Source organism: Terrabacter sp. LjRoot27, assembly GCF_964254175.1.
Taxonomy (GTDB): domain Bacteria; phylum Actinomycetota; class Actinomycetes; order Actinomycetales; family Dermatophilaceae; genus Terrabacter.
In genome coordinates, this window is sequence record NZ_CAXUSS020000001.1 from 4,258,375 (window position 1) to 4,314,291 (window position 55,917).

General features: G+C 72.5%; 53 protein-coding genes and 1 riboswitch (2 of these 54 cut by a window edge). Of the genes, 27 read left to right on the plus strand and 26 right to left on the minus strand.

Features of this window, described 5'->3' with window-relative positions; translation table 11 throughout:
• The 6 genes from ACSQ2D_RS19610 to ACSQ2D_RS19635 all read left to right on the plus strand — a co-directional run.
• Positions 1 to 935 carry the 3' portion of a substrate-binding domain-containing protein gene (locus ACSQ2D_RS19610; protein ID WP_435987586.1) on the plus strand. The gene continues 67 nt to the left of window position 1, outside the view, so only the last 935 of its 1,002 coding nucleotides appear in the window; the start codon falls outside the window, past its left edge; it ends in the stop codon at positions 933 to 935.
• 86 nt (positions 936 to 1,021) lie between these two features.
• The gene (locus ACSQ2D_RS19615; protein ID WP_435987587.1) at positions 1,022 to 2,083 is read left to right on the plus strand and encodes an ABC transporter permease; all 1,062 of its coding nucleotides are present in this window, start codon (positions 1,022 to 1,024) and stop codon (positions 2,081 to 2,083) included.
• A 1-nt stretch (position 2,084) separates the two neighbouring features.
• Positions 2,085 to 2,900: an ATP-binding cassette domain-containing protein gene (locus tag ACSQ2D_RS19620; protein ID WP_435987588.1), complete on the plus strand. Its 816-nt coding sequence runs from the start codon at positions 2,085 to 2,087 to the stop codon at positions 2,898 to 2,900.
• A gap of 13 nt (positions 2,901 to 2,913) precedes the next feature.
• Complete coding sequence (locus ACSQ2D_RS19625; protein ID WP_435987589.1) at positions 2,914 to 3,327, plus strand: universal stress protein; 414 nt, start codon at positions 2,914 to 2,916, stop codon at positions 3,325 to 3,327.
• 66 nt (positions 3,328 to 3,393) lie between these two features.
• Positions 3,394 to 4,134 carry a GntR family transcriptional regulator gene (locus tag ACSQ2D_RS19630; protein ID WP_435987590.1) on the plus strand — a complete coding sequence of 247 codons (741 nt, stop codon included), beginning with the start codon at positions 3,394 to 3,396 and terminating at the stop codon, positions 4,132 to 4,134.
• Positions 4,135 to 4,179: 45 nt separating this feature from the next.
• Positions 4,180 to 5,202, plus strand: a complete 1,023-nt coding sequence (locus tag ACSQ2D_RS19635; RefSeq protein ID WP_435987591.1) for a Gfo/Idh/MocA family protein — start codon at positions 4,180 to 4,182, stop codon at positions 5,200 to 5,202.
• A gap of 30 nt (positions 5,203 to 5,232) precedes the next feature.
• Here ACSQ2D_RS19635 and serS read toward each other — a convergent pair whose 3' ends face one another.
• Positions 5,233 to 6,558, minus strand: a complete 1,326-nt coding sequence (serS, locus tag ACSQ2D_RS19640; RefSeq protein WP_435987592.1) for a serine--tRNA ligase — start codon at positions 6,556 to 6,558, stop codon at positions 5,233 to 5,235.
• 247 nt (positions 6,559 to 6,805) lie between these two features.
• Positions 6,806 to 7,357, minus strand: coding sequence for a hypothetical protein (locus ACSQ2D_RS19645; RefSeq protein WP_435987593.1), 552 nt, complete (start codon positions 7,355 to 7,357; stop codon positions 6,806 to 6,808).
• Positions 7,358 to 7,423: 66 nt separating this feature from the next.
• Between ACSQ2D_RS19645 and ACSQ2D_RS19650 the strand changes: the two genes are divergently transcribed.
• Entirely contained in the window at positions 7,424 to 9,010 is a 1,587-nt protein-coding gene (locus tag ACSQ2D_RS19650; protein ID WP_435987594.1) for a catalase, read from the plus strand.
• An 85-nt stretch (positions 9,011 to 9,095) separates the two neighbouring features.
• Here ACSQ2D_RS19650 and ACSQ2D_RS19655 read toward each other — a convergent pair whose 3' ends face one another.
• Entirely contained in the window at positions 9,096 to 9,944 is an 849-nt protein-coding gene (locus ACSQ2D_RS19655) for an ABC transporter permease (protein WP_435987595.1), read from the minus strand.
• Positions 9,941 to 10,840 carry an ABC transporter ATP-binding protein gene (locus ACSQ2D_RS19660; protein ID WP_435987596.1) on the minus strand — a complete coding sequence of 300 codons (900 nt, stop codon included), beginning with the start codon at positions 10,838 to 10,840 and terminating at the stop codon, positions 9,941 to 9,943. Before ACSQ2D_RS19660 ends, ACSQ2D_RS19655 begins: the two co-directional genes overlap by 4 nt.
• A 186-nt stretch (positions 10,841 to 11,026) precedes the next feature.
• Here ACSQ2D_RS19660 and ACSQ2D_RS19665 point away from each other — a divergent pair, with 186 nt between their 5' ends.
• The 3 genes from ACSQ2D_RS19665 (at position 11,027) to ACSQ2D_RS19675 (ending at position 14,927) form a co-directional block, all read left to right on the plus strand.
• Complete coding sequence (locus tag ACSQ2D_RS19665; RefSeq protein ID WP_435987597.1) at positions 11,027 to 12,262, plus strand: sensor histidine kinase; 1,236 nt, start codon at positions 11,027 to 11,029, stop codon at positions 12,260 to 12,262.
• Positions 12,259 to 12,969: a response regulator gene (locus ACSQ2D_RS19670; RefSeq protein WP_435987598.1), complete on the plus strand. Its 711-nt coding sequence runs from the start codon at positions 12,259 to 12,261 to the stop codon at positions 12,967 to 12,969. Before ACSQ2D_RS19665 ends, ACSQ2D_RS19670 begins: the two co-directional genes overlap by 4 nt.
• Before the next feature lie 299 nt (positions 12,970 to 13,268).
• Positions 13,269 to 14,927: an ABC-F family ATP-binding cassette domain-containing protein gene (locus ACSQ2D_RS19675; protein ID WP_435987599.1), complete on the plus strand. Its 1,659-nt coding sequence runs from the start codon at positions 13,269 to 13,271 to the stop codon at positions 14,925 to 14,927.
• A 10-nt stretch (positions 14,928 to 14,937) separates the two neighbouring features.
• Here the strand turns inward: ACSQ2D_RS19675 and ACSQ2D_RS19680 are convergent, their stop codons facing one another.
• A complete protein-coding gene (locus ACSQ2D_RS19680) occupies positions 14,938 to 15,201 on the minus strand; it encodes a GlsB/YeaQ/YmgE family stress response membrane protein (protein WP_435987600.1) in 264 nt (87 codons plus the stop codon).
• 28 nt (positions 15,202 to 15,229) lie between these two features.
• Positions 15,230 to 16,240, minus strand: a complete 1,011-nt coding sequence (locus tag ACSQ2D_RS19685; protein WP_435987601.1) for a YihY/virulence factor BrkB family protein — start codon at positions 16,238 to 16,240, stop codon at positions 15,230 to 15,232.
• A 150-nt stretch (positions 16,241 to 16,390) separates the two neighbouring features.
• On the opposite strand from ACSQ2D_RS19685, the gene zwf reads away from it, so the two are divergent.
• Entirely contained in the window at positions 16,391 to 17,824 is a 1,434-nt protein-coding gene (gene zwf, locus ACSQ2D_RS19690) for a glucose-6-phosphate dehydrogenase (protein ID WP_435987602.1), read from the plus strand.
• Between the two features lie 63 nt (positions 17,825 to 17,887).
• On the opposite strand, the gene ACSQ2D_RS19695 is transcribed toward zwf, so the two are convergent.
• From ACSQ2D_RS19695 to ACSQ2D_RS19705, 3 genes are all read right to left on the minus strand, one after another.
• Entirely contained in the window at positions 17,888 to 18,385 is a 498-nt protein-coding gene (locus ACSQ2D_RS19695) for a hypothetical protein (protein ID WP_435987603.1), read from the minus strand.
• Positions 18,386 to 18,452: 67 nt separating this feature from the next.
• Positions 18,453 to 19,508: a Gfo/Idh/MocA family protein gene (locus ACSQ2D_RS19700; protein WP_435987604.1), complete on the minus strand. Its 1,056-nt coding sequence runs from the start codon at positions 19,506 to 19,508 to the stop codon at positions 18,453 to 18,455.
• The gene (locus tag ACSQ2D_RS19705) at positions 19,505 to 20,053 is read right to left on the minus strand and encodes a DinB family protein (RefSeq protein ID WP_435987605.1); all 549 of its coding nucleotides are present in this window, start codon (positions 20,051 to 20,053) and stop codon (positions 19,505 to 19,507) included. The genes ACSQ2D_RS19700 and ACSQ2D_RS19705 overlap by 4 nt, the downstream gene beginning before the upstream one ends.
• Before the next feature lie 81 nt (positions 20,054 to 20,134).
• Here ACSQ2D_RS19705 and ACSQ2D_RS19710 point away from each other — a divergent pair, with 81 nt between their 5' ends.
• A complete protein-coding gene (locus ACSQ2D_RS19710; RefSeq protein ID WP_435987606.1) occupies positions 20,135 to 21,241 on the plus strand; it encodes a diacylglycerol/lipid kinase family protein in 1,107 nt (368 codons plus the stop codon).
• 17 nt (positions 21,242 to 21,258) lie between these two features.
• On the opposite strand, the gene efeB is transcribed toward ACSQ2D_RS19710, so the two are convergent.
• From efeB to efeU, 3 genes are read right to left on the minus strand one after another with little or no spacing between them, the layout of a single operon-like run.
• Positions 21,259 to 22,617 (minus strand): iron uptake transporter deferrochelatase/peroxidase subunit, encoded by a 1,359-nt coding sequence (gene efeB, locus ACSQ2D_RS19715; RefSeq protein ID WP_435987607.1) that lies wholly within the window; start codon positions 22,615 to 22,617, stop codon positions 21,259 to 21,261.
• Positions 22,614 to 23,795, minus strand: coding sequence for an iron uptake system protein EfeO (efeO, locus tag ACSQ2D_RS19720; RefSeq protein ID WP_435987608.1), 1,182 nt, complete (start codon positions 23,793 to 23,795; stop codon positions 22,614 to 22,616). The genes efeB and efeO overlap by 4 nt, the downstream gene beginning before the upstream one ends.
• Positions 23,796 to 23,848: 53 nt before the next feature.
• Positions 23,849 to 24,730, minus strand: a complete 882-nt coding sequence (gene efeU, locus ACSQ2D_RS19725) for an iron uptake transporter permease EfeU (RefSeq protein WP_435987609.1) — start codon at positions 24,728 to 24,730, stop codon at positions 23,849 to 23,851.
• 113 nt (positions 24,731 to 24,843) lie between these two features.
• On the opposite strand from efeU, the gene ACSQ2D_RS19730 reads away from it, so the two are divergent.
• A complete protein-coding gene (locus ACSQ2D_RS19730) occupies positions 24,844 to 25,533 on the plus strand; it encodes a DUF2461 domain-containing protein (protein WP_435987610.1) in 690 nt (229 codons plus the stop codon).
• 25 nt (positions 25,534 to 25,558) lie between these two features.
• Here the strand turns inward: ACSQ2D_RS19730 and ACSQ2D_RS19735 are convergent, their stop codons facing one another.
• Positions 25,559 to 26,422: a methyltransferase domain-containing protein gene (locus ACSQ2D_RS19735; protein WP_435987611.1), complete on the minus strand. Its 864-nt coding sequence runs from the start codon at positions 26,420 to 26,422 to the stop codon at positions 25,559 to 25,561.
• Between the two features lie 80 nt (positions 26,423 to 26,502).
• Here ACSQ2D_RS19735 and ACSQ2D_RS19740 point away from each other — a divergent pair, with 80 nt between their 5' ends.
• The gene (locus ACSQ2D_RS19740; protein WP_435987612.1) at positions 26,503 to 27,684 is read left to right on the plus strand and encodes a flavin-containing monooxygenase; all 1,182 of its coding nucleotides are present in this window, start codon (positions 26,503 to 26,505) and stop codon (positions 27,682 to 27,684) included.
• A gap of 51 nt (positions 27,685 to 27,735) precedes the next feature.
• Here ACSQ2D_RS19740 and ACSQ2D_RS19745 read toward each other — a convergent pair whose 3' ends face one another.
• The 4 genes from ACSQ2D_RS19745 to ACSQ2D_RS19760 form a co-directional block, all read right to left on the minus strand.
• A complete protein-coding gene (locus ACSQ2D_RS19745; RefSeq protein ID WP_435987613.1) occupies positions 27,736 to 30,336 on the minus strand; it encodes a CHAT domain-containing protein in 2,601 nt (866 codons plus the stop codon).
• Between the two features lie 107 nt (positions 30,337 to 30,443).
• Positions 30,444 to 30,950, minus strand: coding sequence for a hypothetical protein (locus ACSQ2D_RS19750; protein WP_435987614.1), 507 nt, complete (start codon positions 30,948 to 30,950; stop codon positions 30,444 to 30,446).
• A 1-nt stretch (position 30,951) separates the two neighbouring features.
• The gene (locus tag ACSQ2D_RS19755) at positions 30,952 to 31,533 is read right to left on the minus strand and encodes an RNA polymerase sigma factor (protein ID WP_056774801.1); all 582 of its coding nucleotides are present in this window, start codon (positions 31,531 to 31,533) and stop codon (positions 30,952 to 30,954) included.
• Entirely contained in the window at positions 31,530 to 33,083 is a 1,554-nt protein-coding gene (locus ACSQ2D_RS19760) for a S8/S53 family peptidase (RefSeq protein ID WP_435987615.1), read from the minus strand. Before ACSQ2D_RS19760 ends, ACSQ2D_RS19755 begins: the two co-directional genes overlap by 4 nt.
• 523 nt (positions 33,084 to 33,606) lie before the next feature.
• Here ACSQ2D_RS19760 and ACSQ2D_RS19765 point away from each other — a divergent pair.
• The gene (locus tag ACSQ2D_RS19765) at positions 33,607 to 34,302 is read left to right on the plus strand and encodes a peptidoglycan-binding domain-containing protein (protein WP_435987616.1); all 696 of its coding nucleotides are present in this window, start codon (positions 33,607 to 33,609) and stop codon (positions 34,300 to 34,302) included.
• 25 nt (positions 34,303 to 34,327) lie between these two features.
• On the opposite strand, the gene pheA is transcribed toward ACSQ2D_RS19765, so the two are convergent.
• Positions 34,328 to 35,275, minus strand: coding sequence for a prephenate dehydratase (gene pheA, locus ACSQ2D_RS19770; protein ID WP_435987617.1), 948 nt, complete (start codon positions 35,273 to 35,275; stop codon positions 34,328 to 34,330).
• Complete coding sequence (locus tag ACSQ2D_RS19775) at positions 35,272 to 35,772, minus strand: DUF4446 family protein (protein ID WP_435987618.1); 501 nt, start codon at positions 35,770 to 35,772, stop codon at positions 35,272 to 35,274. Before ACSQ2D_RS19775 ends, pheA begins: the two co-directional genes overlap by 4 nt.
• Before the next feature lie 97 nt (positions 35,773 to 35,869).
• On the opposite strand from ACSQ2D_RS19775, the gene ACSQ2D_RS19780 reads away from it, so the two are divergent.
• Both ACSQ2D_RS19780 and ACSQ2D_RS19785 read left to right on the plus strand, forming a co-directional pair.
• Entirely contained in the window at positions 35,870 to 38,062 is a 2,193-nt protein-coding gene (locus tag ACSQ2D_RS19780; RefSeq protein ID WP_435987619.1) for a hypothetical protein, read from the plus strand.
• A gap of 11 nt (positions 38,063 to 38,073) precedes the next feature.
• Positions 38,074 to 38,655, plus strand: a complete 582-nt coding sequence (locus tag ACSQ2D_RS19785) for an orotate phosphoribosyltransferase (RefSeq protein ID WP_435987620.1) — start codon at positions 38,074 to 38,076, stop codon at positions 38,653 to 38,655.
• Between the two features lie 141 nt (positions 38,656 to 38,796).
• On the opposite strand, the gene ACSQ2D_RS19790 is transcribed toward ACSQ2D_RS19785, so the two are convergent.
• From ACSQ2D_RS19790 to ACSQ2D_RS19805, 4 genes are read right to left on the minus strand one after another with little or no spacing between them, the layout of a single operon-like run.
• A complete protein-coding gene (locus ACSQ2D_RS19790) occupies positions 38,797 to 39,528 on the minus strand; it encodes a glycosyltransferase family 2 protein (RefSeq protein ID WP_435987621.1) in 732 nt (243 codons plus the stop codon).
• Between the two features lie 14 nt (positions 39,529 to 39,542).
• Positions 39,543 to 40,430, minus strand: a complete 888-nt coding sequence (locus ACSQ2D_RS19795; protein ID WP_435987622.1) for a DUF5926 family protein — start codon at positions 40,428 to 40,430, stop codon at positions 39,543 to 39,545.
• Positions 40,431 to 40,458: 28 nt separating this feature from the next.
• Positions 40,459 to 41,913, minus strand: a complete 1,455-nt coding sequence (locus ACSQ2D_RS19800) for an LLM class flavin-dependent oxidoreductase (protein ID WP_435987623.1) — start codon at positions 41,911 to 41,913, stop codon at positions 40,459 to 40,461.
• Positions 41,914 to 41,933: 20 nt separating this feature from the next.
• Positions 41,934 to 42,368 carry an ATP-binding protein gene (locus ACSQ2D_RS19805; protein ID WP_435987624.1) on the minus strand — a complete coding sequence of 145 codons (435 nt, stop codon included), beginning with the start codon at positions 42,366 to 42,368 and terminating at the stop codon, positions 41,934 to 41,936.
• Between the two features lie 395 nt (positions 42,369 to 42,763).
• Between ACSQ2D_RS19805 and ACSQ2D_RS19810 the strand changes: the two genes are divergently transcribed.
• Complete coding sequence (locus ACSQ2D_RS19810) at positions 42,764 to 43,474, plus strand: PadR family transcriptional regulator (protein WP_435987625.1); 711 nt, start codon at positions 42,764 to 42,766, stop codon at positions 43,472 to 43,474.
• Between the two features lie 45 nt (positions 43,475 to 43,519).
• On the opposite strand, the gene ACSQ2D_RS19815 is transcribed toward ACSQ2D_RS19810, so the two are convergent.
• Positions 43,520 to 44,026 carry a nitroreductase family deazaflavin-dependent oxidoreductase gene (locus tag ACSQ2D_RS19815; RefSeq protein WP_435987626.1) on the minus strand — a complete coding sequence of 169 codons (507 nt, stop codon included), beginning with the start codon at positions 44,024 to 44,026 and terminating at the stop codon, positions 43,520 to 43,522.
• 56 nt (positions 44,027 to 44,082) lie between these two features.
• On the opposite strand from ACSQ2D_RS19815, the gene ACSQ2D_RS19820 reads away from it, so the two are divergent.
• Both ACSQ2D_RS19820 and cobF read left to right on the plus strand, forming a co-directional pair.
• Positions 44,083 to 45,597: a cobyric acid synthase gene (locus tag ACSQ2D_RS19820; protein ID WP_435987627.1), complete on the plus strand. Its 1,515-nt coding sequence runs from the start codon at positions 44,083 to 44,085 to the stop codon at positions 45,595 to 45,597.
• The gene (gene cobF / locus ACSQ2D_RS19825; protein ID WP_435987628.1) at positions 45,594 to 46,970 is read left to right on the plus strand and encodes a precorrin-6A synthase (deacetylating); all 1,377 of its coding nucleotides are present in this window, start codon (positions 45,594 to 45,596) and stop codon (positions 46,968 to 46,970) included. The genes ACSQ2D_RS19820 and cobF overlap by 4 nt, the downstream gene beginning before the upstream one ends.
• A 5-nt stretch (positions 46,971 to 46,975) precedes the next feature.
• Here the strand turns inward: cobF and ACSQ2D_RS19830 are convergent, their stop codons facing one another.
• Complete coding sequence (locus tag ACSQ2D_RS19830; RefSeq protein WP_435987629.1) at positions 46,976 to 47,551, minus strand: dienelactone hydrolase family protein; 576 nt, start codon at positions 47,549 to 47,551, stop codon at positions 46,976 to 46,978.
• Positions 47,552 to 47,612: 61 nt separating this feature from the next.
• Here ACSQ2D_RS19830 and ACSQ2D_RS19835 point away from each other — a divergent pair, with 61 nt between their 5' ends.
• The 4 genes from ACSQ2D_RS19835 (at position 47,613) to ACSQ2D_RS19850 (ending at position 49,309) form a co-directional block, all read left to right on the plus strand.
• Entirely contained in the window at positions 47,613 to 48,206 is a 594-nt protein-coding gene (locus ACSQ2D_RS19835) for a helix-turn-helix domain-containing protein (RefSeq protein WP_435987630.1), read from the plus strand.
• The gene (locus ACSQ2D_RS19840; RefSeq protein ID WP_435987631.1) at positions 48,203 to 48,574 is read left to right on the plus strand and encodes a VOC family protein; all 372 of its coding nucleotides are present in this window, start codon (positions 48,203 to 48,205) and stop codon (positions 48,572 to 48,574) included. The genes ACSQ2D_RS19835 and ACSQ2D_RS19840 overlap by 4 nt, the downstream gene beginning before the upstream one ends.
• 67 nt (positions 48,575 to 48,641) lie before the next feature.
• Complete coding sequence (locus ACSQ2D_RS19845; RefSeq protein ID WP_435987632.1) at positions 48,642 to 49,124, plus strand: DUF2510 domain-containing protein; 483 nt, start codon at positions 48,642 to 48,644, stop codon at positions 49,122 to 49,124.
• A gap of 44 nt (positions 49,125 to 49,168) precedes the next feature.
• Positions 49,169 to 49,309, plus strand: a complete 141-nt coding sequence (locus ACSQ2D_RS19850) for a hypothetical protein (RefSeq protein WP_435987633.1) — start codon at positions 49,169 to 49,171, stop codon at positions 49,307 to 49,309.
• A gap of 77 nt (positions 49,310 to 49,386) precedes the next feature.
• Here the strand turns inward: ACSQ2D_RS19850 and cobN are convergent, their stop codons facing one another.
• On the minus strand, positions 49,387 to 53,040 hold the full coding sequence (cobN, locus tag ACSQ2D_RS19855; protein WP_435987634.1) for a cobaltochelatase subunit CobN: 3,654 nt from the start codon (positions 53,038 to 53,040) through the stop codon (positions 49,387 to 49,389).
• 41 nt (positions 53,041 to 53,081) lie between these two features.
• A riboswitch (cobalamin riboswitch) is annotated at positions 53,082 to 53,225 on the minus strand.
• A gap of 20 nt (positions 53,226 to 53,245) precedes the next feature.
• Between cobN and ACSQ2D_RS19860 the strand changes: the two genes are divergently transcribed.
• The 3 genes in view from ACSQ2D_RS19860 to ACSQ2D_RS19870 are tightly spaced (each overlapping or abutting the next) and all read left to right on the plus strand, a layout consistent with a single transcriptional unit that may run on beyond the window.
• Positions 53,246 to 54,388: a precorrin-3B synthase gene (locus tag ACSQ2D_RS19860; protein ID WP_435987635.1), complete on the plus strand. Its 1,143-nt coding sequence runs from the start codon at positions 53,246 to 53,248 to the stop codon at positions 54,386 to 54,388.
• A complete protein-coding gene (locus ACSQ2D_RS19865; protein WP_435987636.1) occupies positions 54,379 to 55,047 on the plus strand; it encodes a precorrin-8X methylmutase in 669 nt (222 codons plus the stop codon). Before ACSQ2D_RS19860 ends, ACSQ2D_RS19865 begins: the two co-directional genes overlap by 10 nt.
• Positions 55,044 to 55,917 carry the 5' portion of a precorrin-2 C(20)-methyltransferase gene (locus ACSQ2D_RS19870; protein ID WP_435987637.1) on the plus strand. The gene runs 656 nt beyond the window's last position, so the window shows 874 of its 1,530 coding nt (coding positions 1-874); the start codon lies at positions 55,044 to 55,046; the stop codon falls past the right edge of the window. The genes ACSQ2D_RS19865 and ACSQ2D_RS19870 overlap by 4 nt, the downstream gene beginning before the upstream one ends.

The following is a 55,917-nucleotide window of genomic DNA, read 5'->3' on the forward strand; positions in this document are numbered from 1 at the left end:
CCCTCGCGGCGTGCAGCGGCGGCGGCGCCCCCGCCAGCACCGGCAACGCCGGGAGCGGCAGCGGCGCCGGCGACAACTCCGGCTACACGTTCGCCATGGTCACCCACGAGACCCCGGGCGACACCTTCTGGGACAAGATCAAGGCCGGTGCCACCCAGGCCGCGAAGAACAGCGGCATCACGCTCAAGTACTCCAACGACCCGGACCCGGCCAAGCAGGCCACGCTGATCCAGAACGCCGTCGACTCGAAGGTCGACGGCATCGCCACGACGCTCGCCACGCCCGACGCCCTCGCCGGTGCGGTCAAGTCGGCGGACGACGCCGGCATCCCCGTCGTCGCCTTCAACTCCGGCATCGACCAGTACCAGCAGGTCGGCGCCAAGATGTACTTCGGCTCCGACGAGAACCTCGCCGGTGAGGCGACCGGCAAGCGCATCGCCGCCGCCGGGGGCAAGAAGGTCCTCTGCGTCATCCAGGCCGCCGGCTCGGTCGCTCTCGAGGCCCGGTGCGCCGGCGTCAAGAAGGGCATACCCGCCACCGAGAACATCCAGGTCAACGGCGCCGACGACCCCTCGGTCGTCTCGGCCCTGCAGGCCAAGCTCGCTCAGGACAGCTCGATCGACTGGATCGTCACGCTCGGCGCCCCGATCGCTCTCGACGCCCTCAAGGCGATGGACGCGGCCGGCAGCAAGGCCAAGCTCGCCACCTTCGACCTCAACGTCGACGCCGCCCAGGCGATCCAGGACGGCAAGATCCAGTTCTCGGTCGACCAGCAGCCCTACGTCCAGGGCTACCTCGCGATCCAGTCGCTCTACCTCAACAAGAAGAACGGCAACGACATCGGTGGCGGCCTCGCCGTCCTGACCGGACCGTCGTTCGTCGACGCCAAGAACATCGGCGTCATCCTCCCGTTCGCCAAGAACAACACGCGCTGACCCACCGGGGCGGCCGGCCGGGGCAACCGGGGCCGGCCGCCCTCTCGCACTTCACTCCTCGCTCGTCAAACGGATCGGAGAGGTCCATGAGTCAAACCACCAAGACTCCCCCCTCGGCACCAGCCGAGGCGTCGAACCGGGTCACGCTCGGCTGGTCGAACCGCCTGCTCGCCCGCCCCGAGGTCGGGGCGCTCGTCGCGGCGATCGTCATCTTCATCTTCTTCCTCATCGTCGCCCCGGCCTTCAGGTCACCCGCGTCGTTCTTCACCGTGCTCTACCAGTCCTCCACCATCGGGATCGTCGCGGTCGCCGTGGGAATGCTCATGATCGGCGGCGAGTTCGACCTCTCCGCCGGCGTCATCGTCACCACGGCCGGGCTCGTCAACGCGATGTTCTGCTACCAGCTCGGCATCAACCTCGTCGTCGGCGCCGTGCTCTCCCTCGTCTTCTGCCTCGTCATCGGCTTCCTCAACGGCTACCTGGTGGTGAGGACCGGCATACCGAGCTTCCTCATAACCCTGGGCACGTTCTTCGTGCTGCAGGGCGCCAACCTCGGCGTGACCAAGCTCGTCACGGGCTCGGTCTCGACGCCCAACATCAACCAGATGGACGGCTACAAGACCCTCGACGCGATCTTCGCGTCGAGCTTCAAGATCGGCACCGTGACCGTCGAGATCACCGTCCTCTGGTGGTTCCTCTTCGTCGCCCTGTCGGCCTTCGTCCTCCAGCGCACCAAGATCGGCAACTGGATCTACGCCGTCGGCGGCAACGCCGACTCCGCCCGCGCCGTCGGCGTCCCGGTCAAGGCCGTCAAGATCGGCCTCTTCATGACCGTGTCGTTCCTCGGCTGGTTCGTCGGCATGCACACGCTCTACAAGTTCGACACGCTCCAGGCCGGCAACGGCATCGGCAACGAGTTCCTCTACATCATCGCCGCGGTCGTGGGCGGCACGCTGCTCACCGGCGGCTTCGGGAACGCGATCGGTGTGGCCATCGGCGCGTTCATCTTCGGCATGACGAGCCTCTGCATCGTCTACGCCGGCTGGGACCCGAACTGGTTCCGGGCCTTCCTCGGCGTGATGCTCCTGCTCGCCGTCATGGTCAACCTCTACGTCAAGAAGCTCTCGACCGCCCGAAAGGTGGGCTGACATGACTGACACCCTGTCCGAGCACGCAGACCCGGGGCTCCACTCCGGCGAGCCGCTCATCGAGATGAAGGACGTCGGCAAGACGTACGGCGCCATCCGCGCCCTCAAGGGCATCAACCTCACGGTGCGCGCCGGAGAGGTGACCTGCGTCCTCGGCGACAACGGCGCCGGCAAGTCGACCCTGATCAAGATCATGGCCGGCCTGCACCCGCACAACGAGGGCACGATGAAGGTCGACGGCAAGGAGGTCAGCTTCTCCTCGCCGCGCGAGTCCCTCGACCACGGCATCGCGACCGTCTACCAGGACCTCGCCGTCGTCTCGCTCATGGAGGTGTGGCGCAACTTCTTCCTCGGCTCCGAGCTGACGAGCGGCAGGGGCCCGTTCGCCACCCTCCGGATCGCCGACATGAAGCGGATCGCCGACGAGGAGCTGCGCAAGATGGGCGTCGTCGTCAAGGACATCAACCAGCCGATCGGCACCCTCTCGGGTGGCCAGCGCCAGTGCGTCGCGATCGCCCGGGCCGTCTACTTCGGCGCCCGCGTGCTCATCCTCGACGAGCCGACCGCCGCCCTCGGCGTCAAGCAGTCCGGCGTCGTGCTCAAGTACACGGCTGCGGCCCGCGACGCCGGCCTCGGCGTCGTCTTCATCACCCACAACCCGCACCACGCGTACCTCGTCGGCAACCACTTCGTCATCCTCAAGCTCGGCCAGGCCGTGCTCGACAAGAAGCGCGCCGACGTCGGTCTCGACGAGCTCACCCGCCAGATGGCCGGCGGCGACGAGCTGACCGAGCTCTCGCACGAGCTGCAGAAGTGAGGGGGGTGGCGTCATGAGCGTCGCCGTCGCCCACCACACCCGCAGCTCGAGCGCGCTCGCGCTGCAGGAGGGAGCCCGCCAGGCGGCATACCGCGGGACCCACCTCCTCGTCGTCCACGTCGTCGAGTCGCTCGACAACGACATCGCCGAGGCCAACAAGGCCGGCATCTCCGACGCCGTCGAGAACGCCCTCGAGGCCGCGTGCCTGCCCGACCTCCAGTGGGACGTGCGTCTCGTCCCCGGTGGTCAGGACATCGCGGACGTCTCGGAGGCGATCCTCGCGACCGTGCGCGAGCTCGGTCCGGACCTGCTCGTCATCGGGGCCCGGCGCCGCTCGCCGATGGGCAAGGCCTTCCTCGGCAGCGTGGCGCAGAACCTCATCCTCGACTCGGACGTGCCCGTCCTCGTCGTCAAGAGCCCGAGGTGATGACACGAGGGTGTGCTGACATGAACACATCCCGGCAGGCCCGTTCCGTCTCGCTAGTCTGCGGCCATGCCCAAGCCCGTTGACGTCCGCATCGACCGTGAGACGCCGGTCCCGCTCTACCACCAGCTGGCCGAGCAGCTGAGCGCGGCGATCGCGAACGGCGACCTCCAGCCGGGTGACCCGTTCGAGAACGAGGTCGCGATGGCCGACCGGCTCGGCCTCTCCCGGCCGACGGTGCGGCGCGCGATCCAGGAGCTCGTCGGGCAGGGCCTGCTGCTCCGGCGGCGCGGACTCGGCACGACGGTCGCGGGCCGCCAGATCCACCGGCGGGCCGAGCTGACGAGCCTCTACGACGACCTGCGGCGCGAGGGCTCGGGGGACCCTCGCACCGAGGTGCTGACGCACGAGGTGACGACCGACGAGGTCGCGGCGACGGCGATGGGCCTCCCGGCCGACACGCCGTTGCTGCGCCTCGTCCGGCTCCGTCTCGACGGCGACCGGCCGCTCGCGATCCTGCGCAACTGGCTGCCGCCGGCCTACTCCGACATCAGCTGCGAGGACCTCGAGCACGACGGCCTCTACGCCCTCCTCCGCGCGCGGGGCGGCAAGCCCGTCGTCGCCCACCAGCGCATCGGCGCCCGGCAGCCGTCGGCGAGCGAGCGCAAGCACCTGAACCTCACGCCGTCCCAGCCGGTCCTCACGATGTCGCGCACCGCGTTCGACGCGGTCGGCGGCCCGGTCGAGTACGGCGACCACTGCTACCGCGCCCAGGACTACTCGATCGAGGTCATGCTCGACGAGCGCTGACCGCGCCGGTCCCGTCACGGCGCCCGACCCCCGAGAAGGTATGCCGTGTCGTCCCTTTCGCTGCCCGACGCCCTCCCGGCCCCGCGCCGACCGTCCCCCGACAGGGTGCCGAGCCTGCGCTGGGGCGTGCTCGGCACCGGGTGGATCGCTGAGCGCTTCGTCGCGTCGCTCCGGGCCTCCACGACCCAGCAGGTCGTGGCCGTCGGGTCGCGGACGAACGCCTCGGCGGAGGCGTTCGCCCGGGGCGTGGGTGGGCTGCGGGCGCACGGGAGCCCCGAGGCCCTCGTCGCCGATCCTGGCGTCGACGTCGTCTACGTCGCGACGCCGCACCACGTGCACCTGACCCATGCTCTCCTGGGCGTCGGCGCGGGGAAGCACGTGCTCGTCGAGAAGCCGATGGGTCTGGATACCGTTGAGGCACAGTCGATCTCGGACGCCGCAGCCACGGCCGGGGTCTTCTGCATGGAGGCCATGTGGACGCTCTTCCTGCCGCGCTTCGACGTCGTGCGGCAGGTGCTCGAGACCGGAATGCTCGGGGACGTGCGCACCGTGCTCGCCGACCACGGCGAGCACTTCGACCCGCCGCACCGCATCCTGGACCCGGCCATGGCGGGCGGGTCGCTCCTCGACCTCGGCACCTACGTCACGACACTCGCGACGTGGGTCCTCGGGCCGGCCACGCGGGTCCTGGCATCCGGTGAGATGACGGCGTCCGGCGTCAACGGCCAGGCCGCGGTGCTCCTGACCCATGCCGACGACGCGACGAGCGTGCTGCACTCGACGCTGCTCACGCGTACGCCCACGTCAGCGACGATCGCCGGCACGGAGGCCACGCTGACGCTGCCCGGGCCGTTCTTCATGCCCGGCGACGTCGTCGTCACGTCGGCCGACGGGTCACGGACGGTGACGTGGACCGACCCCGAGCCGATCGGCCACGGCGCGCTCTTCCACTCCGCGCTCGAGGCCGCCCGCTGCATCGGCGAGGGCCTGCTCGAGTCTCCCCTGCACGACACCGAGTCGGTCCGAGCCAACATGGAGACGCTCGACAAGGTCACGGGCCAGCTCTGACATCGTCCCGCCGACCGGCAGGTGCAGGCCTCAGGACAGCGGCTTGAGCACGTCCATGCCGAGGAAGGGGCGCAGGGCCTCGGGCACGCGGACCGAGCCGTCGGCCTGCTGGTGGTTCTCGAGGATCGCGACGAGCCAGCGCGTCGTGCCGAGCGTGCCGTTGAGCGTGGCGACGGCGCGGGTGCCCGAGCCGTTCGGGTCGCGCTCACGCGTGTTGAGCCGGCGCGCCTGGTAGGTCGTGCAGTTCGACGTCGACGTCAGCTCGCGGTACTTGCCCTGCGTCGGCACCCACGCCTCGCAGTCGAACTTGCGGGCCGCGGGTCCACCGAGGTCGCCGGCCGCGGTGTCGATGATGCGGTAGGGCACCTCGATCTTGGCAAGCATCTCGCGCTCCCAGCCGAGCAGCCGCTGGTGCTCGGCCTCGGCGTCCTCGGGACGGCAGTAGCTGAACATCTCGACCTTGTGGAACTGGTGCACGCGGATGATGCCGCGGGTGTCCTTGCCGTGCGACCCGGCCTCGCGGCGGTAGCAGGCCGACCACCCGGCATACCTCTTGGGACCGTCCGACAGGTCGATGATCTCGTCGGCGTGGAAGCCGGCGAGCGCCACCTCGGAGGTACCGGTGAGGTAGAGCTCGTCGTCCTTGAGCTTGTAGACCTCTTCGTCGTGGGCGTCGATGAAGCCGGCACCGGCCATGATCTCGGTGCGCGCCATCGTCGGCGTGATCATCGGCGTGAAGCCGGAGGCCGTGGCCTGGGCGATCGCCATGTTGAGCAGCGCCAGCTCGAGCAGGGCTCCGACGCCGGTGAGGTAGTAGAAGCGCGCGCCGGCGACCTTGGCGCCGCGCTCCATGTCGATGGCGCCGAGATTCTCGCCGAGCGCGAGGTGGTCGAGCGGCTCGAAGCCCTCGGCCGCGAAGTCGCGCGGCGTGCCGACGGTCTCGAGCAGGACGTAGTCGTCCTCGCCGCCGACGGGGACGCCGTCGATGATGACGTTGCCGACGCGGCGCAGCAGCGTGTCGAGCTCGGCGTCGGCCTCGTCGGCCGTCGACTCGAGGGCCTTGACCTGCTCGCTCAGCTTGGCGGCGTGCGTGCGGGCCTCGTGCGCCACCTTCTCGAGGTGCGCGGCGTCGTCGGCGCCCGACTTCTTCGCCTTCTGGAAGGCGCCCATCGCGGCACCGACCGACTTGCTGACGGTCTTCTGCTCGGCGCGCAGCGCCTCGTACTCGCCGAGGGACGACCGGCGGCGCTCGTCGGCAGCGAGGATCGCGTCCACGATCCCCGGGTCCTCTCCACGGGCCTGTTGCGAGGCGCGGACCCGGTCGGGTTCGTCGCGCACGAGCTTGATGTCGATCACGCGGGCCAGCCTATCCACGCCCGCCGGTCCCCCACGACCGAGATCCGCCCCGCCCCCCCCACGTCGAGTGGCCCCGCCGTCACACCAACCCCAGCGCTCGAGTGGCCCCGCCGTCACACCCGTCACGCGACGAGTGTGGTTGCGGGGCCACTCGACGGGGAGATCGGGTGGCCTCGTGGGGTCACGGGGCCACTCGACGGGGGAAGGGCTCGGCGGGTGGGGGCCGTGGGACGGCGGGGCCACTCGACTATTCGGGGCGGATGAGGGCGTATGCCGTGACGGCGTCGGCGGGGAGGCCGCGGACGTCGATCTGAACCCGTCCGACCGGCAGCCCGAGGTGCACGGTCCGCTGGACCGCGCCGTCGCAGACGAACGGCCGCGAGTAGAGCGGCTCACCGTGCCCCCACGTGCCGGGCGCGGCGTCGTAGACGGCGTAGCTCGACCCCTCCGTCGCCCGACCGGCCGCACAGGCCACCTCGACCGTGTAGGTGCGGCCCTCGGCGACGGGCACACCGGGCACGTTGCGGAAGGCCTTGGCCGAGCCCTGCTTCGTCACGACGACCCGTGCCACCTCACCGGCCGCCGGCGGCGGGACCGTCACGACGGGCGGCGGCCCGGGGTCGATCCGGGTCAGCGAGACCTCGGGGGTCGCGCTGCCCGCGGACACGCCGCCCGTCGGCGACACGCCCAGCGTCCCGCCCGCCGTGCACCCCGCCGAGCCGAGCACCGAGAGGACCGCGAGCCCCACCGACACGGCGAGCAGCGCCGGCCGGGCCTCGACGACACGGCGCAGCCTCATGTCCTGACTCTAGGACCGCTCGTGCCGACTGGGTATGGCCCCTGTACAGACGTCGAAGGAGCAGACATGAGTGAGAGCACGAAGTCCCGCGAGTCCATCGAGACGGCACCGAGCGAGGAGGCGCGACTCGGGTCGCACACCGAGACCGGGGCACCCGCGCCGAGTGACCGCAACTCGCTCACGGTCGGTCCGGACGGCCCGATCCTGCTGCACGACCACCACTTCCTCAACCAGATGGCGCACTTCAACCGCGAGCGCATCCCGGAGCGCAACGTCCACGCCAAGGGCTCCGGCGCCTTCGGCACGTTCGAGACGACCGAGGACGTGTCGGCCTACACGAAGGCCGCCCTCTTCCAGCAGGGCGTCACGACAGAGATGCTCGCGCGCTTCTCCACCGTCGCCGGTGAGCAGGGCAGCCCGGACACGTGGCGTGACCCCCGCGGCTTCGCGCTGAAGTTCTACACGACCGAGGGCAACTACGACCTCGTCGGCAACAACACCCCGGTCTTCTTCGTCCGCGACACGATGAAGTTCCCGCACTTCATCCGCAGCCAGAAGCGCCGCGGCGGCTCGGGCCTGCGCGACAACCACATGCAGTGGGACTTCTGGAGCCTCAACCCCGAGTCGGCCCACCAGGTCACCTACCTCATGGGCGACCGCGGCATCCCGAAGACGTTCCGCCACATGAACGGCTACGGCAGCCACACCTTCCTCTGGATCAACGCGGCCGGCGAGAAGCACTGGGTCAAGTACCACTTCCACAGCAACCAGGGCGTCGAGGGTCTGACGGGCGCCGAGGCCGAGCGCATCGCCGGCCAGGACGCCGACCACCACCGCCGCGACCTCCACGACGCCATCGAGGCGGGGGACTTCCCGAGCTGGACGCTGTCGATCCAGGCGATGCCCTACGAGGACGCGAAGACCTACCACCTCAACCCGTTCGACCTGACGAAGGTGTGGCCGCACAGCGACTACCCGCTCATCAAGGTCGGCACGATGACCCTGAACCGCAACCCGGACAACTTCTTCGCCCAGATCGAGCAGGCGGCCTTCGAGCCGTCGGCGGTCGTGCCGGGCATCGGCTTCTCGCCCGACAAGATGCTGCTCGGCCGCGTCTTCGCCTACAGCGACACCCACCGCTACCGCATCGGCCCGAACTACCTCCAGCTGCCGGTCAACCGGCCCCGCGTCGAGGGCCTCAACACCTACACGCAGGACGGCCCGATGGCCTACGACCACCGCGGCGACCAGCCCGTCTACGCCCCCAACAGCGAGGGACGCGGCTACGCCGACACCGTCGGTGAGGTCGAGGAGGGCTGGGAGACCGACGGCGCGATGGTGCGCCAGGCCTACACGCTGCGCGAGGACGACGACGACTTCAGCCAGGCGGGCCTGCTCGTCCGCGAGGTCTGGGACGACGCGCAGCGCCAGATGTTCACCGAGACGGTCGCCGGCCACCTGCTCGGCGGCGTGAAGTCGCCGGTGCTCGAGCGCGCCTTCGACTACTGGAAGAGCGTCGACGCCGAGACCGGCAAGCAGATCGAGGAGCTCGTCCGGGCCGGCCTGGGCGCCGAGAACCCGGGCGGTGACGCCGACGACGCCAAGGTCGTCAACGACCCGATCGTCGAGACGGAGACGAACGCCGCCCACTGAGAAGGCTTTTCGCCCCAGCAACAAGCAGAGGTATGCCGTGTGCCCCCGTCAGGCACACGGCATACCTCTTGTTCGTGGTGAGGTGCTACTTCACCTCGGCGCGGGTCAGGCGCCAGATGCCGACGGCGAGCGGCGCGACGACCCACAGGGCGACCGAGGCGCCGAGCTGGGCCCACTGCTCACCGGTCAGCGAGCCACCGAAGAGCGGCTGCATCGTCTGGTTCATGTCGAGCCACGCGGCGGCGTCCTGGAGCCAGGACACCATCGAGCCGAGGATCGACCACGCGGTCGGCAGGACGAAGAAGACGACGACCGCGGCCGGCGTGTTCTTGAAGAGCATGCCGAAGCCGACGCCCTGGGCGATGCCGAGCAGCACGTAGCCGCCGGCGCCGAGGAGCACGAGGGCGTCCGTCGACCAGTCGCCGGTGATGCCGCGGAAGGTGATCGCGGCCTGGTGCGCGAGGGCGGCGAGGACGAGGGCCAGCGCGAAGGCGCAGACGCCGACGAGGAGCGCCGACAGGAGCTTGGCCCAGGCGACGCGGATGCGGCGCGGCTCGAGACCGAAGGTGACGAGGCCGGTGCGCTGGCTCCACTCGGCCGTGACGGCGAGGATGCCGACGACCGGGAGGATGAGCGCCATCGGCATCGTCGTGGCCTGGAGGTACTCGCCGAAGGCGTGCTGGCCGCCCTCGTTGAAGAACATGATCGTCAGGGCGATGGCGATGATCGCCCCGATGCCGATGAGGAGCCAGCGGCCGGCCCGGGTGTCGAGCATCTTGCGCAGCTCGACGTGGATGAGGCGGCCGAAGGGCACCCCGGTCGTGGGCCGCGGGCCGTCGATGCGGCTCGGCACCTTGGCGTGCGTCGGCAGGGCCGACTCGGCGTTCTTGGAGACGGGCGCCCCGGTGGGCACCGTCGTGGTCGTGGCGGTCATGCCGCCACCTCCTCTCGGGCAGCGTCGGCCGTGAGGTCGAGGAACATCTCCTCGAGACCCCGGCTGTCGGCGCCGCGCAGCTCGGTCAGGACGATCTGGTGGGCGACGGCGACGCGGCCGACGGCGATCGGCTCGGCCTCGACCTGAAGGCCACCCGTCGGGGTGCGCTGGGCGACGATCGAGGCCTCGGCGAGCGCCGCCATGAGGGCGTCGTCGTCGGTGGAGCGGGTGTAGGTGCCGGCCCCGGCGAGGAGCTCGTCCTTGGTGCCCTGCGCGACGATCTTGCCGTGGCCGATGACGATGATCTCGTCGGCGACGCGCTCGATCTCGTTGAGCAGGTGCGAGCTGAGCAGGACGGTGCCCCCCTCGTTGGCGTAGCCGCGAAGGAGGTCACGCATCCAGCGGATGCCGGCGGGGTCGAGCCCGTTGGCCGGCTCGTCGAGGATGAGCACCTCGGGGTCACCGAGCAGCGCGTGGGCGATACCGAGGCGCTGGCGCATGCCGAGGGAGTAGTTGCGGACCCGCCGGTTCGCCTCCTTCTCGGTGAGGCCGACGAGCTCGACCATCTCGTCGACGCGGTGCTTGCCGACGCCCATCAGGATCGCGCCGAGGGTCAGCACCTCGCGGCCGGTGCGGCCGGCGTGCTGGGCGGACGCGTCGAGCAGGAGGCCGACGTGGCGGCCCGGGTTCGGCAGGGCGGCATACGGCTTGCCGAGCACCGTCGTCCGGCCCGACGTGGCGGGGGTGAGGCCGGCCATGACGCGCATCGCGGTCGTCTTGCCGGCACCGTTCGGCCCGAGGAAGCCGGTGACGAGGCCCGGCTTGACCTCGAACGAGACGTCGTCGACGGCCGTGAACGGGCCGTAGCGCTTGGTGAGTCGTTCCACTGTGATCATGGGCTCCACCCTCCCGGGTCAGGAGGGGCCCGCACATCCGTCACAAGCCTGATTCCGACCCCTACCTAGGTCGTAGCCGACCCTGACCGGAGTCAGGGTCCGTGCTCAGGGTCGGGGGTCCGGGGGCCGTCGGGACGAGACCTTGGTCGGATGCCGTGACGCCGGGTCCCCGCCTACGCTGGCCGGGTGCCGCTGCCCCGGATCGCCCGCACCCGACGCGGCCACGTGTGGGGCGAGACGTGGCGGCTCGGGATCGCCTTCCTCTTCGGGCTCGCGATCTGGGGCGCCGTGCAGGCGCAGCTCGACTACCGCCACGTCGAGCCGACGTTCGGCAAGGACTGGCTCCTCGTCGACGTCGCGATCGGGCTCGGCGCGACGGCGTTGCTGCTGTGGCGCCGCCGCTGGCCGCTCGCCGTCGCCGTCGCGACGGCTGCCCTCTCCGGGATCTCCTCCGTCGCCGTCGGCCCGTCGGTCGTGGCCCTCGTGTCCCTCTCGACGCGGCGGCGGTGGCGCGAGATCGCCGTCGTCCTCGTGCCGTGGATGGTGGCCGGGTGGGGCCACTCGATGATCTACCCGACCGAGGACGAGGTCGTCACGCTGCCGAACGTCATCATCGGGCTGCTCAGCTATGCCGTCAGCGTCGCCATCGGCTGGGCCGTCGGCGAGCGCCGGGCGTTCGTCGCCTCGCTCCACGAGCGGGCCCTGACGGCCGAGCGCGAGCAGGCGATGCGCGTCGTCCAGGCGCAGGTGGCCGAGCGGGCCCGCATCGCGCGCGAGATGCACGACGTCCTCGCACACCGGATCTCCCTGGTGGCCATGCACTCCGGTGCCCTCGCCTACCGCACCGACCTCACGCCCGAGCAGGTCTCCGAGACGGCGGAGGTCGTCCGCGAGAGCGCCAACCAGGCCCTGACCGAGCTACGGGCCGTGCTCGGGGTGCTGCGCGACGTGCCGGGCTCCGGCGCCCCCGCCGACGGCTCGCCCCAGCCGCCGCAGCCGACGCTCGCCGACCTCGACGCGCTCGTCGCCGAGGCCCGGTCGGGCGGCACGACGGTCCGGCTCGACCGGTCGGGCGACCTCGAGGACGTGCCCGAGCAGGTGTCGCGGGGCGCCTACCGGATCGTGCAGGAGGGCCTGACGAACGCTCGCAAGCACGCCCCGGGCGCAGCCGTCCGGGTCACGGTTTCGACGGCCCCCGAGGGGGGACTCGACGACGAGGCGGTGCGGGTGACGGTGCGCAACACGATCCCGCGCGGGCGCACCGACTCGGCTGACGGCATACGCCCGGACGTCACGGTCGGATCCGGGCTGGGACTGCTCGGGCTCACGGAGCGCGCCGTCCTCGCCGGGGGCGAGCTGACCTACGGCCCCGACCGGGCCGGCGACTTCGTCCTCGCCGCCCGGCTACCGTGGTCGCGATGAGCGGGGACCAGGGGCGTACGCGTGTCGTGATCGTCGACGACGACGCCCTCGTGCGCGCCGGGCTGAGGATGATCCTCGGCGGCGCGCCGGACCTCGACGTCGTCGCGGAGGCGGGTGACGGGATCGACGGCGAGCGGGCCGTCGACGAGCACCGGCCCGACGTCGTCCTCATGGACATCCGGATGCCGCGCCGCGACGGGCTCGAGACGACGAGATCGCTGCTGTCCGAGGGGGCCCGGGCCGTCCGGGGTGCGCGCGGTGACGACCTCAAGGTCATCGTCCTGACGACGTTCGACGCCGACGACATGGTCGTGCAGGCGCTGCGGGCCGGCGCGCACGGCTTCCTCCTCAAAGACACCGAGCCGCGGCGTCTCGTCGAGGCGGTGCGCCTCGTCGCCGCCGGGGAGCCGATCCTGTCGCCGAGCGTCACGGCCACGCTCATGGCCCACGTCGCGACGGGCGGAGGTGGCTCCGACGCGGGCGACCGCCGCCGCGCGGACGCCGAGGCCCGCCTGGAGACCCTCACCGACCGCGAACGCGAGGTGGCCCTCGCCATCGGCCGCGGTCTGTCGAACGCCGACATCTCCCGCGAGCTCTACCTCTCGGTGCCGACCGTCAAGGCCCACGTGTCGCGCGTCCTCGACAAACTCGGGGCCGACAACCGGGTCCAGATCGCCATCGTCGTCCACGACGCCGCCCTCGCCTGAGCCGCGCCACCACCACTCCGCCCGGGCGGACTTGTGTCGCGAGTCCACGCCCCGCGGACCGCGACAACTCCGCCGGGGCGGACCAGTCGCGCGCAGGGCGCCCGTCGGACCGCCGCGACTCCGCCGGGGCGGGGTTCGGGTGGCCCGAGAGCGGCGGAAAAGCGCTGGACGCGGGCTTCGGTCGCCGCATACCTTCTCTCCCGTGTGGATCTCCTGATGCCTCGAGCCCGCCCGCCGCTGACCGGTCGACGACCGACTGACGTCACCCGCGGGGCCCTGCCGACCATCCAGGACCTCTCATGTCTACGACCCTCACCATCTCCGGACTCGACGTCGCCTTCGGGGCGCGCACCCTCTTCTCCGGTCTCGACCTGACCCTCGCCGACGGCGACGTGCTCGCCGTCGTCGGCCCCAACGGGTCGGGCAAGTCGACGCTCATGCGCACCGTCGTCGGCGAGCTGCCCGTCGAGGCCGGCACGATCCGCCTCGCCCCGCGCGACGCGACGGTCGGCTGGCTCCCGCAGGTCGTCCCCGACCCGTCGGAGACCCTCCTGACGTATGCGCGTCGCCGCACCGGCGTCACGGCCGCCGACATCGAGCTCGAGACCGCGTCCGCCGCGATCGCCGCGGGTGACGACGGCAGCGAGGACCGCTATGCAGCGGCGCTCGAGCGCTGGCTGGCGCTCGGGGCCGCCGACCTCGACGAGCGGCTGCCCGAGGTGGCCGCGCGCGTGGGGCTCGACGTCGCGTCGGACCGCCCGCTCGGCACGCTGTCCGGCGGGCAGGCAGCCCGCGCCTGCCTCGTCGCCGTGCTGCTCAGCCAGTACGACGTGCTGCTCCTCGACGAGCCGACGAACGACCTCGACGCCCGCGGGCTCACCCTCATGGCCGACTTCGTCGCCGCGCACGAGGGTCCGATCCTCGTCGCCAGCCACGACCGCACCTTCCTCGACGCGGTGGCCACGGGCGTCGTCGAGCTCGACGTCAAGCAGCAGCGCATCGGCCACTACTCCGGCGGCTGGAGCAGCTTCGTCGCGCAGCGCGAGCTCGCCCGCGCCCACGCGTGGGAGGCGTACGAGGGGTATGCCGCCGAGCGGGACTCGCTGCTCGCGCAGTCCCGGCAGCGGCACGACTGGGCCGACCGGGGACGACGCAACGTCGCGCTCGGCAAGGAGCCCGACAAGCACATCCGCGAGAAGCACAAGGCCCGGGCCGACCGGCAGGCGGCGAAGGGCGGCCGGCTCGAACGGGCCGCCGACCGCCTCGACGCGGTGGAGCAGCCGCGCAAGGAGTGGCAGCTGCGCTACGCCATCACCGAGGGCCGGCCCTCCGCCGACGTCGTGGCCACCCTGTCCGACGCGGTCGTCGAGCGGCACGGCTTCCGGCTCGGCCCGGTGAGCCTCGTCGTCGGCCGCGGCGACCGCATCGCGCTCGTCGGCGACAACGGCTCGGGCAAGACGACGCTCCTCGGCGCCCTGCTCGGTGACCTCCCGCTCGCGTCCGGCCGCCAGAGCCTCGGGACGCGCGTGGCCGTCGGCGTCATCGACCAGCGCCGAACGCTGCTCGACGACGACGCGTCGGTGCTCGACGTCGTGCGACGCGAGCTCGGGACCCACCCGAGGTCGGGGAGCGAGTGGCCGATCGCCGAGGTGCGGACCCTCCTCGCGAAGTTCGGGCTCGGGTCCGAGCACGTGTCACGTCCGGCGCGGAGCCTGTCGATGGGCGAGCGGACGCGGGCGCTCATGGCCCTCTTCCAGGGCCGCGAGGTCAACGTCCTCGTGCTCGACGAGCCGACGAACCACCTCGACGTCGACGCGATCGAGCAGCTCGAGGCCGCTGTGGCGGCCTTCGGGGGGACGGTGCTCGTCGTCAGCCACGACGAGAGCCTGCTCGACGGCATACGCCTGACCCACCGCTGGGTCGTGAAGCGAGGGCGGGTCCGGGTGGAGGCCCTCTGAGCGCGCCGGGTCAGCGGGTGACGCTGCGGGTGCGGCTCCAGCGCCACACGGCCGTCACGATGACGGCGCCGACGATCGAGCCGATGATGCCGCTCGGGCGCAGCGCGAGGCCGTCGCCCGCGATGAGGCTCGAGACGAGGCCGCCGACGAACGAGCCGACGAGGCCCGCGACGATGGCCATCGTCCAGTCGATGCTCTTGCCCTCGCGGCCCAGGATGAGCTGGGCGGCGGCGCCGACGAGCATGCCGAAGAGGATCATGCCGATGATGAGCATGGCCCGAGCATAGGGGCACGAGCCCCCCTCAGGCCGTGGTGTCGCCCGAATCCTCTGCTTTCTCGGTGTGCGGCTCGGGGTCCCATTCGATGTCCCGCTCAGCGACCCGACGGATGACCGGCTCGATCGACAGGTCGAAGGACGCCTCGAAGTCCGGGTCGAAGGTCGGGTCCTGGTGGCGCAGCCACACCCGGTTGAGGATGGCGCAGCCCACGATGAGCTGTCCGGCGACGAGGAGCCACACGAGCACGGCTCCCGCGACGCCGAGCGAGCCGTAGAGCGCCGACGAGTGCTCGATCCGGGCGGGGAGGTAGACGCGGCTGATGACGTGGAGCGTGGCGAGCCCCACGCCGAAGAGCAGACCGCCGGGCACGAGGTCCACCCAGGAGCGGCGCCGGTCGGGCAGGTGGAGCGTGATGAGCACCCACCCGGCGCCGGAGATCGCGGCCTGGCAGACGAAGGAGAGCAGGATGCCGCCGGGCAGGAGGTGGTCGAGGCTCGTGACGAGAGCAGCCCCGAGGAAGATGCCCAGCCAGGCCGCGCCGAAGACGAGCGTCGCCTTCAGCACCTCGCGTTGCGTGCGTCGCGGCACCCGCGCGTCCCACACGTGCGCGTTGACGATGACGAGATTGCGCATGAGGGTTCGCGTCGTCCAGAGCGAGAGGACGAAGCCGACGAGGACGGCCACCCACCACGAGCGGGTCGACTGCTCGAGGGCCGCCGTGATCTGTTGGCGCATGGTGCTCGTCACCCCCGTGACGGCGACTGCGTCCTCGGCCGCACCGGGGATCGCGCGGCTGAGTCCCGCCACCAGACCGGACACGAGCAGCGCGAGCGGGAGCAGCCACAGGAAGGTCCGGAACGCGACGGCACTGGCGAGCAGCATGCCCTGGCGAGCGACGTAGAGCGCCGCCATCTCCAGCGGCACCTTGGCCGCGGGGATGCGGCGCGACAGGTCCATGTACTTGCGGGCATACCGGGTGGCGGTGTCCTCGCCGCGCAGCCGCAGACGCGCCAGACGCCCCGAAGCGGACTCCACCGCGCCCCTGTCAGCCGGCAGGTCTGCGTCGTGCCCGGCCCCGTGTGCCATGGCTGAGGTTCCCACGGCTGGCGCCTCCGTGGTGGGTCTTCGCGTCTTCGGACCGGACCGCACCTCCCGCTGGCGCCCGATCTGCGCCACGCTGGAGCCATGCCAGCCACCACGGTCGTCCTCTTCGGCGCCACCGGAGACCTCGCCAAGCGCAAGCTGCTCCCGGGCATGCTGCACCTGCACGAGTCCCAGCTCCTCGAGGGCCTGCGCGTCGTCGCGACCTCGCTCGACGAGCTGACCCGCGACGAGTTCCTCGACATCGTCCTCGCGTCCGTGCGCGAGCACAGCAGCCACAACGTGAGTGACGAAGACCTGCGCGAGTTCGCCGAGCGCATCCACTGGGTGCCGGGCAGCGCTGGGCCGCAGGGGATCCGGGCCGCCGTCGACGAGTCGGAGGCGATCCTCGGTGCCGACGCCAGGCGGCTGCACTATCTGTCGGTGCCGCCCAAGGCCGCGCTCGCGGTCGTGCACCAGCTGGCCGAGGCCGGTCTCGTCGAGCGCAGCCGGATCATCATGGAGAAGCCCTTCGGCACCGACCTCGAGAGCGCCCGCAAGCTCAACGCCGAGCTCCACGAGGTCTTCGACGAGGAGCAGATCTTCCGCATCGACCACTTCCTCGGCAAGGAGGCGGCCCAGAACATCCTCGCCTTCCGCTTCGCCAACGGACTCTTCGAGCCGATCTGGCACCGCAACCACATCGACCACATCCAGATCGACGTCCCGGAGACGCTCGGCCTCGCGCAGCGCGCGGACTTCTACGAGAGCACCGGCGCCTACCGCGACATGGTCGTCACGCACCTCTTCCAGGTGCTCGCGTTCACCGCGATGGAGCCGCCCACCGCGCTCGAGCCGCACGCCATCAGCGAGGAGAAGAACAAGGTCTTCCGGTCGATGTCGCCGATCGAGCCGCACGACGTCGTGCGCGGGCAGTACGTCGGCTACCGCGACGAGCCGGGCGTCAGGCACGACAGCCAGACCGAGACGTTCGTGGCCCTCAAGTGCTTCGTCGACAACTGGCGCTGGGCCGGCGTGCCGTTCTACCTGCGCACCGGCAAGCGGCTCGCCGAGGGCGCACGCATCATCTCCATCGCCTTCAAGGAGCCGCCGCGCTCGATGTTCCCGGCGGGCTCGGGCGTCGGCGACAACGGGCCCGACCACCTGACCTTCGACCTCGCCGACCGGTCACGCATGTCGCTGTCCTTCTACGGCAAGCGTCCCGGGCCGGGCATGAAGCTCGACAAGCTCTCGATGCAGTTCTCCATGGGCGAGACCGACTGGGCCGGCGCGGTGCTCGAGGCCTACGAGCGGCTCATCTACGACGCCGCCCGCGGCGACCGCACGCTCTTCACGTCGGCCGACGGCATCGAGCGCCTCTGGGAGATCAGCCAGCCGCTCCTCGACAACCCGCCGATCGTGCGCCCCTACGACCCGGGCACGTGGGGCCCCAACCAGATCCACCAGCTCGTCGCACCCTTCACGTGGCGCCTGCCCTTCGAGCGACGCTGGCGCGACCCCAACACGACGGGCGCCTGAGCCGGGGCTCCGGGACACGCGAGCGCGACACCCGATGGCGTATGCCGTCGGGCCGGTCCGGACCTAGCGGGCGTCCTTCTTGGCCTGTCGGCGCGCGCCCTGCGACTGCGAGGACGCGTCACGCTTGAGGCCGCCCGTCGTCTTCGTCGCACGCCGCCTGCCCGACGGCACCGACGCGGCGCCGCTCGACGAGGCCGCCGAGCCGGGACCGGTGCCGGCCTTGACCTCACGGGCCGCAGCGAGGCGCTCGGCCTTGAGGTCGGCGGCCGCGGCGCGGGCGACGACGCCGAGCCGCGCACTGACCCGTGCCAGCGCCAGCTCGAAGACCTCGGCCCGGTCGGCGTTCAGGCGGTTGGCGGGTCGGGCCGCGCCGCGGGCTCCCTTGGCCGCGACCCGTGCGCTCGCCTGGCGCCGGTAGAGGCCGACGTGCTTGGTGCGGGCCCGGCGCACTCGCTGGTGCAGCTCGATGAGCTCGTCCTCGGACAGCTCGGCGAGGCGGGCGGGCTCGGTCTCGCGGACGAGGTCGGCCTGGGCTGCCGTGAGCGATGTCGTCGTCGTCATGACACTCGATCCTCGTCGGGCCGACCTCGACGGGCATCACCTGTTGGGGGTGATGCCCGCCCCCACCTCACTCGCCGGGGTAGACGACCCCGACCTGACGGCGTACGGCATCCATCGTCTCCATGACGCGCAGCGTCGTGGCGTGCGGCAGGAGAGGCGACTCGGTCTCGCCGGCGACGAGGCAGCGGGCGAACTCAGCCGCCTCGTAGGAGAAGCCACGCACGTCCTCGGTCAGGCCGCCAGGGCGCTCGTCGATCAGCTCGTTGTCGGGCCCCACGAGCCGGATCGTCGAGCCCGGACCGTAGAAGGCGCCGGACAGCTCGAGGCGTGCCTGGGTGCCGGCGACGACGGCCGAGACCGGCGTGACGGCGGCCATCGTGCACGAGAGCACGCCGTGCGCTCCCCCGGCACCGGTGACGGTGATCGTCGTCGTCGCGTCGACGCCGAGGTCGGTCAGCGTGCCGGTGGCCGCGACGGCCGTCGGCGCGCCGAGCACGAGGTCGGCGAACGACACGGGGTAGACGCCGAGGTCGAGCAGGGCACCGCCGGCGAGCTCGGGCTGCGACAGGCGAGCCGGCCCACCCGGGTAGAGGCGCTGGCCGTGGTCGGCGAAGACGGTGACGATCTCGCCGATGAGTCCGGTCTCGACGACGTGCCGCACGACGTCGTAGTGCGGCAGGAAGCGGCTCCACATGGCCTCGACGACGAGCAGGTCCTGCTCGGCGGCGGCGTCGAGCACCTCGCGGGCCTCGGCCGCGCTGCGGGTGAAGGCCTTCTCGACGAGCACCGGCTTGCCGGCCCGGATGGCGAGCAGCGCGTGGTCGCGGTGCTCGGAGTGCGGCGACGCCACGTAGATCGCGTCGACCTCCGGGTCGGCGACGAGCTCCTCGTAGGAGCCGTAGGCCCGCGGGACCGAGAACTCGTCGGCGAAGTCCTGCGCCCGCTCGCGGCTGCGCGAGCCGACGGCGACGACCGACGACGACGTCCCGACCGCCACGGCGTCGGCGAAGGCGTGCGCGATGCCGCCGGGGGCGAGGACGCCCCACCGGATGGCGGGCGCGTCGTGCGGGTCGGGCGTGCGCGGCTCGGGCAGCTGGAGGGGCACGTCGATGGGCAGGGTCATGCGTTCACATCCCAGAGGTGGTGGCGTATGTCGTGGGTGAAGTAGAGCGCGAGGGTGCGGGCCGTGAACTCCGAGCCGTTGCTCCGCAGGGCCGGCCACTCCCACTGCGTACCCGCCGGGAGGGCGTATGCCGTCGCCGCGGCCTCGAACGCCGCCGTGACCTCGTGTGCCACGACGTCGGGGTCGGAGCGCCAGTACTGCTGCTCGACGGCGGTCTCGTCCTGGTCCCAGTTGGCGAAGCGGACGACCTCGCCGCCTCGCGCGAGGATCTGCTCGAGCCGACCCCGCATGACGTCGCAGACGTCGCGGACGTGGCAGGCGTACTCGAGCGTCGACCAGACGCCCTCGGCCGGACGGGTGCGCGCGTCCTCGCGACCCAGCGCCGCGGCATACCGCTGCCCGGCGTCACGGAGCAGGTCCGGCACGTCGGCGGGCTCGACGGCCGCGGCGTCGAAGCCGCAGTCGGGGCACGGACGCGTCAGGACCCACGTCCAGTCCGCGTCGTCGGGTGTCGACGGCCCGGGGTCGGTGGGGGGCTCGCTCATGGCGCCCAGCCTAGGGCCGTGGCGCCCGCCGGTGAGCGGCAGTTCGGGGACTGCACCGTGCGGGGGATACCGTATGTCTTCGTGCTCAAGGACTACCTGCCGTGGATCGTCGCCGGCCTCGTCGTGCTGGCGCTCGTCATCGGAGGTCTCGTCCTGACCCGCGTCGCGCCCGAGGCGACCGCGACCCTGCGCCGACGCCCGCGCCCGCCGCGCGACCACTTCCGCAGCGGCGACGAGGCCCCGGCTCCGCTCAAGCGGGCCGCGATCGTCATCAACCCGACGAAGTTCACCGACCTTCCCGCCGTGCGCGAGCGGATCACGACCACCTGCCTCGCCAACGGCTGGGGCGAGCCGCTCTACTACGAGACGACCGTCGAGGACCCCGGTCAGGGACAGGCCGCGCAGGCCGTCCGCGACGGGGCCGACATCGTGTGCACGCTCGGCGGCGACGGCACCGTGCGCAACGTCGCGACCGCCCTCGTCGGCACCGAGACGGCGCTCGGCATCCTCCCGGCCGGCACCGGCAACCTGCTCGCGCGCAACCTCGACCTGCCCGTCGCGCTCGAGGCCGCCGTGGCCGTCGCGCTGACGGGTCGCAACCGGCGCATCGACGTCGGCGAGCTCGTCCTGGGGGCGACGTCCTCGGGCGACGACGCGGACGCGGACGAGCCGGCCGGACCCGAGATGCTCTACTTCCTCGTCATGAGCGGCGTCGGCATGGACGCGCAGATCATGGCCGGCACCAACGAGAACCTCAAGGCCAAGGTCGGTTGGCCCGCCTACATGGTCTCGGGCCTCAAGCACCTGATCTCGCCCGAGTTCCGCATCGCCGTCAAGGTCGACGACGAGCTCGAGTTCCGCCGCCGCGCAAGGATGGTCGTCATCGGCAACTGCGGGCGCCTGCTCGGCGGTCTCGTGCTCATGCCGAACGCCCGTGTCGACGACGGGCAGCTCGACGCCGTCATCGCGTCACCGCGTGGTGTCGTCGGCTGGGTGCCGGTGGCGACGCGCGTCGCGACCCGCCAGCGCAAGGGTCACCCGACCCTGGACCACAAGGCGTGCAAGGAGATCCGCGTGCGCACCGACCGGCCCGTGCCGGTCCAGATCGACGGCGACGTCATCGGTGAGGCCACCGAGGTGAGCGCGACCGTGCGCCCCGGCTGCCTGACGGTCCGCGTCAGCCAGTAGCGCTCCGAGGGGCCGCGTCAGGCGAACAGCGCCTGGCCCCAGTGCTCCCCGTCCTTGACGCCGGGCGGGCAGGCGAAGACGGCCGAGCCGTTGTGCTCGATGTACTCGTTGAGCACGTCGGCCTTGGCGAGCGCCCGCTGCATCGGCACGAACTGCTTGCCCGGGTCGCGCATGTAGGCGAGGAAGAAGAGACCCGCGTCGAGGTGACCGACGCCGTCGGAGCCATCGGTGAAGTTGTAGCCACGCCGCAGGATGCGGACGCCGCCGAGCTGGCTCTCGTGGGCGAGGCGCACGTGGGCGTTGACGGGGATCGCGGGCTGGCCGTCCGGCCCCTTCTTCGCGAAGTCGAGCGTGTCGAACTCCTTGGCCTGACCGAGCGGAGCCCCCTCCTTCTTGTCCCGGCCGATGATGTCCTCCTGCTCCTGCAGGCTCGTCCGGTCCCAGACCTCGATGTGCATCCGGATGCGGCGCGCGACGAGGTAGGAGCCGCCGGACATCCACGCGCCACCGCCGGTCTCGTCGTCGGGCGCGACCCACACGTGCTGCGCGAGGCCCTCGGGCTCCTCGGCCTTGACGTTGTTGGTCCCGTCCTTGAAGCCGAACATGTTGCGCGGTGTGGCCTGCGCGGTCGACGTCGACGACGTGCGGCCGAAGCCGAGCTGCGACCAGCGCACGGCCACGACCCCGAAGCCGAGCCGCACGAGGTTGCGCACGGCGTGGACCGCGACCTGCGGATCGTTGGCGCACGCCTGGATGCAGAGGTCGCCGCCGGTGCGGCGCGGGTCGAGCTGGTCGCCGGTGAAGGCCGGGAGGTCCTGCAGCGCGGCCGGGCGCTTCGACGCGAGGCCGAACCGGTCGTCGAAGAGGGACGGGCCGTAGCCGATCGTGATCGTGAGCCCGGACGCCGGGAGGCCGTATGCCTCGCCGGTGTCCTCGGGTGCCCGGTTCGGACCGCCACCGACGAGGCCGCCGGGAGCCGCCTCGGCGCCGGCGGTCATCCGCTCGGCCGCGCGGGTCCAGTCCTCGAGGAGCTGGCGCAGCTGGGCGGGGTCCTTCGTCACGACGTCGAGCGCGACGAAGTGGAGGCGGTCCTGAGCCGGCGTGACGATGCCGGCCTGGTGCTCACCGCGGAACGGGATGGCCGCGTCGAGCGCGAGCGCAGGCGCTGCGGTGGACGTCGGGGCACCTGCCGCGGCGGCAGCGTCACCGCGTGACACGGCATACACCGTCCCGGCGCCGGCGACCACGCCGGCGACCGCGGCCGTCCCGGAGACGCCGAGGAGCCGGCGGCGGCTCACGCCACCATCGGCCTCGGCCCCGGGGACCGTCGCGTCGGCGCGCTCGGGGACGCCGGCCTCCTCGGGGAAGGGGCTCACGTGGCCTCCACGACCCCGGGGACCTTCGACACCTGCTCGGAGAGCGCGTCGAGCGAGACGGTCAGCTCCTTGATGTCGGCGTCGGTCAGGGCGGTGTAGCTCTTGTAGTCGGCGCCCGTCTTGTGCTTCGCGAGCAGGCTCGAGAGCTCGGTGAAGTCGGCGTCGAGTGCCTTCTGCAGGGCGGGGTCGCGCTCGGCGATGACGGGGCGCAGCACGGCGAGGGCCTGGCGCGAGCCCTCGAGGTTGCCGTCGAAGTCCCAGAGGTCGGTGTGCGAGTAGCGCTCCTCCTCGCCCGTGATCTTGCCGGTCGCGACCTCGTCGAGCAGGGCCTTGGCACCGTTGGCGATCGACAGGGCGGTGGGCTCGACGGTCTTGCTCCTGGCGGCGATCTCGGTGACGTCGGCGAGCAGCTGGTCGGCGATGGCGCCCGAGTCCTTCTGGAGGCCGTCCTTCCAGAGGTCCTTCTCGAGACGGTGGTAGCCGGTGAACGCCATGCCGTCGGCGATGACGTCCTCGCGTCCGTCGATCTTCGGGTCGAGGTCGCCGAAGCTCTCGGCGACCGGCTCGATGGCCTCCCACGGGTGGCGGGCCTGGGCGTAGAGCGACTTGGCCTTCGCGACGTCGCCCGCCTTGACGGCGGCGACGAATCCCTTGGTGCCGGTGACGAACTCGTCGGCCTCGGAGGCGACGAACGCCTTGTAGTCGGTGATCGCCTTGGCGACCTTGGCGTCGGCGCTGCCCTTGACGGCGGTGCCGGTCACGGTGAACGCGCCGCGGATGCCGTCGCCGACCATCCCGGGCTTGCACGAGGTCGTGAACGTCCCGGGCTCGGTGATCTCGACCTTGAGCTCGCGGCTCAGGCCGGGCGTGATGTTCTCGACCTCGGAGACGATGCGGTCGCCCTCGGCGTAGAGGTAGAACTCGTTGACCTTGCTCCCCGAGTTCGTGACCTGGAAGGTCACCGTGCCGGCCTTGGCGGTCGTGGCGCTCAGCGTGCACGCCGTGTCGGTGGCGCTGACGGTGATCGGTCCCCCGGCTCCCCCGGCCGCCGTGGAGCCCGCCGTCGCGGCCGGCTTGTCGGTGCAGCCGGTCAGGGCGAGGGCTGCGGCGAGCGACAGCGCGACGGGCACGGCGGTGCGCACGGCGCGGGCGGCAGGGCGCAGGGCAGGGCGGGGCATGGTGGTTCTCCTGGAGGGCTTCGGGGTGAGTGCGGAGGGGCCGGACGGGACGTTCAGGCGGCGACGGTGGGACGCGCGTCGCTCGTCGGGGTCACGGCAGGGGCCTGCTGCGTCGGGCGGGCCGGGGAGGCGGGGCGGGCAGGGCGCAGGAACAGGGTGAGGACGATGCCGACGTAGAGCACCCAGGCGATGGCTTGGAGCACGGTCGTCGCGGGGGTGAAGTTGAAGATGCCCTTGAGCAGGGTGGCGTACCAGCTGCCCGGGTCGACGGTGGCGCTGACGTCGAAGGCGAGGGTCGTCAGGCCGGGCAGGAAGCCGGCCTCCTGGAGGTCGTGGATGCCGTATGCGAGGATGCCGCCCGCGACGAGGACGAGCAGGATGCCGGTGTAGCGGAAGAACTTCGCGAGGTTGATCGTGACCGCGCCCCGGTAGAGGAGCCAGCCGAGCACGACGGCGCCGCCGAGACCGATGACCCAGCCGATGAGGGGCTGGTTGTTGCCCTGGCCGGCGGCCTCGGTCGTGGCGTAGAAGAAGATCGCCGTCTCGAGGCCCTCGCGCCCGACGCCGAGGAAGGCGACGAGGGCGATCGCGAACGGGCCCATGTCGAGCGCCCGGTCGAGCTTGCCCTTGAGCTCGCCCGAGATGGTGCGTGAGGCGGACTTCATCCAGAAGACCATGAAGGTCACGAAGACGACCGCGATGATCGAGGCGCTGCCGCCGATGAGCTCCTGGGCCTCGAAGGTCAGCTGCTTCGTGCCGTAGGTGAGCAGGGCGCCGAGGGCGACCGACAGGGCGACGGCGACGCCGACCCCGGTCCACACGTGGCGCAGGGCCCAGCGGCGATCGGTCTTGACGAGGAAGGCCACGAGGATGACGACCACGAGGGCAGCCTCGAGTCCTTCTCGTAGTCCGATGAGCGCGTTGCTCGCGAGCACGGGTGCCTCCTCTCAGGTTGTTCTCAGCAATTACGCCACGGCGACGTGACGGAATTCAGGAAAGCACAGGTAAGCCTTGCCTAACAACCCGGTCCCGGTGTCAGAGTCGCCACATGAGCACGCCTGAGCGCCCCGACGACCTCTCCCCGTCCGCCTTCGACGGCTTCCCGCCAGGCGCCCTGTCCTTCTACGCCGAGCTCGAGGACGTGAACTCCCGGGACTGGTGGCTCGCGCACAAGGACGTCTACGAGCGGGACGTGCGCGAGCCGATGCTCGCGCTGCTCGACGGTCTCGAGGACGAGTTCGGCCCGGCCAAGCTTTTCCGTCCCAACCGCGACGTCCGCTTCAGCGCCGACAAGTCGCCGTACAAGACCCACCAGGGCGCGCTCGTCGGCTCCGGCACGGTCCTCGGCTACTACGTCCAGGTCAGCGCCGACGGCCTGCGGGCGGGTGGCGGCTTCCGGGCCGTGAGCCCGGCGCAGACCGCGCGCTTCAGGTCGGCCGTCGACGCGCCCTCGAGCGGTCTCGAGCTGGAGACCGTCCTCGGGGCGTTGCGCAGCGCGGGCTTCGAGCTGATGGGCGACCAGGTCAAGACGACCCCGCGGGGGTATGCCGCCGACCACCCACGCATCGCGACGCTGCGCCACAAGGAGCTGATGGTCTCCCGCGACTTCGGCGCCCCCGCGTGGCTGTCGACGAGGCGGACGCTGGTCGAGGTGAGGGACACGTGGCGGGCCGTGCGGCCGCTGACCGCCTGGCTGGAGGAGCACGTCGGCGCCGAGGAGCCCGCGTCCCGGCGGTGAGCGCCCGACGATGAGCGCCCGGCCGTCAGTCTGGCTTGCGGCCGATGACCCCGAACATCGTCACGGAGAAGAACGCCGTGCCGGCACGGGCGGCGGCCATCACGTCGCTGAGGAGCCGGTCGGCCTCCTCGCGGGTCAGGGCCCCCTCCTGCACGGCGGCGTCGGCGTTGCGGTGGACCACGCCGCTGCCGAGCAGGGCACGCGGTGGCATGACGAGCGCGGCCGAGCCGATGTCGTGGTCGACGAGCAGACCGGCGGCCCGGAGCTGGTTGGGCAGGTGTCGCGCCGCGAAGGGGTTGGGCATGCGTCGCCAGTTGGCCTCGGTGTAGCGCCGCACGAGGTCGGGGTCGCCGGGGTGGCTGATGACGGTGCCCCAGTCGCTGTCGAGGACGGCGACGCGTCCCCCGGGCGAGAGCACCCGGGCGAGCTCGTGGGCGGCGCCCAGTGGGTCGGCGAGGTGCTGGAAGACGCGCTCGCAGCGCAGCACGTGCACGGCCCCGTCGGCGAAGGGCAGGTCCCCGGCGTCACCGTCGATGAACGTCGCGGCGGACCCGAGCAGGGCCGCTCGTCGTGACGCCTCCTCGCGCAGGCCGGGGTTGGGCTCGACGCCGACCGCGCGTCCGTTGGGGGCGACCGCTTCGGCGAGACGACGCAGCTCCGTGCCGAGACCCGCGCCGACGTCGACGACGGACTCCCCCGGCCGGGGCGCGAGGGCTTCGAACGCCCAGGCCCGCAGCCGCCGGACGGCCGGCTGCTGCTCCTGTGCGTCGAGGAGGGCGACGAGGGTGGCGACGCGAGCCGCGCCGCCCTCACCGATCCGCTCCCGGGTGAACATGTTCGGGGCCGCTCCCTGCTCCTCGGGAGGAGTCGGGCCCGACTGAGGGGTCACGGCTCCAGCATGCTGCCCACCGCTCGGGTCGGTGCGGGGTTTGCCGAGAACTGTCGAGGGTGGGCGGCTACGTTGGCCCGGTGACCCAGCGCAGCGTCCCGGTCGACGCGTACATCATCGGTGCCGGCCCCGGCGGACTGGCGACGGCCGCCGCCCTCAAGGCCCGCGGCCTGCACGGCGTCGTCCTCGAGCGGAGCACCGGTGTCGGCACGTCGTGGCGCAGCCACTACGACCGGCTGCACCTGCACACCCCGCGCGAGCTCTCCGGCCTCCCGGGCTTCCCGATCCCCAAGGAGATGGGCCGCTGGGTCGCGCGCGACGACGTCGTGCGCTACCTCGAGCTGTATGCCGCCCACCACCGTCTCGACGTGCGCCTCGGCACCGAGGTGCGCCGGGTCGACCGCTCCGCCGACGGTGAGTCGTGGACCCTGACGCTCGCCGACGGGACGACGCTCACGGCCCCGTACGCCGTCGTGGCCACGGGCTTCAACCACACGCCGCGCGAGCCGGACGTGCCCGGCCTGCAGGGCTGTTCGGGCGAGGTCGTGCTGGCTCGGGACTATCGCAACGGGTCGGCGTACGCCGGCAAGGACGTCCTCGTCGTCGGCACGGGCAACACCGGCACCGAGCTGGCCGTCGACCTCGTCGAGCACGGTGCCGCGCGCGTACGCCTGGCCGTGCGCACCGTGCCGCACATCCTGCGCCGCAACACCGGGCCGTATGCCGCGCAGTACACCGGCATCGCCGTGCGGCGGCTGCCCACGGCCTTCGTCGACAAGGTGGCGCCGATCGTCGGACGCCTGCAGACCCCCGACCTGTCGGCGCAGGGCCTCCCTCGACCCGACACCGGCCTGCTGACCCGGGTCGAGCGCGACAACGCGATCCCCGTGCAGGACGTCGGGATCATCGACGCGATCCGGTCCGGAGCCGTCGAGCCGGTGGCCGCGCTGCGCGAGTTCGACGGCGACGGCGTCGTGCTTGCCGACGGCTCACGCCTGACGCCTGACGTCGTCGTGCTCGCGACCGGCTACAGCCAGGGGCTCGAGCCCCTCATCGGGCATCTCGGGGTGCTCGACGAGAAGGGACGCCCGGTCGAGCGGGGCGGCCGGACCGCGCGCGGCGCGAAGGGCCTGTGGTTCACCGGCTACACGAACCCGATCTCCGGCATGCTCCGCGAGCTGTCGATCGACGCGCGCAAGATCGCCCTCGCCATGGCGCTACGCAAGCGCCGCGAGATCAAGGCCCGCCGCAAGGCCGCCTGACCCGCCACACACCCGACCGAACGCTGCGTTCGGTTCGGGATGGGGGCGTGCTCAGGGACGGTGCTGGCCGCCGAGGTTGAGGAAGGCGGCGGCGACGTCGTCGGTCTCGGCGACCGCGCGGGCCAGGGCCTCGTCGCTCGGGAGGCCCGAGGCGAGCAGCTCGTGGTGACGCGTCATCGTCGTGGCGGCGACGTCGTCGGGCACGGGTGACACGGCCGCGACGACCGACCGCGCGCCGAGCGAGAGCAGCGACAGGGCAAGGCCCAGGGACTCGTGGCCGGGTCGGGGCGAGGTGAGCCCGACCTCGCACGCCGACAGCACGACGTGGTCGGCCCGCACACCGGTGGGCTGCAGCTCGTGGGCGAAGACGGGACCGTCGTGGAGCACGAGCGAGGAGAAGAGCGGCGACTCCACCTGGTGGGTGCCGTGCGCGGCGACGTGGACGACACCCGGGCGGGCGAGCGCCCCGACGAGCTCGGCCCGTCGCGACGGCTCGGCGAGGTGGGCGACCTCGCCCCACGTGCCGACGATCGTGCGACCCTCACCCGATGCGCGCGGCACCGACGGGCCGACGCTGACGTGGACCGGGGCCGGGCGGGTGGCCTCGTCACGGGAGGACGCCCGGCGGGTGAACGACGTCAGGGACAGGGCCACCGTGAACGGACGACCGGTCATCGACGGCAGGAGGGCCCACGGGAGGGCCGACAGCTCGGGGCACGTGACGACGACGAGCCCGCGGTCGGTGCGCCACGGCCGCAGCAGTCCCTCGTCGAGCTCGGTGGCGCTCGCACGCAGCGACGACCAGACGGCGCCGGACAGCGGGCCGAGGTGGTGCGTGGCCGCGGCCCGCAGGTCGACGCGGATGCGTTGCGCGAGCTCTGCGGCACGGTCGGCCGGCATGAGGTCACGCATCGTCGCGCGACCGCCGACGACCCCGACCCCACCGATGCGGCCGCGGTGACGGAAGAACCACACGAGGTCGCGGTCGACCCGGGTCAGGTGCTCACGGGCCTCGCGGACCCGCACGGGCACGGCACGCGAGGCTCCGCCGCTGCGGCTCAGGGCCCAGTCCCGGTCGCGGATCTGCCGCTCGAGGCGCGAGGCGTGGTCGTGCAGCTCGCGCGCCTGCTCCGGATCAGCCTCCCCACGCAGGTGACCTCGGACTGCGCGCAGCTGCTCGGTGAGCTGGGCGAGCTGCTCGTCGTCGGGCCGCCCCAGCGAGGGCAGCCGGTCGGTGGCACTGCGCCACCGCTCGAGGGCCTCGAGCACCGCGCCGCTCCCCCGAGGCACGGCGAGCTCGAGGTCGAGCTCGGACAGCCGGGCGCCGTGGACGGCGCGGGCGGTACGCAGGTCGAGGCTGGCGCTGCCCTCCTGACCGGCCGCGAGGCGACGGGAGGCCCGCGCGAGGATGCGTCGGGCCGGCGTCAGGTCGCCCGTCGCGACGAGCGTCATGGCAGTGACGACGGCGGCGTCGAGCTCGTCGGAGAGGGAGCCCGTGGAGACCCGCTCGAGGCTGAGCAGCCTCGTGTTGGCGCCCGCCGGGTCCCCTGCGAGCAGGAGTGCCTGCGCCGCGACGACGCGTGCGCTGTCGGCGAGCTCGGAGTCGCCCAGCTCGGTCGCCGTCTCGGTCAGCTCGTCCGCGGTCAGGGCTGCCGCGAGCGCCACCGTGGCGTCCCCGACGCCGACGACCTGCCGCACCAGCTCGGTGTCCGGGCCCACAGCGTCGCGCCGCCCGTCGTCGCCGTGCTCGGTGCCCTCGCGTCGGCCCTCGCGCTCGCGGCCACGCCGCGTGCGCCGCTGCCGGTCGAGCTCGACGAGCAGCCCGACGAGCATCGCCTTGGCCGCCCACGCGGTCGCCCCGATGCGGGCGTACGTCTCCCGGGCCGACGTCGCGGCCGACGCCGCGAGGTCGAGGTGGCCGAGCAGCCGGTGGGCGCGCGCGAGGGCGAGCTCGAACTCGGCCCGCATCTGGTCGTGGCCGTCGCCCTCGAGGGCCTCGAGGCCACCGTGCAGCGCCTCGACGGCCTCCTTGACGAGCCCCGCCTCGAGCAGCACCTGGGCGCGGTCGAGGCGCGCCGGTCCCTTGAAGACGTCGGACTCGAGCTCCTCGGCGAGCGCCATGCCGGCGAGCGAGCGCGGGATGTCACCGAGGAGGTAGGCGGCATACCCCTCGTTGTGACGGGCCATGAACTCCTGGGCCGCCCCGCCGAGGTCGTGCGCGAGGCGAGCCGCCTCGGCGAAGGACTCGAGCGCCTCCTGCGGCCGCAGCAGCTCGAACGCGAGCATGCCGCGGCTCAGGTGCACCGAGCACTGCTCGCGCTCGGTGAAGGCGTCGAGGCTGCGCACCGCCCCCTCGAGACCGTCCCACGCCGAGGCGAGGTCACCGACGCGGCCGTGGATGTTGGCGCGCTGGTAGTCGAGGCGGGCCCGCAGCGCGTCGTCGCCGAGCTCGTCGACGAGCGCCTCGGCCTCCGCGAGCCGGGCCAGGGCGGCCTCCACCCCGGACAGCATGAACTCCGTCAGGGCGAGCGTGATGAGCGTCTTGCAACGCAGGTCGAGCCGGTCCCGCGAAGGGGCCGAGCCCGCGACGCGGTCGATCTCGTCGAGGGCCGCCGTCAGCGAGCGCGCCGCGTCGACCGGCCTGCCGGCCATGTTGTCCGCGGCACCCTGCTCGCGCAGCGTGCGTGCACTCTCGAGCAGATCGATGGCTCCCGCCCGGCCTCTCGCTCAGGGGCCGGTCACCACGTCAAGCCGGATCGTCAGATCTGGATCGTCGGGGTGATGACCGGTCGCATGTCCTCGTTGCCCGGGTCGGTGACGACGAAGTGCACCGGCCCATGGGGTAGATCATCCAGAACGAAGCGCCCGTTCGCATCCGAAATGACCGTCGAGCTGCCCTCGGTCGTCACGGCCTCGATCTGGGCGCCCGGCGTCGTGACCCACCCGTCGACGCGCACGCGGTCGTCGGCGTCGTCGATGTCGTCGGAGTCCGCGGGTCCGGAGGAGACCATGAGGCTCACCGAGGCGGCCGTGAAGGTCACCGAGTCGGTCGGTGTCGGCTCGACCTTGGCGTCGGCGCCCCGCGTCGTCAGCAGGGCCGAGTCCATCAGCTCGGCGACCTCCGCGTGCAGCGCGTGGACGGTGATCGCGAACTTGACCCGCTCGGCGAGGTCGCTCGGGACGGGGTCGGCGTGTGCGAAGAGGTCACGCACGTGGCCCAGGTTGGCGATGTCGCGGGCATCGATGGCGTCAGTGTGAGATGTCATGTCAGACCGCCCATCCGGGGTCGGTGCCGAGGGTCGTCCTCAGCTTCTGGAGGCAGCGGCCACGGGTCGGGCCGATGCTGCCGACGGGCATCCCGAGCGACTCCGCGATGGCGGCGTAGTCGGGGCGGTCGGCGAACGCGATGACCCGGAGCAGCTCCTGGCACCGCGGGGAGAGGGTCGAGACGTGCTTCCACAGCACGCGCTGGCGCTCCGAGAGGATGGTCTGCGCCTCGGGGTCGAGCTGCTGCGCCGGGGCCTCCGGCACCTCCTCGACACCGAACTCGCGCCTGGCCCCGCGGGCCAGCCGCCACACCTCGCGCTTGACGACGACGACGAGCCAGCCGAGCACCGCAGCCGGCTCGTTGATCGAGTCGGCCCGGTCGACGAGCTGGAGGAACGCCGTCTGGATGGCGTCCTCGCACGTCGCCGGCGCACCGCCCTGGGACCGGGCGGCGTTCCACAGCACGGGGGTCACGAGGTCGACGAGCTCGGAGAGCCGCTCGCGCTCGCCCGCGCGGTAGGCGGCGAACGCCTTGCCCGCGAGGGTCCCGAGGCCGTCGGGGGCGGTGGGGGTCGGCGTCATGATCGCGCCCTTCCGATGCAGGTGCGCAGCGCACGGATGGCGCGCTTGCGCATGACGGGGGACGAGACGTCGGCCAGGCCGCCCTCGTCGATGAGGGCCGCCGCGAGCTCTGCCGCGAAGACCGGGGTGGAGAAGGACGTGCCGCTCCAGACACCGAAGCCACCGGTGTAGTCGTCGGGGTCGACGGTGCAGCGCACCGTGCCGTCAGCCGAGACCTCCGACGACGGCTGGCCCATGCCGTTGGTGAGCGGCAGGGTGCTGACGACGGAGACACCGGACCGCACGGCGCTGACGACGGTGAGGTTGTTGGAGAAGAGCGCGACGGTCACCCCGTCGGGGTTGCTCGCGCCGACGCTCGCGAGCGGTGGGACCGACTTCGCGGTGACGCGCTGCGGTGGCGCCGCCGCGAGCGCCGCGGGCACGAACGGCGCGTCCGTGCCGTCGTTGCCGACACCGGCGACGACGAGGACGCCGTGCTCGGCGAACCGGTCGAGCAGGTCGGCGACGGGGCCGGAGGTGTAGCTGCGGTCCTCGGCGTAGTAGCCGAGGGAGAGCGAGAGGACGTCGACGACCTCGGACGCGTCGTCGTGCTCCTGCCCGTGGACGTGCCGGTCGAGCAGGGCCTGGAGGACGTCGAGCATGACGCTCTCGTCGACGACGCCGTCGTCGCCCATGACGGGGATCGAGAGGATCGTCGCCTCCGGGCAGCCCTGGCGCACGAGGCCGGCGATGAACGTCGCGTGCCCCTGGAGCAGGCCGACGGGCTCGGTCGGGGCGGGCACGGAGATCGGTGGGTCGACCGGCTTCGGCGTCTTCACCGGCACGAGCCGGCCGTCCTTGAGCTCGAGCCGCACGACGCCCTCGCCGTCCTTGAACCACGGGTGCGCCGCGACCGCCGTGTCGGGCACGACGACGACGGGGTTGCGGTCGACCGGGCGGGCCCGTAGCCGCGGGTCGGGCAGGGCCAGGGCCACCGGCATACGACCGCCTCGTCCGGGCACGGAGTACTCCTGCAGCGCGGAACCGCCGACGCCGCCCCAGTAACCGCCCACGCCACCCCAGTAGCCGCCCACGCCGCCCCAGTAGCCACCGACGCCACCCCAGTAGCCGTCGGCCGGACGCAGGACGTGCTCGAGGCTCAGCTGCTCGGCGATCGGCTCTCCGGCCTCGCGGAGGCGCTGGAGCACGCTCCACGCGTCGACGGGGTCGATCGAGCGGGTCGGCCGGAGCGTGATGCTCGTGCCCCAGCCGGGCTGGTCGAGGTCACGCGGGCCGCCGTCGGGTCGCGGTGTCACCCGGAAGTCGAGCTCGAGCTTGCCCAGCGCCGTGCGCAGGTCCTCGAGCCCTCGCGGCCGGCCCCCACCCGGCGCCGTGCGCACGAGGAGGCGGTCGGAGAGGTAGAGGGCGGGAAGCGGCGGGCGACCGTCGGTCAGGCGCATCGCCGTGGCCGGGTCGAGGGCGCGGACGGGCGGACGTTCGGGGCGGCGGGAGCCACCGGTCGCGTTCTCGCCGGTCGCTCCCTGTGGGGCGTCGGGACCCGACTCTGACATCGACTACCTCCTGCTGGACCATCGAGGGGCGGATGGTGTTGGAAAGACCCTTACACCCGACTGAGTGTCCGTACTCGTTTTCCTGATACATCGGGCCTCTCGAACTTTTTCGTCCGGAGACGTATCAAGCCCGGACGAGTCGACTCTGGGTGGTCAGGGGGAACGGTCACCGGGCTGCTACGGGGCGCTGCGGAGGGGCAGCAGGCCCGGTGACCTGCACAGGGGTTCGGGACTTCCAGGGGGCGGTCCCGTCCGTGGGGCGCCGGGCCTGGCAGCACCGGCGCCCCCTCCCCTGCCCGGACGCCGGAGGAGCACCCGACGGACCCGCGACGGGCACGACCACGTATGCCGTCGCCGCGCGTCGCGCTCGCGCGCTCCCTCCCGGCGGCGCATACTTCTCGAACGTGTGCGGACGTCAGGGACTGCACGACGTGAGCTCAGGGGAGTCAAGGTGCAGGGCATGGCAGGCGTTCGGAACGGTGACGGTCGACGGGGCGGGTTCGCCTCTACTGCAACGATGGTCGTGATCGGCCTCACCTTGACCGCCTGCAGCGGCACGACCCCGCAGACGACGTCCGCCGTCGAGTCACCCACGGTGACGGCCACGGCGACGGGGACCGTCGAGCCCGGCTCCACCGAGCCCGTCCCGACCGTGACGGCCGACCCGCTCACGCCGACGAAGCCCACCCCGAGCGCGTCGGCCACGCCGAGCGCGACGACGCCGGCTCCGACGCCGACCGACCCGGGGAGCGTGGCGGGGGCGTGCGAGCGGACGCTGCCGGCATACCCCGTCCTCGAGCCCGGCGCGAAGGTTCCTGCGGTGCGGGCACTCCAGTGCTTCCTCAACGACGCCGACTACGGCCCGATCGCGGTCGACGGCGTCTACGGCGCCCAGACCCGCGCGGCCGTGACGAAGGTCGAGTCCACGTTCGAGGGGCCGGCGCCCAAGCCGGGCCGCATCGACGCCGGCATGTGGGTGCTGCTCATCTCGCGCTCGCTCGGTGACGGCACGCTCAAGGTCGGCTCGAAGGGCGCCGACGTCGTGACGCTCCAGCGAGCCCTGCGGGCCGCGGGCGGCACCCTCACCGTCGACGGCGACTTCGGTGCCGCGACGAAGAAGGTCGTCAAGCGCTTCCAGCAGGCCAACCGCATCGGGGACGACGGCGTCGTCGGCGACGAGACGCTCTTCCTGCTCAAGATGGGCGCGACGATCGGCTGAGCCCGCCGACGACGCGCGCGCCGGCTCAGGCGCGCAGGTCCTCGAGCCAGGTCCTCGCGCGGTCGAAGTCGTCGTCGGACGTGCCCGGCCGCGCGTCGGGGCGGCCGCCGTCGGCGCGCGGGTAGGACCCGAGGAAGCGCACCTCGGCGCACACCCGCCGCAGGCCCATGAGGGTCTCGCCGACGCGCGCGTCGAGGACGTGGCCCTCGAAGTCGATGGAGAAGCAGTAGGACCCCATGGCCTCGCCCGTGGGCCGCGACTCGAGGCGGGTCATGTTGACGCCTCGGACGGCGAACTGCTCGAGCAGCTCGAGCAGGCCGCCCGCGTGGTCGTCGCGCTGGAAGAGCACGACGGTCGTCTTGTCGGCGCCGGTGGGCTCGGGCAGCGTGCCCGGGCGCGCGACGAGGACGAAGCGCGTCACGGCCGATGCGTTGTCGCCGATGTCCTCGGCGAGGACCTCGAGCCCCTCGTTGCGGGCCGCGACGGGCGCGCAGACGCCGGCGTCGAACATGACGTCGCCCGGCTGCCCCAGCGCCGCGGCGCTCGCGGCCGTCGACAGGGTGGGGACGTACTCGGCCTCGGGCAGGTGCCGGCCCATCCAACCGCGCACCTGGGCCCATGCGTGCGAGTGGGTGCCGACGGTGCGGACCTCGGTGAGCGGCACCCCCGGTCGGGCACACAGGACGAAGGTGATCGGGACGAGCACCTCGCCGATGACGACGAGCGGCTCGCCCGTCGCGAGGGAGTCGAGGGTCGCGGAGACGCCGCCCTCGACGGAGTTCTCGATCGGCACCATCGCGGCGTCGATGTCGCCCGCCCGCAGCGCCGAGAGCGCGGCGTCGACCGAGCCGAACGGCAGGTGGTCACGGCCCTCGGCGGCGTCCCAGGCGTCGAGCGCCATCTGGGTGAACGTGCCGCGCGGCCCGAGGTAGCCGAAGCGGTGCAGCTGGTCTGGGGTGCGGGGCGGCGTCACGACGCGTCCTTCGTCCGGTCGGGCAGGCGGGTCGCCGAGGCCAGCGCCTGCTGCTCCTCGGGGGTCAGGGTGATGCTCGACTTCCCGCCGACGATGCCCTTGGCGTAGGTGCGGGACTCTCCGCGGGCGTGGATCGAGCTGATGACGATGCCGTCACCGAGGTCGTCGACGATCGCCGCCGAGAACGACAGCCGCCCGCCCATGTCACCGAAGGCGTCGTAGCGCACGACGGCGACGTTGCGCAGGCTCTGGCGCACGTCGTCCTCGGCGCTCGCCACGTGCTCGCGCAGGCGGGTCAGCTCGGCCGTGAGCCGGTCGATGCGGTGGTTCTGGGTGGCGGCCACGCGCGCGATGTCGGTCTGGCCGTCGTCACCGAGGGCGGCGAAGTCGCGACGGACCCGGGACAGCTTCAGCTGGGCGGCGACGGCGAGCGCGAGGGCGAGCAGCGCGACGGCGACGGCCGCGATGGCCAGGGTCGTCAGCGTCGGGGCGTCCACGATCGGCAAGGGTAGCCGCGCCGGTCGTCCGGGGCCCTCCGATTCCAGCCCGTGACCTCGCCCTCCGTGGACAGTCTCGGTTTGTAGTCTGTCACCCGTGATCCGCCGCCACCCCGTCAAGACGCTCGTCGTCCTGCTCCTGGTGATGGTGGCTGCGCTCACGCTCGCGTACGTCAAGCGCACCACCGTCCCCGTGCCGCCCACGACGCAGCCCGAGCCGGGTGAGTCGCTCGTCGTCGTGGGGCTCGGCGGTCTCTCGTGGGACGACGTCTCCGCCGAGGACACCCCCATCCTCTGGGGCCTGCTCCGTGACGGATCCGCCGCGTCGGTGTCGGTCAAGAGCCTGCGGCTGACGACGTGCCCGACCGACGGCTGGGCCACGGTCTCGGCCGGCGAGGCCGCCGGCCCGGACACGACGGAGTCCCGCCCGCAGTGCACGCCGCTGCCGCCCGTCGCGGGCGATGCCACGGCCGGCTACCGCGTCATCGGTTTCGACGCCCTCGCGGCGGCGTCGCGGGAGGCGGAGTTCCGGGCGCAGCTCGGCCTGCTCGGCGACAGCTTCGCCGCGGCCAAGACGTGCATCCAGGCCGTCGGGCCGGGTGCCGGACTCGCCGCCGCGACGTCCGACGGCAAGGTCGCGAAGTACTCCCCCTTCCAGGCGACGACCCTCGTGTCCGACCTGGCGCAGTGCCCAGTCAGCATCGTCGACGTCGGCGGCATCAGCTCGACCGACCCCAACCCGACGCGGCACCTCGAGAAGATCAACGGCATCGAGCGCCGCATCGAGCTCGTCATGGACGCCATGCCCAACGGGGCCGACCTCGTCGTCGCCGGGCTCGCCGACCGTGACCAGCAGGAGCGCCTGCGGCTGCTCACGGCGAGCGGCCCGCACTACGCGCCGGGCCTGCTCGCGTCCGCCTCGACGCGCATGGTCGGGATCGCGCAGCTCTCCGACATCACGGCCACGATCCTCCAACGCGGCGGTGTCGAGCCGCAGGCCGCCATCGGCGGCCGGGCGCTCAGCGTCGTGCCGTCGGCCAACAACAGCGAGTCGACGGCCGCGGCCAAGCTGACGGTGCTCACCGACATCGACACCAAGGCCGACGCGATGCACGACGTCGTCGCGCCGTTCCTGCTCATCTGGCTCGTCGGCACGGCCCTGGCGATGCTCGTGCTGTGGCTCGTCATGCGCCGGGCCCGCCCGTGGAACCGCCGCTTCACGCGAGCCCGCGTGCTGCGTCTCGTGCGCCTCGTCGGGCTCGTGTCGGCCGCGATGCCCGCGGCGACCTTCCTCGCCAACCTCGTCCCGTGGTGGAGGTGGTCGACGAACACCGTCGTGCTCGTGGCGCTGCTCCTCGTCCTCGTCCTCGCGATCAGCTCGGTGCTGACCCTCGCGTGCCTCCAGGGCCCGTGGAGCAGCTCGGCCCTCGGGCCGCTGGCGGCGATGTCGGCCATCACGGCCGGCGTCATCGGCATCGACCTGCTCACGGGGTCACACCTGCAGATCTCGTCGATCTTCGGGCTGCAGCCGCTCGTCGGAGGCCGCTTCTACGGCATGGGCAACGTCGCCTTCGCGTTGTATGCCGCCGCAGTCCTCCTCCTGTGCGCCGCCCTCGCGCACGCCCTCGTGAGGCGGGACGCACCGCGGCTCGCCGTCTTCGCGGTCGTCGTCGTCGGGGGCGTCGCGCTGGCCGTCGACGTGCTCCCCGCCTGGGGTGCCGACTTCGGCGGACCGATCGCGCTCGTGCCCGCCCTCGGCTTCCTCCTCATGGGCGTCATGGGCTGGCGGACGTCGGTGCGCAACGTGTCGATCGTCCTGGCCGTCGCGGGCCTCGTCGTCGGGCTCGTCTGCTACCTCGACTGGCGCCGGCCGGAGTCCGATCGCTCGCACCCCGGGCGCTTCCTCCAGACCGTCATCGACGGCGGCGCCTGGGACGTCATGTCGCGCAAGCTGTGGGCCAACGTCACCCTGGCGGTGCACCTGCCGGTGCTGCTGGTCATCGTCGTCGCGCTCATGGTCGTCGTCGTCATGATCGTGCTGCGCCCGGGCATCCTCGGCACCGAGCCGCTGCGCCGCCTCCTCGAGGAGGCCCCGCTCATGCGACGCGGCCTGCTCTCGGTCATCATCATGGCCGTCATCGGCTTCCTCACCAACGACTCGGGCGCGGCGATCCCGCCGGTCGCCGCGATCTTCACGGTGCCGCTCGTCGTGTCGGCGGTCATGCACTTCCTGTCCATCGAGGCGCGCAACGCCCCAGTGCGCCGGCGCCGCGACCGCCACCACATCTGAGGAGCGACCCCATGGACCAGCAGCCCGACGTGCACGCCGAGCTGGACGAGCCGGCCGCGCTGGCCCAGCTGGCCCACGACATCGACCGGGTCTGCCGCCTCGAGGGCGAGTTCGTCGTCCGGTCCGGTGCCGTCGTGTCGGAGTACTTCGACAAGTACCTCTTCGAGTCCGACCCGCTGCTGCTGCGTCGGGTGGCCGCGGCCATGGTGCCGCTCGTGCCGGCCGACACCGACCTGCTGGGCGGGCTCGAGCTCGGTGGCGTGCCGATCGCGACGATGATGAGCAGCCTGACCGGCCTGCCGGCGCTCTTCGTCCGCAAGGCGCCCAAGGCGTACGGCACGCGCCGGCTCGCCGAGGGCGCCGACGTGGACGGTCGACGGATCACCCTCGTCGAGGACATCGTCACGACGGGTGGCGCGGCCCGTGACGCGACCGTCGTGCTCCGCGAGCACGGCGCCACCGTCGGGGTCGTCGTCTGCACCATCGACCGCAGCGAGCCGGGGGCCAACCGGCTGCACGAGCTCGGGCTCGAGACCCGGTCGGTGCTCACCCGGGCCGACCTCGACGCGGCCCGGGCGGCCGCGCGCCGCTGAGCCGCGACGACGGCCTTCCGCCCGGCCGACTGCTCCCCGACGGGGTGACAGACGCGGTATGCCGTGTCGCTCGTGACGTCTCGGAGCAGTCGGTCGTGGGGCGGGCCCCCAGACGGCAGTCCGGCGGCCGGCGGGGTGCGGTCAGCCGGGGCCGAGGCGGCGACGCAGCCGGCGGACGCCGAGCGCGAGCGCGACGTCGCGGTACTGCCCGGCTCGGTGCACCTGCGCTCGCCAGTCGGTGCCGGTGACCCGGTGCTGCAGGTCGCAGGGCACCTCGAGGATGGTGAGGCCGGCGTCGAGCACGTCGACGGTCATGCCGACCTCGACGCCCCATCCGCGGGCGAAGGGCGTGGCCGCGGCGATGGCGGCCGGCGAGAGGCAGCGCATGCCCGACAGCGGCTGCTTCGGCGACCACCCGGTGAGCTCCTCGATCCCGCGTCGGGCCAGGCCGACGACGAGCCCGTGTCCGCCGGCGCTGCCCTTCTGCTCCGGCAGGGTCGCGATCGTGAGGTCGGCCTCGCCGCGCGCGACGGGTCCGACGAGGGCGCCGACGGCCTGGGCCGACGCCTCGAGGTCGGCGTCGACGAAGAGGACCGAGGTGCTGGCGTCGAGGCGCCCGACGCGGCGCAGGCCGGAGACACGACCGAGCCCGCTCATCATCGCGTCGGCCTTGCCGTGGTTGCGGACGTGGCGCACGACCTCGGCGCCCTCGCGGGCGGCGATGACGGCGGTCCCGTCGGTCGAGCCGTCGTCGACGACGACGACCGCCGAGACGCCCGGGATGGTGCGGACGCCGCGGATCGTCTCGGCGATCCGCGCCGACTCGTCCTTGGCCGGGATGACGACGGCGACGGACAGCGGAGGGGTCGTCATCGTCACCCGTCCTCTCAGCGCAGGGTGACCTGGCGGTTGGTGAGGCCGGCCTTGGCGCCGCGCTCGGCCGCGGTGAGCGGCTCCGTCGAGGCGGCCGCGGCGTCGATCTTCGTCTTCATCGCCGCGACGGCGTCCTCGAATTCGGCAGCGGCGGAGCCGGGGTCGACCTCCCACACCGGGATGAGCAGACCGCTCGAGCGGAAGCAGCCGAGCAGGCGGCCGTCCTCGCCGAGGTGGCTCTCGCCGGCGGCGTGGAGGCGCGCGAGGGCACCGGTCGCGGTGTCCTCGTCGAAGGGCAGCACCCAGCGGACGTACGTGCGCTCACCGATGCGGCACCAGAAGGCGGAGGGCGCGGCGTCGAGCTTGACGGTCGGGATGGCCGACTCGTTGGCGCGCTCGAGCGACTCCTTGCCGTCGGCGTCGAGGTCGGCGTCGGCGACCCAGAAGTCGAAGCCCTCGTGCAGCTGCATCTCGAAGGCACCGTCGGTGTCGAGGATGTCCTGCAGGCGCGGCGTGTCGGCCATCGACACGGGCAGCGTCGTCACGGGCGAACCGGCCTCGGCGACGGATGCGAGCGCGATCGCCTGGGCGATGTCGCGGCTCGTGTCGCCGCTCGCGTTGCCGGACTGGATGCCGACGAGCACCTCACCGCTCTCGCGGTGGAGGCCCGGCCAGGCCAGGGGCAGCACGGTCGCGATCGTCACCTCGTCGGGGGCACCCTCAGGGGCCTTGCCCTTCGCGAAGCGCACCGTGGCGGTCGCGGCCGGGACGATCTCGCGCATCGCGACCCAGTCGGTCTCGTTGGGCAGGCCCTCGAAGGGGCGGGCCACGAACGGGGCCGGAAGCGGACGTGCGGAACGGTCTGCGCGCTCGCTGCGCGGTCGACGTGATGCCTTACCCATGCGCGCCACCCTAGTGGCCGGGCTGGGGTCATCCGAACGCGGTCGCGAGCGGGGCGAGGGCCAGCACGTCGTCGGGACCGCCGAGCCCGACCGGTGCGACGAAGGCGGTCGTGATGCCGAGGTCGGCGAGGCCCGCGAGCCGGGCTGCGTGCTCGGTCGCCGTGCCGGCGTGGTGCCGGGCCGCGAAGGCCGCTGCGGGGGTGCGGCCGCGATGTCGCTCGACGCGGGCCCAGACGTCGTCGCGGTCCCGGCCGACGAGCGGCAGGTCGAGGACCGTCGCGTGCACGGTCGCCGGGTCCCGGCCGGTCTGCCCCACTAGGGCCAGATAGCGCACCAGCTTGGCGAGACCCACATCGTCGGACGGGACGTTGCAGCCGTCGCCGAGCCGGGCCGCGATGCGCAGCGTCCGGTCGCCGCCACCACCCACGATGACCGGGATGTCGCCGACCGGCCGGGGGTACGACGTCGTCTCGGGCAGCGAGACCCGCTGTCCGGCATACGGCTTGGTGCCGGGCGCCCAGAGCGCCTTCATCGTCTCGATGCCCTGCTCCAACGCGTCGAGTCGCGCTCGCGCAGAAGGGAACCCGAGGCCGTATGCCGCGTGCTCGCGTTCCCACCATCCCGCACCGACCCCGACGAAGGCCCTTCCACCCGTGATGGCCGACAGCGACGCCGCGGCCTTGGCGGTGACGCCCGGGGCACGGAAGGTGACGGGCGTGACGAGGGTGCCGAGCTGCAGACGGGTCGTCGAAGCCGCCAGGGCGCCGAGAGTCACCCACGGCTCCGGGATCGGGTCCCACGCGCGGCCCACCTGCGGGATCTGGATGAGGTGGTCCATGAGAGCGAGGCCGGCTAGCCCGGCCTCTTCGGCGGCGGCAGCCATCACGCGCAGCCACGTGAGCAGGTCACCCTCGGCGGGGAAGCGCGAGAGCTGGAGCACGACGCCGTGCAGACCCGAAGGCTCGGCGGATGCCACTGGCGCGCGGGCGGGTTCGGCCGTTGGACGGTCTGCATCCTGCTCCTCCGGCGCGACCCTCACGACCTGCCAACCCTCGCCCTCGAGCAGGTCGACCGTCGCCGCGACAGCGGCGAGCTGGCTCGTGAGGACGCGCGCCGGGACGGGGCGGTCCCGGGCCGCGTTGCGCGCACGACATACGGCCGCGGTGGTGTCGATCACGACGGCGACGGCCGGGAGTCCCGCGGCCAGCGCGGCGTCCCGCCAGGCGCGGCGGCGGGCAGTGTCGGTGCCGAGGGTGTCGACGACGGTCGTCAGGCGTCGCCCGAGGCGGGCGGCGACGACCTGCTCGAGCAGCGCGAAGGCATCGGAGGAGGCGTCGAGGTCGTGCTCGCCGCTGCCGACGACGGCTCGCAGCGCATCGGACGAGACCACCTCGGCGGCGCGGTAGTGCGAGGCCGCCCACGTCGACTTGCCCGAGCCGGAGGCGCCGACGAGCACGACGAGCGCCGGGTCGGGGAGGGACACGGCGCGGACAGCCCGTCGGCTCAGTGCGAGCGGCGGCGCGAGGGGCCGCCGAGTGAGGCCCAGACGGTGCGGCCGTGGGGCTCCTCGATGACGCCCCACTCGTGCGCGAGCGAGCGGACGATGCGCAGCCCCCGGCCACCGGGGGCCCACATGGTCGGCGGGGCGGGGCGCGGGGCGGTCGGGCCGCCACCGTCGGAGACCTCGACCTCCACGACGTTGTTCTTGACCTTCCAGTGGATGCGGATCGCACCGTCGGAGAGGGGTTTTGCGTGGCGGATGGCGTTGGCGACGAGCTCACTGACGACGATCTCGGCCTCGTCGATGACCTCCGGCGAGACCTCGCGGGCCACGAGGTCCTCGACGAGCTCCTTGCGGATCCGGGGAGCCGCGGATGGGGCCCACTGGATGCGGACCGTGCGCTTCTCGCCCAGCGGAACGGCTGGGACGTTGCTCATGGATCTCCTCGCGATCGCGTTGGCTCGTCGGGCGTCCACGGTGATGTGGGACGCCGAGCCGCTCCCCTGTGTGCTCGCCACGTCAGTCCTCCTCACGGGCGATTCGCATGCCCCCGTCGTCGAACGCTAACGAAACCAGCGCCGTACCTCAATGAAGTGTGAGTTTTTCCCGTGGCGCTGACCTGCTGATTCGTCCGTATCCAGACATCTAGCGAATGTCGTAGAGGCCCGGATACGGCCGAAGTGTGGACTCGCGCTTCGGGAGCTCGCACACCCACCCACGCCCTTACCCACTCGAGGACGTCCTCTACAGACGCTTGCGCGGTGAACAGTCGCGATATATCGTCGACCTATCGCGACTGTTCGTGAGTCGCGTTCGTAGAAGGAGAATCACCATGCACGGACACCACCACCACCGACGTGAGTCCGGCTGGGACGGCAGCTGGGGCGGCGGCTGGGGCGGCCAGGGCAACGGCCCCGGCTTCGGACCCGGTCGAGGCCCCTGGGGCGGCCCCGGAGGACCTGGCCCCGGCGGCCGTGGCCGACCCGGCCCACCCCCGTGGGTCGCCGACCTCGTCCGCCACTTCGGCGGACCCGGCTTCGGCGCCGAGTTCGGCGGACGTCGCGGACCCCGCGCCCGACGCGGCGACGTCCGCGCCGCCATCCTCGACGTCCTCGCGGGCGACGAGATGAACGGCTACCAGCTCATCCAGCAGATCTCCGAGCGCACCGGCGGCGCGTGGAAGCCGAGCCCCGGCTCGGTCTACCCGACCGTCCAGCAGCTCGAGGACGAAGGCCTCGTCGAGGGCCGCGACGTCGAGGGCCGGCGGCTGCTGCGCCTCACCGACGCCGGTCGCACCTACGTCGAGGAGAACGCCGAGGAGATGGCCGCCACCTGGCGGCCCTTCGAGGAGTCCACCGAGGAGGAGGCGCCCCGGCCGTCCGGCGGCACCAACGACCTCATGCCCCTCGTCGGCCAGGTCATGGGCGGCATGTGGCAGGTCGTCACGACCGGCACGTCGCAGCAGCGGGCGGAGGCGGCGGAGATCCTCACGGAGACCCGGCGCAAGCTCTACCGCCTGCTCGCCGACGGCGACCCGGAGTAGGCCGAAGCGGCACTCCGTGCGCCCGACCCTGCACCCCGAGCGCGTTCAGTCGCGCTCGGGGTGCAGCACGAAGAAGCCGAGGTCGCGCCCACCCGCGCGCTCCTCGTATGCCGTGTAGCCGCGGTAGAAGTCGAGCGCCGCCTCGCGCACGCGCTCCTTCTCGGGCCCCTGCACCTGCTCGGCCCGGACGCGGTGCGTGACGCCGTCGACCTCGAGCGAGGCCAGCGGGTGGGCGCGGAGGTTGAAGTACCACGCCGGCGGCTTCACCGAGCCGTAGTGCGAGGCGATGACGCCCCAGCCGTCGTCGAGGGGCACGACGAGCAGCGGCACGGTGCGCGGCTGTCCCGAGCGGGCACCGGTCGTCGTCAGCATCCCGACGGGCACGGCGGCGAGCCACTGGCTCGGCGCGGTGCGCCCGGGCGCGACCCGGCGGGCCAGCAGGTCGAGGCGGTGCAGCGTGCGCTTCGAGACCCAGGCGCCGGGCCTGGACGCGACGACCCGCCGCAGGGCCCGCTGGGCGCCGTTGGCCTCGTCATGGTGGCGCAGCTCCATGCCTGCAGCGTAGGACCCGTCGGTGTCGGGCGGGCCTCGTCCGGCAGGATGGTCAGGTGCCCTCGCCCGCCCCCTCCGGCCTCCTCGTCGCCGGCACGTCGTCCGACGCCGGCAAGTCCGTCATCGTCGCCGGCCTGTGCCGCGCCCTCGCACGCCGCGGTGTGCGGGTCGCCCCGTTCAAGGCGCAGAACATGTCGAACAACTCGATGGTCTGTCTCGACGGCGGAGAGATCGGCCGGGCGCAGTGGCTTCAGGCCGTCGCGGCCCGGGTCGAGCCGACGACGGCGATGAACCCCGTCCTGCTCAAGCCCGGCACCGACCGCCGGTCGTTCATCGTCGTGCGCGGTGAGCCGGCCGGCACGCTCGAGGCGGGGCAGTATGCCGCCGGGCGGGCCCATCTGGCCGACGCCGCCTTCGCGGCCTACCGCGAGCTCGCCGACGCCTACGAGCTCGTCGTGTGCGAGGGCGCGGGCTCCCCCGCCGAGATCAACCTCCGCTCGGGCGACTACGTCAACATGGGGCTGGCGCGCGAGTTCGGCCTGCCGGTCGTCGTCGTCGGCGACATCGACCGCGGCGGCATCCTCGCCTCGCTCTACGGCACGTGGGCGCTCCTCGACGAGGACGACCGCGCACTCCTGAAGTCCTTCGTCATCAACAAGTTCCGCGGCGACGTGTCAGTGCTGGAGCCGGGACTCGACACCATCACCGACCGCACCGGCGTGCCGTTCCACGGCGTCATCCCGTGGCTCCTCGACGTGTGGCTCGACAGCGAGGACACCCTCGAGGTCGGTCACTGGCGGGCCTCGACCGCACTGTCGGCGACCTCGCGGGACCGGCTCAAGGTGGCCGTCATCCGGCTGCCCCGCATCTCGAACGCCACCGACGTCGACGCCCTTGCTGCCGAGCCCGGCGTCGACGTCCTCGTGACGATCGACCCGGCCGTCGCCGACGCGGCAGACCTCCTCGTCCTGCCCGGATCCCGTTCGACCGCAAGCGATCTCGAGTGGCTGCGCGAGCGCGGCCTTGCTGAGGTCGTCGACCGCCGCGTCGCGGCCGGACGCCCCGTGCTCGGCGTGTGCGGCGGCTACCAGATGCTCGGGCACGAGATCGAGGACGACATCGAGGGCCGCGTCGGGGTCGTACCGGGCCTCGGACACCTGCCCGTGCGCGTCGAGTTCGGCGCGTCGAAGGTGCTCGCGCGGCCCGACGGGGCCTGGGGCGACCACGCCGTGGACACGGCCTACGAGATCCACCACGGCATCGCACGACGCCTGCCCCTTGACGACGTGCGAGCGACGGATCCCGCTGTGGCACAGGGCTTCCTGGACGGCTGGAACGTCGGCCAGGTGTGGGGCACGATGTGGCACGGTGCCTTCGAGAGCGACACTTTCCGTCGCGCGTGGCTCGCGGAGGTCGCCCGCGCGGCAGGATCGGAGTGGCAGCCGCACGCCGACGCCCCGGGCTTCGCGGAGCGACGGGAGCGAATGCTCGACACCCTCGCCGACGCCCTCGAGGAGCACGTCGACATCGACGGCCTCCTCTCCTTCACCCGGATCGGAGCGACCCCGTGATCGAGCGCATCCGCGTCATCGGGATCGGCATGGGCGACCCCGGTCACGTGACCGGGGAGGCGGCTCGCGCCCTGGCCACCGTCGACGTCTTCCTCGTCGCCGACAAGGGCGACGTGAAGTCCGACCTCGTCGCCGCCCGGCAGGCCGTGTGCGACGCCCTCATCCCGGCCGACCACGCGTACCGCGTCGTGGAGGTCACCGACCCGCGACGCGGGCCGGACGCCGAACGCGACGCGACGGCATACGACCGCGGGGTGCGGGACTGGCACGCGGCACGGGTCGACGCGTACGCGGAGGTCATCGACGGGCTCGACGCCGGTGAGACGACCGTCGGCTTCCTCGTGTGGGGCGACCCGGCGTTCTACGACTCGACGATCCGGGTCGTCGACGCGCTCGTCGAGCGGTACGCCGCAGCCGGGATCACCGTCGAGCACGACGTCATCGCCGGGATCAGCGCGCCGCAGCTGCTCGCTGCGCGCCACCGGATCCCGCTCAACCGCATCGGCGCCCCGATCCACATCACGACCGGCCGGCGGCTCGTCGACGAGTACGACCCGGCGCTCGGCGACGTCGTCGTCATGCTCGACGGGCACCTCGCCTGCGCGGAGCTCGCCGGCGTCTTCCCCGACCTCGAGCTCTGGTGGGGCGCCTACCTCGGCACGCCCGACGAGCTGCTCGTGCACGGCCGTCTGGCCGACGTCGTCGACGAGGTGCGCCGGCTGCGTGCCGAGGCCCGCGAGCGCCACGGCTGGGTCATGGACACCTACCTGCTGCGGCCACCTGCGGACGCGCCGGCCGGGCTTGGGCCGAGCCCCTTCCCGGAGACCGAGCCGATGGGCGACGGGGTGGTGACGGTGCGGCCGATCACCGCTGCCGACTGGGAGATCGTGCGGGACGAGCACAACAACGAGGAGTCGCTGCGCTGGGACTTCGCGGGCCGGCCGCTGACCGACGACGAGGCGCGACGCAGGGCGGCCTCGGCCGCGATCGAGTGGCGCCGCGGACGGGCGGCGCGCTTCGTCATCGTCGACGCCGCCTCCGGTGAGGGCGCGGGCGTCATCGGCATCATGCGGATGGGCCCGCCCGGCACCGGCCTCGTCGGCTACGGCGTGCTGCCCGCCTTCCGCGGGCGCGGCTTCACGACCCGGGCCCTGCGGCTCGTGTCGCGGTGGGCGCTCGAGGAGACGGGGCTCGCCCGGCTCGAGCTCGGGCACAAGGTGGGCAACGAGGCCTCCGGTCGGGTGGCCGCGAAGGCCGGCTTCCGCGCCGAGGGACGGCTCAGCGGTCGCCTGCCCAACCCGGACGGCACCCGGTCCGACGAGATCTACTACTCCCTGACGCGCGAGGCCCTCCGGGCCGAAGCCCGGGACTGACCTCCTCAGACCCGGTCGAGGAAGTCGAGGACGCGCTGCTGCACGAGGGCGGCTGCCTCGGGGTCGTAGGCCGTCGAGCTCGCGTCGGCGAAGAGGTGGCCGCAGCCGGCATACGTGAAGAGCTCGCCGTCCTCGGCCGCCGCGACGACGGCGCGGGCCGCGTCGACGTCACCCTCGTCCATGAAGAACTCGTCGGCCTCGCCGCCGTGGATCTGGACGGGGACGCCGGCGGGCCAGTCGGGCGCGAACTCGCCGAGCGGGATGGCCGAGTCGAGCAGGATCGCGCCGCGTGCACCCGGTCGGGTCTGGGCGAGCCGCTGCACCGCCATGACCCCGAGGGAGAAGCCGGCGTAGACGAGGTCGTCGGGCAGGCCGTCGGCCGCGGCCACTCCCTGCTCCTGGAGGGCTCCGAAGCCGATCGACCGCGCCCTGGCCATCCCCTCGTCGAGGGTCGCGAAGCTCTCCCCGCCGTAGAGGTCGGGCGTGTGGACGGTGTGGCCCGCGGCGCGCAGGGCGTCGGCGAAGGCGAGGAAGCCCGGGGTCTGGCCCTGGGCGTGGTGGAGGAGGAGGACGTCGGCCATGCTTGCTCCTGTGCTCGATGGTTTCCCTGCTGTTGATCCAACAATCTAGACTGATCCAACAATGTCGATCAATAGCCCGCAGCTGCCTGACTACGAGCTCCCCGACGCGGTGGAGCTGACGACACCTGCCCAGCTGCGGGCGATCGCCGACCCGCTGCGCTCCTCGCTCCTCGACCTCGTGCTCGAGCGGGCGGCCACCGTGGCCGAGCTGGCCGCCGCCGTCGGCCGGCCCAAGAGCACCGTCGCCCACCACGTCGGCGTGCTCGTCGACGCCGGGATGCTGCGGGTCGTGCGGACCCGCCGCGTGCGCGCCATCGACGAGCGCTACTACGGACGCACCGGGCGCACCATCACCATCGGCGTCGCCCGCCACCCCGGCGACCCGACGGTCCCCGTCTGCGTCAACGGTCTCTCGGTCGCCGCTGCCGAGTCGGTGCCTGCCCACGAGGACGACACGCTCTACTCGACGCTCCGGCACGTCCGGATCCCGAGGGAGAGCGCGTCGGAGTTCTGGCGCCGCGTCGAGGGGCTCGTGCGCGAGTTCACCGCCCTGCCGCGCTCCGGCGACACGGTCTACGGCCTCGCCGTCGGCCTCTACCCCACCGACCAGCCCGTCCTCCCCGAGGCTGCGCCGACCGACGAGGAGAAGTCATGACGGACCGGCCACGCCCCCTTCGGGTCAGCGCCGTGTCGCTCGACTGCGCCGACCATGGGGCGCTCGCGGCGTTCTACGCAGAGCTCTTCGACGGCACCGTGCTCTGGTCGCACGACGGCGCCTCCGCCGTCGACGTCGGCGGCCTGGTCCTCGTGGCCCAGGCGGTCGGGGACCATCACGAGCCGACGTGGCCCGACCACTCGATCGTGCACCTCGACGTCACCGTCGACGTCGAGGACCTCGACGCCCAGACCCAGCGCGCCGTGCGCCTCGGGGCACGCCGTGCGGACCCGCAGCCCGACGACCGCTGGCGCGTGCTGCTCGACCCCGCCGGCCACCCGTTCTGCCTGACGCCCTTCGCTCCCTGACAAAACGCGCAGACGTGGGCGCGTCCCGACATACGCTCGGACTCTCACGATGCTGAGGAGCTCGAGCATGAACGAGGGACCTTTTGCTCCCCCCGGCTGGTACCCGGCCGGTGAGGGCGAGCGCTACTGGGACGGTCGCGCCTGGACACCCCACACCCGCCCGCCCATGGACCCGCCGGTGGCGGCGACGGACGCCCACGGGCTGCCCCACAGCCCCGCGAACGCGCCGTGGGGACACGCCGACTGGCCGCCCCCGTCGCGCCCATCCGGTCCGGCCGCCCCGGCCGGCACACCGGTCTACTACACGCAGGTCGCCCCGAAGAACCCGGCCGTCGCCGTCCTCGCGTCCTTCTTCATGCCCGGTCTCGGCAGCATGATCAACGGTGATGTCGCCAAGGGGGTCGGGATCCTCATCGGCTACTTCGTGAGCTGGCTGTTCGTGATCGTCCTCGTCGGGATCGTCGGGGTGCTCGGCTTCTGGGTCTGGGGCATGGTCGACGCCTACCAGGGCGCACGGCGCTGGAACGCCGCCCACGGCATACTCAGCTAGCGCGATTCGCTGCCGCAACGGCGCCGCCGGAGGAGACTCGGAGGATGGCGCGACGAAACCTCAAGTGCCTCATCCTCGGCCACCGCTACACGCGGTTGAAGCTGAAGGGACGCACGATCCTGACCTGCAAGCGGTGCGGCGACATCGACGTCGTCGAGCACGACATGCGCGGCCTGCAGTTCTGACCCCCGACGCTCGGGACCGCCCGACGCGGGCACGGCCGACGTCCCCGCCGGGCCCGCCGCAGGTCGAGCCGGCCAGGTCAGTCCTCGAGGTCGCCCTCGACGTCGAGGTAGACCTGCTGCAGGTCCGCGAGGAGCCCGGGGTCCGGCTCCTCCCAGAGCCCGCGGTCGACGGCCTCGTGCAGCCGCTCGATCATCCCGTGCAGCGCCCATGGGTTCGCGTGCTGGAGGAAGTCGCGGTTCTCCTTGTCGAGCACGTACGTCTGGGCCAGCTGCTCGTACATCCAGTCCGTCACGACGCCGGCCGTCGCGTCGAAGCCGTAGAGGTAGTCGACGGTCGCCGCGAGCTCGAAGGCGCCCTTGTAACCGTGCCGCCGCATCGCCGCGATCCAGCGCGGGTTGACGACGCGCGCGCGGAAGACGCGCGCCGTCTCCTCGGTGAGGCTGCGGGTGCGCACCGAGTCCGGCGTCGTCGAGTCGCCGACGTACGCCTTGGGCTCGCGCCCGGTGAGCGCGCGCACCGTCGCGACCATGCCGCCGTGGTACTGGAAGTAGTCGTCGCTGTCGGCGATGTCGTGCTCGCGCGTGTCGATGTTCTTCGCGGCGACGTCCATCCGCGCGTACGTGCGCTCCATGTCGGCCCGAGCAGGTATGCCGTCCAGCTCGCGCCCGTAGGCGAAGCCGCCCCACGTCGCGTACACCTCCGCGAGGTCGGCGTCCGAGCGCCAGTTGCCCGACTCGATGAGCGGGAGGATGCCGGCGCCGTAGGAGCCGGGCTTGCTGCCGAAGATCCGGGTCGTCGCGCGGCGGGCGTCGCCGTGCTCGGCGAGGTCGCCCGCGACGTGCGCCCGGAGGTAGTTGTCGTCGGGTGACTCGTCGAGGTCGGCGACGAGCTGCACGGCGTCGTCGAGCATCGCGATGACGTGCGGGAAGGCGTCGCGGAAGAAGCCGGAGATGCGGACCGTGACGTCGATGCGTGGGCGACCGAGCTCGGCGAGCGGGATCGCGTCGAGGCCGACGACCCGGCGCGACATCTCGTCCCAGCGGGGCCGCACGCCGAGGAGCGCGAGCACCTCGGCGATGTCGTCGCCCGACGTGCGCATCGCCGACGTGCCCCACACCGAGAGGCCGACCGAGCGTGGCCACTCGCCCGTGTCGGCGCGGTGCCGGGCGAGCAGGTCGTCGGCGAGGAGCTGCCCCGTCTCCCAGGCGAGTCGGCTCGGGATCGCCTTGGGGTCGACGGAGTAGAAGTTGCGGCCGGTCGGCAGCACGTTGACGAGGCCACGCAGGGGCGACCCCGACGGACCGGCCGGCACGTAGCCGCCGTCGAGCGCATGGAGCACCGCGTCGATCTCGCCCGTCGTGGCGCGCAGCCGCGGGACGACCTCTCGGCACGCGAAGGCCAGCGAACGGCATACGCCATCGGTGTCGACCTGCGGGTCGGGACCCAGCCGGTCGCGCACGATGCCGGGCACGGCGGCCTCGTCCCAGCCGGCTTCGGCGAGAGCGGCGACGAGCGCGCTCGCCTGCTCCTCGGCATCGTCCACGGACGAGCGCTCGGCGTGCCCCTCACTCAGGCCGAGCGCCGTCCGCAGTCCAGGCACCGCGCCGACCGCGCCGGCGAACACCTGGTTGGCCCGCAGGATCGCGAGCACGAGGTTGGCGAGGCCCTCCCCCGTGGGGGCCTCGCCAAGGACGTGGAGGCCGTCCCGGATCTGGACGTCCTTGACCTCGCAGAGCCAGCCGTCGACGTGCATGACGAACTCGTCGAACTCGTCGTCGCCGGGGCGCTCGTCGAGACCGAGGTCGTGGTGCATCTGCGCGGACTGGATGAGGGTCCAGATCTCGGCCCGCAGCGCCGGCGCCTTCGCCGGGTCCATGACGGACACGTTGCCGTACTCGTCGAGGAGCTGCTCGAGTCGGGCGATGTCGCCGTAGGACTCGGCGCGCGCCATCGGCGGCACGAGGTGGTCGACGATCGTCGCGTGGGCGCGGCGCTTGGCCTGGCTGCCCTCGCCGGGGTCGTTGACGAGGAAGGGGTAGACGAGGGGGATCCCGCCGATCGTCGCGTCGGGCCCGCACGCTGCGGACAGCGCGAGGTTCTTGCCGGGAAGCCACTCGAGGTTGCCGTGCTTGCCCATGTGGACGACGGCGTGGGCGCCGAACTCCCTTGCGAGCCAGTCGTAGACGGCGAGGTAGTGGTGTGTCGGCGGCAGGTCTGGGTCGTGGTAGATCGCGATCGGGTTCTCGCCGAAGCCGCGCGGGGGCTGGACGAGGACGACGACGTTGCCGGCGCGGATGCTCGCCGCGACGAGCTCGCCGTCGGGGTCGGTGTGACGGTCGACGAAGACCTCGCCGGGCGCCTCGCCCCAGTGCTTCGCGACGGCGGTGCGCAGCTCGTCGGGCAGCGCGTCGAAGTGCTCGCGGTAGCGGGCGGCCGGGATGCGCACCGGCTGGCCGCTCAGCTGCTCCTGGGTCAGCCAGTCCTCGTCCTGCCCACCGGCCTCGATGAGCGCGTGGATGAGGGCGTTGCCCGCGGTCGTGTCGGGCGTCTCGCCGTCGACGGGCTCGAGCGGTCCGGTGCCGGGGATGTCGCCCGGCTCGCCGAGGTCGTAGCCGGCGTCGCGCATGGCCCGCAGCAGCCGGATGATCGAGACGGGGGTGTCGAGGCCGACGGCGTTGCCGATGCGCGAGTGCTTCGACGGGTACGCCGAGAGGACGATCGCGATGCGCCGCTCGGCGGGCGGGGTGTGGCGCAGGCGGGCGTGGTTGACGGCCAGCGTCGCGAGGCGCGCGCAGCGCTCTGGGTCGGGCACGTAGTGCGGCAGGCCGTCGGCGTCGGTCTCCTTGAAGGAGAAGACCCCTCCGATGATGCGACCGTCGAACTCCGGCACGGCGACCTGCGTCGCCACGTCGAGCGGGCTCATCCCGTCGTCGCTCGCGTCCCACTGGTCGCGGCTCCACGTCAGGCAGAGGCCCTGGATGATCGGCACGTCGAGAGCCGCCAGCGCCTGCACGTCCCAGGCCTCGTCGTCCTCGCCGGCACTGGCGGTGCCCGGCTTCGTGCCGCCCGCCGCAAGGACGGTCGTGACGAGCACGTCGTATGCCGTGAGGTGCTCGAGCAGGTCGGCCGGGGCGTCGCGCAGCGAGGACACGTGCACGGGGACTCCGACGCCGCCGGCGGCGTCGACGGCGTCGGCGAGGGCGTGGACGTAGGCGACGTTCTCGGCGGCGAACTGGGCACGGTAGAAGAGGATCCCGACGCGGGGACGGGAGTGGACGCCGACAGCCGGCTCGGGCTCGGGACGGTCGAGGACTCCCCACGTCGGCAGGGGGACAGGCGGCTCGAAGCCCTCGCCCGTCATGAGGAGCGTGTCGCCGAGGAAGGCGTGCAGCTCCCGGAGGTTGGCGGCGCCGCCCTCGGCGAGGTAGCGATGGGCCTCGGCGACGACGCCGGGCGCGACCGTCGAGAGCTCCATGAGCGCGGCGTGCGGCGTCTGCTCACCACCGAGGACGACCATCGGCGTGTCCGTGGCCCGGATCCGGCGGAAGCCCTCGCAGAGGTCCTGGGGGCCGCCGAGGATGCGCGCCACGACGATGTCGGCGGCCTCGATGGCCTCGGCCATCGAGGTGTGGCCGGGCCGTGACGGGTTGGCGAGCAGGTAGTCGGCGCCGCTCCCGCGGGCACACAGCAGGTCGGTGTCAGACGTCGAGAGCAGCGCGATGCGCGTCACTGGAACTCCTCGGCGGGGTGTCCACGCCCCGCGGTCGAAAGGAAAGAGAAGCGCTGTCGGCAGTTCCTGACTCACCGCCTCCCTCACGGGTGGCGGCTCACAGTGGCGGGACCGTCCCGGATTCTCACCGGGTTCCTGGGTCGACGACGCTGGGCCCACCCTAGCCCGAGACGGCCGTCTTGCACTCGCGGGGCTCGGGCCTAGCATGTGCCGCGTGACCGCCCCGTCGAGCCGAGAGCACCGGGCAGGCGACGCCTGTCCCGGTGTGAGCCGACCCTTCGTGGCGGTCGATGGCTCCATCGTGCGGCTCCGTCCTGCTGGTCAGCCGGTGCGCATCGACGCACTGTCCACCCTCATGGACCTCGTTGCGGGACAATTGGATCCGTCGATCCAGCTGACCTCCCGCGGAGCTCTACAGCTGCGCGGACTTCCGGACCCGCTGACGCCGCGGATCCGTGAGTCGATCCGGGCGACCGGGCTCGTCCCATCGGCGATCCATGAGCTCGTGCGCAACGTCGTCGCGTCACCGCTCTCCGGTCTCGACGGCGCCGGGCACTGTGACGTGCGTCCCGTGACCCGCACCCTCGACGCTGCGTTGTGCGCCGATCCGGACCTCGCCCACCTCGGCGGTCGCTTCCTCTTCGTCCTCGACGACGGACGTGGTGACGTCGTGGGCGAGTCCTTCGACCTCGGCCTGATCGCCACCGGCCCGGGTCGCTGCGTCGTGCTGGCCGGGGGCACGGAGCGGGGCTGGGAGGTGCCGCTGGCAGCCGCGGTGCCTCGGCTGCTCGCGCTCGCTCACGAGTTCGTCCGGCAGTCTGGCGGCGACGAAACCGTCTGGCACGTCGGCGATCTCGCGGCGCCGCTCGGACCCGAGCCCACGGTCGGGCTCGACCTGCCGCGTCGACCGGAGCGACCTCTCGGGGCCGTCGGCGACCACGCCGTCGTCGCCGTGCCCCTGGGTCTGCTTCGACCCGACCACGTCGCCACGCTCGCGCAGGTCACGGATCGCGTGCTCGTCACCCCCTGGCGCTCGCTCGTCATCGAGAACGCCGCTGCGGCGCTGGCCGAGCTCGAAGCGGCCGGCCTCGTGACCCGCGCCGACTCCCCCTGGACGCGACTGCACGCCTGCACCGGCCTCCCCGGCTGCGCACGGTCCGCCCTGGACACCCGAGCCCTGGCCCGCGACCTCGCCCCCGTGCTTCCCGGCGGGCACCTCCCCGTGCACGTGAGCGGGTGCGAGCGTCGCTGCGGCACGCCCGCGACGGCATACGTCGACGTGCTGGCCCCACGCTCCACCGATGACGCCTTGTCCACCATCGCCCAGCAGGAGTCCTCATGGACGTGACCACCGAGACACGGCAGGCGCCGACGCGGCGCTACGACTACGTGACGGACGGGGAGGAGATCTACCGACGGTCGTTCGCGACGATCCGGGCCGAGGCCCGCCTCGACCACCTGCCCGAGGACGCCCGAGTCGTGGCCGTGCGGATGGTCCACGCGAGTGGCGACGTCGACCTCACCGAGCACATCGCCGTGCACCCCCGGCTCGTCACGGCCGCGCGGACAGCGCTGCGGGCCGGCGCCCCGATCCTCACCGACGCGCACATGATCGCCTCCGGGATCACGCGTGCCCGCCTGCCGCGGGACAACGAGGTCATCTGCACGCTGCGCGACGAGCGGGTGCCCGCACTCGCGAAGACCTGGGGCACCACTCGATCCGCGGCCGCCGTCTCGCTCTGGGGCGACCGCCTCCAGGGTGCCGTCGTCGCGATCGGCAACGCACCCACGGCCCTCTTCCACCTCCTCGAGACCATCGCCGACGGCGGACCGCGCCCGGCTGCCATCGTCGGGATCCCGGTCGGCTTCATCGGCTCCGCGGAGTCGAAGGTCGCCCTGGCCGAGAACCCCTTCGACATCCCGTGGCTCGTCGTCCACGGTCGGCGTGGCGGCTCCGCCCTGGCGGCGTCCGCCGTCAACGCGCTCGCCCGCGAGGAGGAGCTGTGACCGGCTGGCTCCGCGGCGTCGGCGTCGGGCCGGGCGATCCCGAGCTCGTCACGGTCAAGGCTGCGCGGCTCATCGGCGAGGCCGACGTCGTCGCCTTCCACAGCGGTCCGCGGGGCGACTCGATCGCGCGCCGCATCGCTGCCTCGTACTTCCGTGAGGGAGTCGTCGAGGTGCTTCTCGCCTACCCCGTCACCACGGGCACGACGGACCACCCCCTCGGCTACCACGGCCTCATGGCCGACTTCTACGACGAGTCAGCCGATCGCCTTGCAGGACATCTGGACTCGGGTCGCAACGTCGTCGTCCTGGCCGAGGGCGACCCGCTCTTCTACGGCACGTACATGTACCTCCACGACCGTCTCGCCGACCGTTACGACACCGCGGTCGTCCCGGGCGTCACGTCGGTCAGTGGGTCGGCGGCCGCCGTCGCCACCGGACTGTGCCGGCACGAGGACGTGCTGACGATCCTGCCGGGGACGCTCCCGGTGCCGGAGCTCGCACGGCGGCTCGCCGACACCGAGGCCGCCGTCGTCATGAAGCTCGGCCGCACGTTCGAGAACGTCCGGGAGGCCCTGCGCCAGGCCGGTCGCCTCGACGAGGCGCGCTACGTCGAACGGGCCAGCTCCGACGCCGAGCGCGTGCTGCCCGTCGCCGACGTCGACGCGTCGACCGTGCCGTACATGTCGATGGTCGTCGTCCCCGGTCGCGACCTGCGCGCCGATGCCGCCGGCCGTGCGGCGACCTCACTCACCGTCGATACTGCTGTCCCGCAAGGAGACCCGGAGGCGGATGTCCGGGGCGAGGTCGTCGTCATCGGCCTGGGCCCGGGTCCCGACCGCTGGCTCACACCGGAGGCGTCAACCGCTCTCG

Coding starts and splice junctions, on each gene's coding strand:
- ACSQ2D_RS19615 (WP_435987587.1), top strand. CDS start 1,022: ATGAGTCAAACCACCAAGACTCCCCCCTCGGCACCAGCCGAGGCGTCG.
- ACSQ2D_RS19620 (WP_435987588.1), top strand. CDS start 2,085: ATGACTGACACCCTGTCCGAGCACGCAGACCCGGGGCTCCACTCCGGC.
- ACSQ2D_RS19625 (WP_435987589.1), top strand. CDS start 2,914: ATGAGCGTCGCCGTCGCCCACCACACCCGCAGCTCGAGCGCGCTCGCG.
- ACSQ2D_RS19630 (WP_435987590.1), top strand. CDS start 3,394: ATGCCCAAGCCCGTTGACGTCCGCATCGACCGTGAGACGCCGGTCCCG.
- ACSQ2D_RS19645 (WP_435987593.1), bottom strand. CDS start 7,357: ATGAGGCTGCGCCGTGTCGTCGAGGCCCGGCCGGCGCTGCTCGCCGTG.
- ACSQ2D_RS19650 (WP_435987594.1), top strand. CDS start 7,424: ATGAGTGAGAGCACGAAGTCCCGCGAGTCCATCGAGACGGCACCGAGC.
- ACSQ2D_RS19655 (WP_435987595.1), bottom strand. CDS start 9,944: ATGACCGCCACGACCACGACGGTGCCCACCGGGGCGCCCGTCTCCAAG.
- ACSQ2D_RS19660 (WP_435987596.1), bottom strand. CDS start 10,840: ATGATCACAGTGGAACGACTCACCAAGCGCTACGGCCCGTTCACGGCC.
- ACSQ2D_RS19670 (WP_435987598.1), top strand. CDS start 12,259: ATGAGCGGGGACCAGGGGCGTACGCGTGTCGTGATCGTCGACGACGAC.
- ACSQ2D_RS19675 (WP_435987599.1), top strand. CDS start 13,269: ATGTCTACGACCCTCACCATCTCCGGACTCGACGTCGCCTTCGGGGCG.
- ACSQ2D_RS19680 (WP_435987600.1), bottom strand. CDS start 15,201: ATGCTCATCATCGGCATGATCCTCTTCGGCATGCTCGTCGGCGCCGCC.
- zwf (WP_435987602.1), top strand. CDS start 16,391: ATGCCAGCCACCACGGTCGTCCTCTTCGGCGCCACCGGAGACCTCGCC.
- ACSQ2D_RS19695 (WP_435987603.1), bottom strand. CDS start 18,385: ATGACGACGACGACATCGCTCACGGCAGCCCAGGCCGACCTCGTCCGC.
- ACSQ2D_RS19700 (WP_435987604.1), bottom strand. CDS start 19,508: ATGACCCTGCCCATCGACGTGCCCCTCCAGCTGCCCGAGCCGCGCACG.
- ACSQ2D_RS19705 (WP_435987605.1), bottom strand. CDS start 20,053: ATGAGCGAGCCCCCCACCGACCCCGGGCCGTCGACACCCGACGACGCG.
- efeO (WP_435987608.1), bottom strand. CDS start 23,795: ATGCCCCGCCCTGCCCTGCGCCCTGCCGCCCGCGCCGTGCGCACCGCC.
- ACSQ2D_RS19730 (WP_435987610.1), top strand. CDS start 24,844: ATGAGCACGCCTGAGCGCCCCGACGACCTCTCCCCGTCCGCCTTCGAC.
- ACSQ2D_RS19745 (WP_435987613.1), bottom strand. CDS start 30,336: ATGGCCGGCAGGCCGGTCGACGCGGCGCGCTCGCTGACGGCGGCCCTC.
- ACSQ2D_RS19750 (WP_435987614.1), bottom strand. CDS start 30,950: ATGACATCTCACACTGACGCCATCGATGCCCGCGACATCGCCAACCTG.
- ACSQ2D_RS19755 (WP_056774801.1), bottom strand. CDS start 31,533: ATGACGCCGACCCCCACCGCCCCCGACGGCCTCGGGACCCTCGCGGGC.
- ACSQ2D_RS19760 (WP_435987615.1), bottom strand. CDS start 33,083: ATGTCAGAGTCGGGTCCCGACGCCCCACAGGGAGCGACCGGCGAGAAC.
- ACSQ2D_RS19785 (WP_435987620.1), top strand. CDS start 38,074: ATGGACCAGCAGCCCGACGTGCACGCCGAGCTGGACGAGCCGGCCGCG.
- ACSQ2D_RS19790 (WP_435987621.1), bottom strand. CDS start 39,528: ATGACGACCCCTCCGCTGTCCGTCGCCGTCGTCATCCCGGCCAAGGAC.
- ACSQ2D_RS19795 (WP_435987622.1), bottom strand. CDS start 40,430: ATGGGTAAGGCATCACGTCGACCGCGCAGCGAGCGCGCAGACCGTTCC.
- ACSQ2D_RS19805 (WP_435987624.1), bottom strand. CDS start 42,368: ATGAGCAACGTCCCAGCCGTTCCGCTGGGCGAGAAGCGCACGGTCCGC.
- ACSQ2D_RS19810 (WP_435987625.1), top strand. CDS start 42,764: ATGCACGGACACCACCACCACCGACGTGAGTCCGGCTGGGACGGCAGC.
- ACSQ2D_RS19815 (WP_435987626.1), bottom strand. CDS start 44,026: ATGGAGCTGCGCCACCATGACGAGGCCAACGGCGCCCAGCGGGCCCTG.
- ACSQ2D_RS19830 (WP_435987629.1), bottom strand. CDS start 47,551: ATGGCCGACGTCCTCCTCCTCCACCACGCCCAGGGCCAGACCCCGGGC.
- ACSQ2D_RS19835 (WP_435987630.1), top strand. CDS start 47,613: ATGTCGATCAATAGCCCGCAGCTGCCTGACTACGAGCTCCCCGACGCG.
- ACSQ2D_RS19840 (WP_435987631.1), top strand. CDS start 48,203: ATGACGGACCGGCCACGCCCCCTTCGGGTCAGCGCCGTGTCGCTCGAC.
- ACSQ2D_RS19845 (WP_435987632.1), top strand. CDS start 48,642: ATGAACGAGGGACCTTTTGCTCCCCCCGGCTGGTACCCGGCCGGTGAG.
- ACSQ2D_RS19850 (WP_435987633.1), top strand. CDS start 49,169: ATGGCGCGACGAAACCTCAAGTGCCTCATCCTCGGCCACCGCTACACG.
- ACSQ2D_RS19860 (WP_435987635.1), top strand. CDS start 53,246: ATGTGCCGCGTGACCGCCCCGTCGAGCCGAGAGCACCGGGCAGGCGAC.
- ACSQ2D_RS19865 (WP_435987636.1), top strand. CDS start 54,379: ATGGACGTGACCACCGAGACACGGCAGGCGCCGACGCGGCGCTACGAC.